Annotated in this window: 45 protein-coding genes and 1 pseudogene (1 of these 46 running past the window's edge); 24 read left to right on the top strand and 22 right to left on the bottom strand. The window is 64.7% G+C overall.

Going from position 1 to position 46,025, the window contains the following annotated elements; genetic code table 11:
* Positions 1 to 657: 657 nt before the first annotated feature.
* Positions 658 to 996 carry a hypothetical protein gene (locus HG262_RS30990; protein WP_248293363.1) on the bottom strand — a complete coding sequence of 113 codons (339 nt, stop codon included), beginning with the start codon at positions 994 to 996 and terminating at the stop codon, positions 658 to 660.
* 134 nt (positions 997 to 1,130) lie between these two features.
* On the opposite strand from HG262_RS30990, the gene HG262_RS14685 reads away from it, so the two are divergent.
* Entirely contained in the window at positions 1,131 to 2,084 is a 954-nt protein-coding gene (locus HG262_RS14685; protein ID WP_169271716.1) for a LysR substrate-binding domain-containing protein, read from the top strand.
* A gap of 80 nt (positions 2,085 to 2,164) precedes the next feature.
* Here HG262_RS14685 and HG262_RS14680 read toward each other — a convergent pair whose 3' ends face one another.
* Entirely contained in the window at positions 2,165 to 3,682 is a 1,518-nt protein-coding gene (locus tag HG262_RS14680) for an acetyl-CoA hydrolase/transferase family protein (protein ID WP_169271715.1), read from the bottom strand.
* A 246-nt stretch (positions 3,683 to 3,928) separates the two neighbouring features.
* Between HG262_RS14680 and HG262_RS14675 the strand changes: the two genes are divergently transcribed.
* Entirely contained in the window at positions 3,929 to 4,855 is a 927-nt protein-coding gene (locus HG262_RS14675) for a LysR family transcriptional regulator (RefSeq protein WP_169271714.1), read from the top strand.
* A gap of 225 nt (positions 4,856 to 5,080) precedes the next feature.
* Positions 5,081 to 7,486, top strand: a complete 2,406-nt coding sequence (locus HG262_RS14670; protein ID WP_169271713.1) for a DUF3772 domain-containing protein — start codon at positions 5,081 to 5,083, stop codon at positions 7,484 to 7,486.
* Between the two features lie 30 nt (positions 7,487 to 7,516).
* On the opposite strand, the gene HG262_RS14665 is transcribed toward HG262_RS14670, so the two are convergent.
* The 3 genes from HG262_RS14665 to HG262_RS14655 form a co-directional block, all read right to left on the bottom strand.
* A complete protein-coding gene (locus HG262_RS14665; RefSeq protein WP_169271712.1) occupies positions 7,517 to 8,218 on the bottom strand; it encodes a hypothetical protein in 702 nt (233 codons plus the stop codon).
* Between the two features lie 44 nt (positions 8,219 to 8,262).
* Positions 8,263 to 8,739 (bottom strand): hypothetical protein, encoded by a 477-nt coding sequence (locus HG262_RS14660; RefSeq protein ID WP_035214242.1) that lies wholly within the window; start codon positions 8,737 to 8,739, stop codon positions 8,263 to 8,265.
* A 388-nt stretch (positions 8,740 to 9,127) separates the two neighbouring features.
* On the bottom strand, positions 9,128 to 9,526 hold the full coding sequence (locus HG262_RS14655; protein ID WP_248293362.1) for a hypothetical protein: 399 nt from the start codon (positions 9,524 to 9,526) through the stop codon (positions 9,128 to 9,130).
* A 106-nt stretch (positions 9,527 to 9,632) separates the two neighbouring features.
* On the opposite strand from HG262_RS14655, the gene HG262_RS14650 reads away from it, so the two are divergent.
* Positions 9,633 to 9,923 (top strand): antibiotic biosynthesis monooxygenase family protein, encoded by a 291-nt coding sequence (locus tag HG262_RS14650; RefSeq protein ID WP_169271710.1) that lies wholly within the window; start codon positions 9,633 to 9,635, stop codon positions 9,921 to 9,923.
* 3 nt (positions 9,924 to 9,926) lie between these two features.
* Here the strand turns inward: HG262_RS14650 and HG262_RS14645 are convergent, their stop codons facing one another.
* The 6 genes from HG262_RS14645 to HG262_RS14620 form a co-directional block, all read right to left on the bottom strand.
* Positions 9,927 to 10,286 (bottom strand): nucleotide pyrophosphohydrolase, encoded by a 360-nt coding sequence (locus tag HG262_RS14645; protein WP_169271709.1) that lies wholly within the window; start codon positions 10,284 to 10,286, stop codon positions 9,927 to 9,929.
* A 27-nt stretch (positions 10,287 to 10,313) separates the two neighbouring features.
* Positions 10,314 to 10,892 (bottom strand): 3'-5' exonuclease, encoded by a 579-nt coding sequence (locus tag HG262_RS14640; RefSeq protein ID WP_348984393.1) that lies wholly within the window; start codon positions 10,890 to 10,892, stop codon positions 10,314 to 10,316.
* 43 nt (positions 10,893 to 10,935) lie between these two features.
* Positions 10,936 to 11,160 (bottom strand): DUF1653 domain-containing protein, encoded by a 225-nt coding sequence (locus tag HG262_RS14635; protein ID WP_169271708.1) that lies wholly within the window; start codon positions 11,158 to 11,160, stop codon positions 10,936 to 10,938.
* Positions 11,161 to 11,272: 112 nt separating this feature from the next.
* The gene (locus tag HG262_RS14630) at positions 11,273 to 12,757 is read right to left on the bottom strand and encodes a methyl-accepting chemotaxis protein (RefSeq protein ID WP_169271707.1); all 1,485 of its coding nucleotides are present in this window, start codon (positions 12,755 to 12,757) and stop codon (positions 11,273 to 11,275) included.
* A 507-nt stretch (positions 12,758 to 13,264) separates the two neighbouring features.
* Positions 13,265 to 13,975 (bottom strand): glutathione S-transferase, encoded by a 711-nt coding sequence (locus tag HG262_RS14625; RefSeq protein ID WP_169271706.1) that lies wholly within the window; start codon positions 13,973 to 13,975, stop codon positions 13,265 to 13,267.
* Between the two features lie 25 nt (positions 13,976 to 14,000).
* Positions 14,001 to 15,083: a GlxA family transcriptional regulator gene (locus HG262_RS14620; RefSeq protein ID WP_169271705.1), complete on the bottom strand. Its 1,083-nt coding sequence runs from the start codon at positions 15,081 to 15,083 to the stop codon at positions 14,001 to 14,003.
* A gap of 154 nt (positions 15,084 to 15,237) precedes the next feature.
* Here HG262_RS14620 and HG262_RS14615 point away from each other — a divergent pair, with 154 nt between their 5' ends.
* The 5 genes from HG262_RS14615 to HG262_RS14595 are packed head-to-tail and all read left to right on the top strand — an operon-like array spanning position 15,238 to position 20,052.
* Positions 15,238 to 16,290 (top strand): ABC transporter substrate-binding protein, encoded by a 1,053-nt coding sequence (locus tag HG262_RS14615; protein ID WP_169271704.1) that lies wholly within the window; start codon positions 15,238 to 15,240, stop codon positions 16,288 to 16,290.
* Positions 16,291 to 16,303: 13 nt separating this feature from the next.
* Positions 16,304 to 17,353, top strand: a complete 1,050-nt coding sequence (locus HG262_RS14610; RefSeq protein ID WP_169271703.1) for an ABC transporter ATP-binding protein — start codon at positions 16,304 to 16,306, stop codon at positions 17,351 to 17,353.
* Complete coding sequence (locus tag HG262_RS14605) at positions 17,350 to 18,198, top strand: ABC transporter permease (RefSeq protein WP_169271702.1); 849 nt, start codon at positions 17,350 to 17,352, stop codon at positions 18,196 to 18,198. Before HG262_RS14610 ends, HG262_RS14605 begins: the two co-directional genes overlap by 4 nt.
* Positions 18,195 to 18,986, top strand: a complete 792-nt coding sequence (locus tag HG262_RS14600) for an ABC transporter permease (RefSeq protein WP_169271701.1) — start codon at positions 18,195 to 18,197, stop codon at positions 18,984 to 18,986. Before HG262_RS14605 ends, HG262_RS14600 begins: the two co-directional genes overlap by 4 nt.
* Positions 18,987 to 19,038: 52 nt before the next feature.
* Positions 19,039 to 20,052, top strand: a complete 1,014-nt coding sequence (locus HG262_RS14595) for a proline racemase family protein (RefSeq protein WP_169271700.1) — start codon at positions 19,039 to 19,041, stop codon at positions 20,050 to 20,052.
* 61 nt (positions 20,053 to 20,113) lie between these two features.
* Here the strand turns inward: HG262_RS14595 and HG262_RS14590 are convergent, their stop codons facing one another.
* From HG262_RS14590 to HG262_RS14575, 4 genes are read right to left on the bottom strand one after another with little or no spacing between them, the layout of a single operon-like run.
* Positions 20,114 to 21,712 carry a GMC family oxidoreductase N-terminal domain-containing protein gene (locus HG262_RS14590; protein ID WP_169271699.1) on the bottom strand — a complete coding sequence of 533 codons (1,599 nt, stop codon included), beginning with the start codon at positions 21,710 to 21,712 and terminating at the stop codon, positions 20,114 to 20,116.
* A 38-nt stretch (positions 21,713 to 21,750) separates the two neighbouring features.
* Entirely contained in the window at positions 21,751 to 22,554 is an 804-nt protein-coding gene (locus tag HG262_RS14585; protein WP_169271698.1) for a shikimate dehydrogenase, read from the bottom strand.
* A gap of 14 nt (positions 22,555 to 22,568) precedes the next feature.
* Positions 22,569 to 23,567 (bottom strand): transketolase C-terminal domain-containing protein, encoded by a 999-nt coding sequence (locus HG262_RS14580; RefSeq protein WP_169271697.1) that lies wholly within the window; start codon positions 23,565 to 23,567, stop codon positions 22,569 to 22,571.
* Positions 23,568 to 24,425, bottom strand: a complete 858-nt coding sequence (locus tag HG262_RS14575) for a transketolase (RefSeq protein ID WP_169271696.1) — start codon at positions 24,423 to 24,425, stop codon at positions 23,568 to 23,570.
* Positions 24,426 to 24,549: 124 nt separating this feature from the next.
* On the opposite strand from HG262_RS14575, the gene HG262_RS14570 reads away from it, so the two are divergent.
* Together HG262_RS14570 and HG262_RS14565 are read left to right on the top strand one after the other, a co-directional pair.
* On the top strand, positions 24,550 to 25,254 hold the full coding sequence (locus tag HG262_RS14570; protein WP_169271695.1) for a GntR family transcriptional regulator: 705 nt from the start codon (positions 24,550 to 24,552) through the stop codon (positions 25,252 to 25,254).
* Between the two features lie 9 nt (positions 25,255 to 25,263).
* Entirely contained in the window at positions 25,264 to 26,334 is a 1,071-nt protein-coding gene (locus HG262_RS14565) for a glycerol dehydrogenase (RefSeq protein WP_169271694.1), read from the top strand.
* Positions 26,335 to 26,372: 38 nt separating this feature from the next.
* On the opposite strand, the gene HG262_RS14560 is transcribed toward HG262_RS14565, so the two are convergent.
* Genes HG262_RS14560 through HG262_RS14550 form a run of 3 tightly spaced genes read right to left on the bottom strand, consistent with a single transcriptional unit; the run spans position 26,373 to position 29,039 of the window.
* Complete coding sequence (locus HG262_RS14560) at positions 26,373 to 27,308, bottom strand: 3-keto-5-aminohexanoate cleavage protein (protein WP_169271693.1); 936 nt, start codon at positions 27,306 to 27,308, stop codon at positions 26,373 to 26,375.
* Entirely contained in the window at positions 27,301 to 28,257 is a 957-nt protein-coding gene (locus tag HG262_RS14555; RefSeq protein WP_169271692.1) for a 3-hydroxyacyl-CoA dehydrogenase, read from the bottom strand. The genes HG262_RS14560 and HG262_RS14555 overlap by 8 nt, the downstream gene beginning before the upstream one ends.
* Complete coding sequence (locus HG262_RS14550; protein WP_169271691.1) at positions 28,257 to 29,039, bottom strand: SDR family oxidoreductase; 783 nt, start codon at positions 29,037 to 29,039, stop codon at positions 28,257 to 28,259. Before HG262_RS14550 ends, HG262_RS14555 begins: the two co-directional genes overlap by 1 nt.
* A gap of 332 nt (positions 29,040 to 29,371) precedes the next feature.
* On the opposite strand from HG262_RS14550, the gene HG262_RS14545 reads away from it, so the two are divergent.
* The 6 genes from HG262_RS14545 (at position 29,372) to HG262_RS14520 (ending at position 35,839) form a co-directional block, all read left to right on the top strand.
* Positions 29,372 to 30,571 (top strand): ABC transporter substrate-binding protein, encoded by a 1,200-nt coding sequence (locus HG262_RS14545; protein WP_169271690.1) that lies wholly within the window; start codon positions 29,372 to 29,374, stop codon positions 30,569 to 30,571.
* Positions 30,572 to 30,692: 121 nt separating this feature from the next.
* On the top strand, positions 30,693 to 31,559 hold the full coding sequence (locus HG262_RS14540; RefSeq protein ID WP_169271689.1) for a branched-chain amino acid ABC transporter permease: 867 nt from the start codon (positions 30,693 to 30,695) through the stop codon (positions 31,557 to 31,559).
* Between the two features lie 22 nt (positions 31,560 to 31,581).
* Positions 31,582 to 33,363, top strand: a complete 1,782-nt coding sequence (locus HG262_RS14535) for a branched-chain amino acid ABC transporter ATP-binding protein/permease (RefSeq protein WP_169271688.1) — start codon at positions 31,582 to 31,584, stop codon at positions 33,361 to 33,363.
* Positions 33,356 to 34,060 (top strand): ABC transporter ATP-binding protein, encoded by a 705-nt coding sequence (locus HG262_RS14530; RefSeq protein WP_169271687.1) that lies wholly within the window; start codon positions 33,356 to 33,358, stop codon positions 34,058 to 34,060. The genes HG262_RS14535 and HG262_RS14530 overlap by 8 nt, the downstream gene beginning before the upstream one ends.
* 19 nt (positions 34,061 to 34,079) lie before the next feature.
* A complete protein-coding gene (locus tag HG262_RS14525) occupies positions 34,080 to 35,075 on the top strand; it encodes an NAD(P)H-quinone oxidoreductase (RefSeq protein WP_169271686.1) in 996 nt (331 codons plus the stop codon).
* Complete coding sequence (locus HG262_RS14520; protein WP_169271685.1) at positions 35,072 to 35,839, top strand: SDR family NAD(P)-dependent oxidoreductase; 768 nt, start codon at positions 35,072 to 35,074, stop codon at positions 35,837 to 35,839. Before HG262_RS14525 ends, HG262_RS14520 begins: the two co-directional genes overlap by 4 nt.
* A gap of 67 nt (positions 35,840 to 35,906) precedes the next feature.
* Here HG262_RS14520 and HG262_RS14515 read toward each other — a convergent pair whose 3' ends face one another.
* Positions 35,907 to 36,560, bottom strand: a complete 654-nt coding sequence (locus tag HG262_RS14515) for a thiopurine S-methyltransferase (protein WP_169271684.1) — start codon at positions 36,558 to 36,560, stop codon at positions 35,907 to 35,909.
* Positions 36,561 to 36,857: 297 nt separating this feature from the next.
* Between HG262_RS14515 and HG262_RS14510 the strand changes: the two genes are divergently transcribed.
* The 3 genes from HG262_RS14510 (at position 36,858) to HG262_RS14500 (ending at position 39,042) form a co-directional block, all read left to right on the top strand.
* Positions 36,858 to 37,406, top strand: coding sequence for a fasciclin domain-containing protein (locus tag HG262_RS14510; protein ID WP_169271683.1), 549 nt, complete (start codon positions 36,858 to 36,860; stop codon positions 37,404 to 37,406).
* A 120-nt stretch (positions 37,407 to 37,526) separates the two neighbouring features.
* Complete coding sequence (locus HG262_RS14505; protein WP_169271682.1) at positions 37,527 to 38,264, top strand: tetratricopeptide repeat protein; 738 nt, start codon at positions 37,527 to 37,529, stop codon at positions 38,262 to 38,264.
* Between the two features lie 7 nt (positions 38,265 to 38,271).
* Positions 38,272 to 39,042, top strand: coding sequence for a hypothetical protein (locus tag HG262_RS14500; protein WP_169271681.1), 771 nt, complete (start codon positions 38,272 to 38,274; stop codon positions 39,040 to 39,042).
* 29 nt (positions 39,043 to 39,071) lie between these two features.
* On the opposite strand, the pseudogene HG262_RS14495 reads toward HG262_RS14500, so the two are convergent.
* From HG262_RS14495 to HG262_RS14485, 3 genes and pseudogenes are all read right to left on the bottom strand, one after another.
* A pseudogene (locus HG262_RS14495) lies at positions 39,072 to 39,809 on the bottom strand (YoaK family protein); the annotation flags it as partial.
* A gap of 31 nt (positions 39,810 to 39,840) precedes the next feature.
* Positions 39,841 to 41,070: an SMI1/KNR4 family protein gene (locus HG262_RS14490; protein WP_169271679.1), complete on the bottom strand. Its 1,230-nt coding sequence runs from the start codon at positions 41,068 to 41,070 to the stop codon at positions 39,841 to 39,843.
* Positions 41,071 to 41,270: 200 nt separating this feature from the next.
* Positions 41,271 to 42,317, bottom strand: coding sequence for an aldo/keto reductase (locus tag HG262_RS14485; RefSeq protein WP_169271678.1), 1,047 nt, complete (start codon positions 42,315 to 42,317; stop codon positions 41,271 to 41,273).
* A gap of 315 nt (positions 42,318 to 42,632) precedes the next feature.
* Here HG262_RS14485 and HG262_RS14480 point away from each other — a divergent pair, with 315 nt between their 5' ends.
* The 4 genes from HG262_RS14480 to HG262_RS14465 form a co-directional block, all read left to right on the top strand.
* Complete coding sequence (locus tag HG262_RS14480; protein WP_169271677.1) at positions 42,633 to 43,598, top strand: AraC family transcriptional regulator; 966 nt, start codon at positions 42,633 to 42,635, stop codon at positions 43,596 to 43,598.
* A 107-nt stretch (positions 43,599 to 43,705) separates the two neighbouring features.
* The gene (locus tag HG262_RS14475) at positions 43,706 to 44,677 is read left to right on the top strand and encodes a LysR substrate-binding domain-containing protein (RefSeq protein WP_169271676.1); all 972 of its coding nucleotides are present in this window, start codon (positions 43,706 to 43,708) and stop codon (positions 44,675 to 44,677) included.
* Positions 44,678 to 44,806: 129 nt separating this feature from the next.
* Positions 44,807 to 45,433, top strand: coding sequence for an isochorismate family cysteine hydrolase YcaC (gene ycaC, locus HG262_RS14470; RefSeq protein ID WP_006227836.1), 627 nt, complete (start codon positions 44,807 to 44,809; stop codon positions 45,431 to 45,433).
* Between the two features lie 139 nt (positions 45,434 to 45,572).
* Positions 45,573 to 46,025, top strand: partial view of a DUF3455 domain-containing protein gene (locus HG262_RS14465; protein WP_169271675.1) — the 5' portion only. Its footprint extends 111 nt past the window's final position; only the first 453 of its 564 coding nucleotides appear in the window; its start codon is at positions 45,573 to 45,575; its stop codon lies off the right edge, out of view.

Below are 46,025 nucleotides of genomic sequence, written 5' to 3'. Positions count from 1 at the left end.
TTAGCAGCTATCGAAACATCAGAAGCACCCATTCGGGTTAACCCTAAGTTTTCGGCAACTGCCAAGCCTGAAACTATAACACAACTTTTGCAGATTATGCAACCGGCTTTTGCCTGACTCGCATCTTATCTTGCAACCCCGCCGCTTTCGCGGACAGCCCTGGATTTCAGGGGTTGGTTACCACCTCAGGTGGCTAGCAAAAGATCCGGGTAAACCCTTAAATCTCATCACCAGCCAAGCCCAAGACTATAGCACGATTTTTGCAAATTGCGCAACTGGCTTTTGCCTGATTTGCTGCAATCCTTGCAATAACCGCTTGGCATCCATTCCTGGGCGCTTCGCGGCAGACTGGCGGGGTTGCCCCGGGTTTTCACCTTGCCTTGCCTGTTGTGCTTGCTTGGCTTCGCGGTTCAAAAACTGTCTGAACTGCGAAGGAGCGAGACTATAGCACAAGTTTTAGGGTTGTCATGCTCGGGAAGCAAAGACGGCGCTAATTTCCGGCGAGCGGGCGGAATCGGGCTCTTCTCTCTATATATAGGTGCGCACCTATATATAGCGAGAAGCGGCTCCCCCGTCCCGATTTCAAAAAGCGAAAGCGCCGGTCTTCCTGAGGAAGAACCGGCGCCCGGCCCATGCGCCCCTTCGCGTTGCGAAGGGCTACCAGCGCATGTAATCCGTGTGCTTCAGGCGCTCCAGGTCACGTTGCAGGGTGGTTTCGTTGACGAGCCAGTTGGGCGCCCCCACGTCTTGCAGGATGTGCGGGTCCATGTCGGCGGCGAGGTTGCGCAGCCGGGACTCGGCGCGGCGCTTGCAGTAAGCGGCCCACAGCTTGCCCAGCCAGCCGCCGGACCGCCCGGCGGCGTCCTGCTGATTGGTGTTTTGCGGCCTCTCGCCTTGTGCGCCGATGGGGACGGAAGACGGCGCCGCCGCCGCGAGGGCGGGTTGCCGCGCCGGCCGGAAATGGGATGCGGGGGACGTGCAGGTTTGGGCAGACATGATGGGCTCCTGGGTGGATTCCTGAACTTAGGACCTTTTGGTAAGCGTAGTCGCCCAACCCCAGGGTGAAAATCGAATTGTTTTCGGTGAATTGGTCAGCTAAGCTAACCAAAAATTATTTTCCCTGGAATCCCATGCGTTTGCCTTTGAACACCCTGCCCGCTTTCCGCGCGGTGGCCGAATTACAGAATCTGCGGGCAGCGGCTGATCGGCTGCACCTGACGCACAGCGCGGTCAGCCAACAGATCAAGGGGCTGGAGGAGCAGTTGGGCTTTCCGCTGTTTGAACGCAGCGGGCGCGGCATCGTCTTGAACAGCGCGGGCGCCGCGCTGCTGTGTAGCGTGCAAAGCGCGCTATCGGTGCTGGATGAGGGGGTAATGGCCGCTGCGGCCGCGGCGACGGGCAGCGAACAGCGCTTGCGCGTGTCGGTGCTGCCATCTTTCGCACAGCGCTGGCTGCTACCCCGCATGGCGCGGTGGCGGGTGCGGAATCCCGGCTTGTCGCTAGAGATCGAGACATCCCAGCAAGTCGTGGATCTGGTGCGCGACGGCTTTCATGCCGCGCTGCGGTTTGGCCGCGGGCCTTGGGCGGGTGTGGAATCCGAGCCCTTGTTCGACATGCCGCTGCCGTTGATTGCACTGGCGTCGCCCGAGACGGCGGCGAAGCTGGAGGACAATTCCCCCGAGACCCTCGCCCGCCAACCGTTGCTGGGCGAACGTGAAATGTGGCAGCACTGGTTCAATGCCGCCGGCCTGCGCACGCCGGTCATGCCGGTGGCCACTTTCAACGACGCCGGGATGATGCTGCAGGCGGCCGAGCAGGGTTTGGGAATTACGCTGGGCCGCGAATTGCTGGCCGCGGATGCCCTCTGCGCCGGGCGCCTGGTGCAGATATCGCCCATGAGCGTGCAGTATGAACAGGCGCAGACCTACCACCTGGTCTATCCGCCGAGCCTGCGGGAGTGGGCGCCGCTGGTCGCGTTGAAACAATGGCTGCAAGACGAACTTGAGCTGTCCCGCTGCGCCCTGGTCACCACGACGACGGAGCCGGATGCCCCGCCTTCGGAATCGGGACGAAAAAAAAGGTAAAGCAGCTTCCGCTCCTTTACCCCTACCCAAACACGGCGCCCGGCTGACGCCGTAACGGCGGCAGTCAACCTTGCGGCGCGTCAGGCCGCCTTGCGCGCGGGTGACGTCACCGGCTGCATCGAGTCTGTTTCATTGAAGCGCTGGTGCCACGAGAACGCCTCTTCCAGCAGATGGGGCGTCTGGCCGCCGCGCTGGCAGGCGCGGTCGAAATAGTCCTGCAGGGCGTCACGGTACGACGGATGCACGCAATGCCGGATGATGGCGCGCGCGCGCTCACGCGGGGCCAGGCCCCGCAGGTCCGCCAGACCGCATTCGGTCACCAGCACATCCACGTCGTGCTCCGTGTGATCCACGTGGGACACCATCGGGACCACGCTGGAGATATCGCCGTTCTTGGCCATCGATTTGGATACGAAGATCGCGAGGTGGGCATTGCGGGCGAAATCGCCCGAGCCGCCGATGCCGTTCATCATGTGCGTGCCGCCCACGTGCGTGGAGTTCACGTTGCCGTAGATGTCGAACTCCAGCGCCGTGTTGATGCCGATGATGCCCAGCCGGCGGACGATTTCGGGCGCGTTGCTGATTTCCTGCGGGCGCAGCACGATGCGTTCGCGATAGTGCTCGATATTGGCCAGGATCTTGTCGTAGACGGGCTTGGACACCGTGATGGACGACGCCGACGCGAAGGCGAGCTTACCCTGATCCAACAATTCGATGGCGCTGTCTTGCAGCACTTCGGAGTACATCGTCAGGTTCTCGAAATCCGACGACTCGAAGCCGTGCAACACCGCATTGGCGATGGTGCCGATGCCGGCCTGCAGCGGCAACAGGGCGTTGGTCAGCCGGCCCGCATCGACTTCGCCGCGCAGGAACGTGTTGATGTGGCTGGCGATGGCGTTGGTGTCGTCGTCGGGCGGCAAGGCGTTGGACGGGCTGTCGGGCTCATGCGTGATGACGATGGCGGCGATCTTGCCGGGGTCCACCTCGATGAACGGCTGGCCGATACGCTGGTCCACCGAAACCAGGCCTATCGGCTGACGCGCGGGACGGTCCGCGGGCACATAGATGTCGTGCAGGCCTTCAATGGCGGCAGGCACGCCCACGTTCAATTCGATGATGATCTTGTCGGCCTGCTGCGCGAACGAGGCTGAATTTCCCACCGACATCGTCGGCACGATCGCGCCCGATTCCGTGATGGCGGCCGCCTCGATGATGGCGACGTTAATCGGTCCGATATGGCCAGCGCGCAATTGCTCTACGGTTTCAGAAAGGTGCTGGTCGATGAAGGCGATTTCACCTTGATTGATCTTGCGGCGCAGCGTGGTGTCGACCTGGAACGGCATGCGGCGCGCCAGCGCATTCGCCTGGGCCAGCATCTTGTCAGTGTCGTGGCCCAGCGACGCGCCGGTGATCAGCGTGATCGCCAGGGGCTCGCGCTCGGCTCGCGCCGCCAACGCCGCCGGCACGGACTTACAGTCCCCGGCCCGCGTGAAACCACTCATCCCCACGGTCATGCCGTCCTGAACCAGCAATGCCGCCTGATCGGCGGAGGTGATCTTGGCGCGCAACCCAGGGTGGCGAATACGGTCGAGATGCATGGTGTCTCCAAATTTAAAGGCCAACGGCTTGCGGCCGGGCGCGGCGAGGCCGCCTATCAGCGCCCGGGCGCCGTCTTTCGCGGCGTTTCCCGATATCCCGGTGCGGCGCATGGCTGCTTCCGGGACGAATTTTCCGCAGTATAGGAAGGCCTGCTTAAATCTCGTAATGACTTAAAATCATTCAAACCAGTCGTTTTTTTCATCAATTGACGTTTTGCGCGCAACGCGCCTAGGGAGCCTCACGCCATGGACGTGCGTGCATTGCGGTATTTCGTGGAGACTGTCCGGCACGCCAGCTTCACGCAGGCGGCCAAGGCGCTGTTCGTCACGCAATCGACCGTCAGCAAGATGATTCGCCAACTGGAAGAAGAAGCGGGCACGCCGCTGTTGATCCGCGACGGCCATACGGCGCGGCCTACGGATACCGGACGCGTCATGTACCAGCGGGGAATTCAAGTGCTGGAGACGATGCGGCAGCTGTCGGAAGAATTGCGCCAGACCGCCGGCCTGGACCGCGGTGCACTGGAGGTCGGCATCCCCCCGATGATCAACCTGCTGTTCACGCCGGTCGTGAAGCGATTCCGGGAGCTGCACCCGGGCATCCACCTGACCTTGCGCGAGGGTACGGGCCAGGCCGTCGAAGGGTTGGTCGCCAGCGGCGAACTGGAAGTGGGCGCCACCATCCTGCCCATCGCCCCTGACGGTGGGCTGGCGGCCCAGCCGTTCGGCAGCTACCCCATCTGGGTGATCGGTCCGCCCGACGCCCCCTGGGCCGGTAAGACATCCCTGCCCTTGAGCGCCTTGCGCGATGCGCGGCTGCTGATCCCTACCGACGACTTCGCCGTCACCCGGCGCCTGCGCCAAGCCTTTGCCGACGCGGGCTTTCAGCCCGGCATCGCAGCGCAAAGCGCGCATTGGGATTTTCTGGTGGCGATGGCGTCTGCCGGATTGGGCGTGGCGCTGCTGCCTGAACCGCTGATGCAACGGATGAAGACGCGAGGCCTCAGCACGGCGAAACTGGCCAAGTCCGGCATGCAATGGGAAGTCGGCCACATCTGGCTCCAATCCGGGTACATGTCCTTTGCCGCCCGCGCCTGGCTGGACGTGTGCGACGCGGTGCTGGGCAAGCCCAAAAAATCGGTTGCCCGAGATGCGCCAGCCCGCCCGAGTTGATTCCAAACGTTGACCTGGTAATCGCGGATTGCCGTCGGCCGCGTCCGACGGCGCCCACGACGCCCGGGCGCCCTATCCGGCCCTGTTTCCGCCCCCCGTGGATTGGCCAGGCTGCCGCTGGAATCGCTGTCTGTAAATCGGGGACGCGTCACTAGTTTTTGTTGCAACGGACCCGCCCGCGGCTTGTTATGCTGCCGCCTCGACGCGAGTGTCTCGCACAAGAATATGACCCAGATCCGCATTCCCCAGCTCTTACGCACCCGGCGCCTTTACGCGCCCCAGATCGCCGCGCTTGTCGCGGCGTTGTTGTTGGCGCTCTGTCTGCTCCCCGCCTTCGCGGCTCCGCCGCCCAATCCGGCGGAAACCGAAACGCTGCTGGCCGCCGCGCGCAAGCAGATCGACGACATCCGCAAACGCGTGGCCGACGAGACCGATGACGCCACGCTCGTCAAACAGCGCGGCGACGCGTTGGACATCCAGTCAAAAGCGGATGCGGCCAGCGAAGCCCTGGCGCCCCAGTTGACCAGCCTGACCGCCAGGTTGAGCGAATTGGGCGCGCCGCCAGAAGGCGGTAAGGAAGCCCCCGACGTGGCGGCCCAGCGTACCCAGCTGGAAAAAAGCAGCCGCGCGCTGGATGCGCAGATCAAGCTGGCCCGTTTGCTGTCCGTGGACGCCGGGCAGACCGCTGAGCAGATTTCAGCGCAGCGCCGCACGCAATTCCAGGCACGACTGGGCGAGCGCCGCGACTCGTTCCTGTCCAAGCAATTCTGGGTGGAGTTCCACGAGGAGTTCCCGCGCGACCTGGAACGCCTTGAAGCTTTGCGCGACGACCTGTCCACCGCCATCCGCCAGACGCCAACCTGGGGATGGTTGCTGCTGGCCGCGGCGGCGGCGCTGACGATCGCGCTGCGCGTCTGGATCGGCCGGCTCTTCCTGCGTCTGACGGCGACGCGTGTGCCTCCGGGCCGGCTGCGGCGCTCGTTCCTGGCGGTGGCTCAACTGACGTTGTCGGTGGCGACACCGGGCGTGATCGCGCTGCTGATCCACGCCGGCCTGGACTGGAATTCGCAGTTATCCGACAACACGGGCGCCCTGCTGGCGACGCTGGTTGCGACCGTCTGCTTCGGCGGGTACGTGTCGGGCCTTGGCAATGCGCTGCTGTCGACGCATCGCCCGTCCTGGCGCCTGCCTCCCATCAGCGATGCGGTGGCGACGCGCCTGAGTTGGCTGCCCAATCTGCTGGGCACGCTGGTCGTCATGATCTGGCTGGCCGAACGCCTGCCGGTGCTGTTGAACGCCAGCCTGACGACGACAATCACGCTGACCGGCATCGTCGCCGCGATCATCATGACCACGATGGCCATCGTGCTGGCCATCTGCCGCAGGCTGCGCCGCCTGAGCATCCAGGAAAACGATGCGCCCGCCCCCTTCTGGACTTCGCTCCTGCTGGGCACGGTGTGGACGGTGCTGATCCTGGGCCTTGCCTGCTTGCTGGCCGGGTACGTGGCTTTCGGCGCCTTCCTGACCAAGCAGGTGCTGTGGACGTTGATCGTGCTGGCTTCCGCTTATCTGGTGTCGACGCTGATCGAAGACGGCTTCAGCACGCTGCTGGGCACGTCGCACCGCGAAGGCGAGAACGAGGGCCCCAGCCTGCGCGACCAGGCGGCCGTGCTGCTGTCCGGCATCGGCCGCGTGGCCGTGGGCTTGTTGGCGGTGATCCTGCTGTTGGCGCCCTTCGGCGAAGGGCCGGCGGATCTGTTGCAACGCTTTGACCAGCTGCGCAAGGGCCTGGCGATCGGCGAAGCGCAGATCCGACCCGGCGCGGTGCTGCAAGCGCTGATGGTGCTGGGCCTGTCGCTGCTGAGCGTGAAGATGCTCAAGCGCTGGCTGTCGAACCGCTACCTGCCGACCACGGAACTCGATCCCGGCATGCAGCTGTCTGCCGCGACCTTGTTCGGATACGCGGGGTTTGTCCTGGCGGTCGCCTTGTCGTTGTCAGCAGCCGGCATCGGCCTGGAACGGGTGGCATGGATCGCCAGCGCGCTGTCGGTGGGTATCGGTTTCGGCCTGCAAGCGGTGGTGCAGAACTTCGTTTCGGGCCTCATCCTGCTTGCCGAGCGCCCCGTCAAGGTGGGCGACTGGGTGTCGTTGGGCGGCGTCGAAGGCGACATCCTGCGCATCAACGTGCGCGCTACGGAAATCCAGATGGGCGACCGGTCCACGGTGATCGTCCCGAACTCGGAATTCGTGACGAAGACGGTGCGCAACGTGACCCGTTCGAACCCGTTGGGCCTGGTGCAGATCAAGCTGCCGCTGCCGCTGTCGACGGACGCGGAGCAGGTGCGCGAATTGATCCTCCAGGCCTTTGCCGACCACGAGGACGTGCTGGACGCGCCCGCGCCCAACGTGTTCCTGGACGGCATCGAAGGCGGCCACCTGATCTTCAACGCCAAGGGCTATGTATCCTCGCCGCGTGCGGCTTACGGCGTGCGCAGCGCGATGCTGTTCACGGTGCTCAAGCGCCTGAATGACGCAGGCCTTGAGGTGTCTTCGCCCCCCACAATGCTGCTGGCCTCCGCGCCCCTGCCGGAGACGGCGTCCGGCGCCGTCGCGCCGCCCGCCTCCACCTGAACCGGCTTGCGCCCCTGACGCGCCCAGGCGTCATCCGGGCGAATACAGATCGGCGAATTGCTGCCGCTCAAGCCTCGGATTGCGCAAGGGCGGCGACGCCAGCGCGGTGGTTTGAACGGCTTGCACCGGATACGCCTGCCCGGCGGGCGCCGCAGGCCTGGCCTGGCTCTGCGCCGGTGCCGGTGCCGGCGGCACGACGACCGTGGTCGTGGTCGGCGACGTCTGCGCGACCGCCGTGGTATCGAAACGATGATCGGCCGTGGTCAGCGCCGGATTGGTGCAAAGTCCTTGCGCCACCAAGGCGGCCTTGGTGCGGTCGTCGGTCTGGCACAGGATGTCGATGGCCGCGGTCTCCAGCCGGCGCGAGCGGTCCGCATCCTTGGTGGAGGCGGCTGCCTGCATCGTGCGTTCGAAGTTGCGCCGCAGGCTGCATTTCTGGTCTTCGATCGGTATGGCGACGTTCATGCCGAAGCCCACCACGGAGCCCCCGCCGCCTGCCGACACCATGCAGCTATCCGACGAGAACGAACCATAGAAGCTCTGGCCACCCACTGGCGGGACCGTCTTCACGGTACTGGAACCGCTGTTGTTGGAATTGAGCGTGATGCCCTGGTTGTTGCCGGCATTGGTCGACCCTGACGACGCGGATGTCGTGGAACTGGAGTTACTGGTCTGCGCCGCGGCCGTGCATGCCGCCAGCGACAGGGAGATTGCAAGCACTATCGTTTTCATGATGTCCCCTCGACCGGACGGCCGAAGCCGCCCGGATAATTGGGTCAGTGGTTGAAGCCGGAGATGTGGCCCACCCCGCCCACACCGCCGATCGACCCAAACGCGCCGATGTTGCCGGCAACGAATGTCCCCGTCGCTGAGGCGGCGGTGTCGGTCTTGCCGAACGACGCGCCGCCGTTGGCGATGCTGTCGCCAACCATGATGGGCGCGTTGCCCGTCACGTTGCCGTAGGATTCGCTGGTGGCGTATTGGCGCGTGCTGGTGACCACTTGCGTGCCGTCCCGGTTGAACGTGCCGCCGACCTGCGCGACGCCGCCCGTTTCTCCAAACGATGTCTGGCTGGAAGACCCGTAGCCGTTGACCTGGGTCGCCACCACCGAACTGCCGGTGGAAACCGACGACGCCGTGCCATTGATCGTGCCGGCATGGCCGGTGATCGACACGGAAGGCATGCCCGGACCGCTGGCATAGGCCGATGCGGCAAACAAGGTCATGGCTGCGACTGCTGCGAGCTTTTTCATTTGAGCTCCTCCTGATCCGCTTCATGCGGATGCACAGGTGCCGGTGGCCGACCGGCGCGGACCGCTACGTCCCTCCCCCGTGCCCGCACGAAGACGAGTGGCGTGGGACTTTTGTATTGGTACGGAATGATTGCTCCGTCCTAATCATGTCGATATCGGTTAAACGGGCGACCGCGTCTTTGTGGACGAGGGTCGCCTGCCGATCGGCGAGCGAAACAGACGAGCGCGCGGGCGTCTCGCCATGCGTATGGACGATGAAAAGCGAGGCAGAAGGCTGCCTCGCGCAAGGGCACTCAACTTTAAGGATGGGGCGGCGCGCCGCCGGCTCGGACAAGGCGCCTAGCACGCACGCCGGTAGGCAAGGCGCTGATGGCCTTTAGGCTGACTGTCAGCCGGACCGGGCGGGCGCAAGCGTGAAGAACTGCACGGCTTCGCGGCGGGCCAGCCAGAGATCGCCGGCGACAAGCACCAGCAGGAAGCCGCATTCCGCCAGGGCCAGGTCGGCCAGCACGCGGTAGCCGGCCAGCATCGCGATGCCCAGCGCACCGGCCAGCCAAGCAGGCCAGGATGACGTCATGCCTGGTACGGGAAGACGGGAAGGACGCAAGCCGCGGCTCCAGCACAGCCAGGCCATCAGCGGCAGGCACAGCACTGACAGGGGGATGTAGATGGCGATCGCGGACATCACGACCTCCACGCTGAACGGCGTGTTGAGCGCCAGCGCCGTGAAGGCGATGACGGCGATGCCGACATACCACAGCAGGCGAACGGCAATGAGACGAGTCAAGGTGACGGCTCGAAGATTCATCGGGACGGGCTGGAACAGGAATTTTCAGCCATACTACTCCGGCCGGCCGGGCCTTACCTGGCCCCATTTATTTGGAGACACCGTCATGATCCAGGAGATTGCCAGCATTCATGTCCGCGAAGGACAGGAAGCGCTGTTCGAGGCAGGCGTCGTGCAGGCCAAGCCACTGTTTCTGCGCGCCCGCGGATGCCATGGCATGGCGCTGCACCGGAGCATTGAACAACCGCAGCGCTATACGCTGGTGGTGGACTGGGAAACGGTCGAAAACCACATGGTGGATTTCCGCGAATCGACCGATTTCCAGGAATGGCGCCGGCTTGTGGCCGGCTTCTTCGTCGAGCCGCCGCAGGTCCACCACGAACAGAAAGTGATCTGACCGTCAGGCCGATTCGGGCGGATCGTCGTACTTGCGGGCGCTGCCCGCAAAGCGGTCCGCCGGGTACTTCTGCGCGTTCTTCACCATCTTTTTCGCCACGGCATCGGCGATGTCGATGCCCAGTTGATCCGCCAGCGCCACCAGGTACATCTGCACGTCGGCGATTTCGTCCGCGGCATCCGCGAGGCGCTCCGGCGCCATATTGCGCGACTCGGCCTCGGTCAGCCATTGGAACAGGGACACGAGTTCGCCGGCCTCGCCCGACAGGGCCATCGACAGGTTCTTGGGGGAGTGAAACGGCTGCCACGCCCGTTCCGCCGTGAAGGCCCGCACCGCAAGTTTGATCTGTTCCAGGTCGGACATCGGATTTTCCAGGCAGAGGATGCCGCGTCAGGCCGCGGCCAGGCGCGAGCTGGCCGCCAGTGCCACGGCTACCGTCGTGCGCACGTCGGCCAACGCGCGGTGAGTCGGATCCGACGCGCCCACGTGGCGCGCCAGTATCTCCAGCTTATGCGAAGGCAGTTCAGGCCAGGCCCGCCGCGCCAGCGCCAGCGTGCAATGGGTAGGATTCGCGAAGGGCAGGCCGGTCTGGTCTGCCGCGGCGCCCAGGAATCGCCGGTCGAACGAGGCATTGTGGAAGAACACGGGCAGATCTTCCACGAATTCGAGGAAGGACGAAAACGCCTGCACCACGGGCACGCCGTGGCGGTCCACTTCTGCCTGGGTGATGCCGGTCAGCCGGGTAATGAAAGACGGCACGGGCGACCTCGTGCGCACCACCTGCGTGTACTCACGCGCCAACGCACCGGAGGCTTCGACACGAACCGCCGCGAACTCCAGGATCTCGCAGGTGGAGGTGGACAGCCCGGTGGTTTCCAAGTCGGCCACGATGAACGGGCCGCGCAGCGCCTGCAAGGCCGAGTCCAGCGCGGCGGTGGCCTGCGTCCGGTTGACGGTCGAACGCGACACCCCGCCGCTGGCCCGCGGCCGCCGGTTGAAGAACGTCACCGCGCTACTCCGCCGGGTGCAGCGGCGCGAAGCGCGGCGAGCCGTCGGCCAATTGGCCAAAGAACAGCGTAGCGGGCCGCACCCACAAGCCACGCTCGTGCGGCCAAAGATGTTCGTACACCACCATGGACTCTTCGGTCTCGGAATGGCGGGCGGTGCCCACGTACAGGTAAAGGCCGCCCTTGTAGTGGCGGTGCGAGGCAAGGGCCAGCGCTTCGGATTCGGTCATGGACGGATGCCGCAAATAGAGCGGCCTGGGCGGAAGCGATCCGGCCCAGGCCAAGGATTCAGACAATACCGTCTTTATAGCGCACTCGCGCGGGCGCCGGCCCGCGCGGCGGTCAGTAACGCACGTACTCCAGCACCGGTTTGGGCGGCAACGGCGTATTCGCCGCCTGCCGGGCACGCATCTCGGCGGCCACGGGCTTGAGCACCTCGGCCTGCCGGCGGCCTTTGCGCGCGGCCTGCGCATCAGCCGCATCCTGCGTGGCGCGCAGCGTCTGGGCGGCCTCGGCGGTCATCTGCGTGATGTCTTCTGTGACATCCGCCAGCTTGGCCGATTGCCCCAGCGACACGTTCACGACTTCCGCCATGATTTCGGTGACGCGACGCGACGATGCCACGATGTCTTCCATCGTGGCGCCGGCAGACTGCACCTGCCCAGCGCCATTTTCGATCTGTTCGACGGACGTCGTGATCAACCCCTTGATCTCTTTGGCGGCCGCAGCGCTATTTTGCGCCAGGCTGCGGACCTCGGCCGCGACCACCGCGAACCCCTTGCCGTGCGCGCCTGCCCGGGCGGCTTCCACGGCGGCATTCAAGGCCAGGATGTTCGTCTGGAAGGCGATGCCGTCCATCACGCCGATGATCTCGGAGATGCGCCGCGAGCTGTCAGTGATGGCGCCCATCGTCTGCACAACGCCTTTCACCGTCTTGCCGCCCTGCTCTGCGACCTTGCTGGCGTCCAGCGCCAAAGCGTTGGCCTGGCTTGCCCGCTCGGCGTTTTCCGTGAGCCCCTGCACCGCCACCCGCAACGTCTGCGCAGCCGTAAACCGCTTGGTGATGTCGGTGGCGTACTTCACGACTTTGAAGGGCCGCCCTTCGGCATCGAAAATCGGGTTGTAGCTCGCTTCGATCCAGACTTGGCGCCCGCCCTTGCCGATGCGCAGGTACTGGCCGGTGTCATGCTGGCCGCTGCGCAACTTGCGCCAGAATTCCTGATAGGCCGCCGTGCGGGCCTCTTCGGGCCGCACGAACATGCTGTGGTGACGGCCTTCGACTTCGGACGCGTGATAGCCCACGGCATTCAGGAACAGGTCATTGGCGCGGATGATCGTGCCGTCCAGTTCGAACTCGATAATCGCCTGCACTTTGGAAATGGCCGCCAACTGGCCCTCGGTGTCCGCCTGGCGTTGCTGCTGGTCGGTAATGTCGGTCGCGTACTTGACCACTTTCATCGGCCGGCCGCGCTTGTCGAAAATGGGGTTGTACGAAGCTTGAAGCCAGACGTCCCGGCCGTCGCGGCGGACGCGGCGATAACGGCCCGCGTCATAGGCGCCCTGGCCGAGCTTCTGCCAGAAAGCCAGATATTCGGCGGATTCGCGTTCGTCGGGGTCGATGAACATGCGGTGGTGCTGCCCCTGGACCTCGTCCAGGGAATAACCCATCGTATCCAGGAAATTCTGATTGGCCATCAGGACGTGGCCTTCCAAATCGAATTCGATGACGGCCTGGGCTTTATGGATCGCTGAGAGCTGGCCGTATAGGTCCGCCTTTTGCATACCGCGTTCTGCGCGGAACAGGCGGCTGAGAGTAATCCATTGCATGATGGCGTCTCCTGCCAAGGGATGGGACGAAGTTTCTGAAAACGATCGACAAGCGGAATCTCTGAATCAGAACTGCTTGGCGCGTCCCAAACTCAGGCAATGCGTGCCGCGCCGCATGCACTTGCTACCTGGAGGTCCGTCGCCACAGCGGTAACGGCAGGTCTGAACAGAAAAATAAGCACACAAAAATGTATCCAGTCGAAAATATTTAATCCTAAAAATGAGCGCTTCTCAACCCATTACCGATAGCGCCGTGAAAAAAAAGTTGTATTGAATAATCATTCAGCAATTTTTCAACAGCGCCATCAAGCCGCATTTATCACGGCACTCAGGGTTAATACGAATTCCGCCACCGGTTTTGCAAATAGACTTATCGCGCACGCCCATCTCAATGCGGTCACTGGCCCCATTATTAATGCACTGGATAAAAATTCGGACAGTACCGTGCGGCTTCTTGGAGCGGCGACGCGGGATCGAACCGAAGCGGTTAATCCCTTTATGCCGGGATCAGGCGGCATCCAGTTCGCGATACTGGCGAAAGATGCACTCGCCGAAAGGCAACCGCCTGCCGCTGTCGAAATAAGGCTGCAACGCCGGCAGCGCCGCCACGCGGGCGTGCAGGGCCATCACGTTCGGATAATCCGACGCTACCGTGCCCATGCGTTTGGGAAACGCGTAGAGTAGACCGTCGACCAGATGGAACAACGACAAGTCGACATAAGTCCAGCGTTTGCCGCCGGCCAGCCAGGCCGCCGGCCCCGCAAGCGTACGTTCGAAATACCCCAGGAATTTCGGTATGCGTTCTTCCCGGAAACTACGGGCCCGGCGCGCAGCCTCTTCTTTCTGGTCTTCGTAATAATCGTTAGCGGAAATGGGGTGATGCGTATCATGCGCCTCGGTCACCATATCGGCGATAGTCAGCTGCAGCTGGTTGACCCATAGCCGGCCTTCCAGCGAGTCCGGCGCCAGTCCGTGCTTTTCCCCCAAGAAAAGCAGGATATTGGCGGTTTGGCCCAGCGTCATGCCGCCGGCCACCAGATAAGGCGGCGCGAAAGGCGGATGCTTGCGCGGCGACTGCATGTCTTCGATCAGTACATTTTCCGAGGCACCAGGTTCGCGCGCCCGTTCGCGGTAGGGGATGCCCCCCGCTTCCAGCGCCAGGCGCACGAACTCGCCACGCCCGGGTATACCGTCCCAATACCAGAGGTCATACGTCATGCCGTCTCCTTGGGGTAAGCGAAGGCTAGGCAGGAAATACGCTGACACCGCCCTCTTGCCCGATAGCCTGCCGGCCTCGGGCCTGTTGATATTGGCGCGGGGATAATCCGAAGTGCGCCCGGAAGTCGCGCGAGAAGTGCGCACCGTCCGCAAAACCGCAGTCCAACGCAATCTGCGTGATGCTGCAAGGATTATTCAGCAACAACCAGCTTCCGTATTCCAGCCGCAATTGCCGCTGGAACGCCATGGGCGACATGCCCGTTGCAAGGCGGAACGCCCGTTCCAACTGCCGCCGGCCCACGCCGACGTAGCGCGCGATGGCGTCCAGCGGTGGCGGGTTGTCGATGCGCTGCTCGATGAAGTGCGCGGCCTGGCGCACGCGCAGATCCTGGATGCCGGACAGGTCGGTGCGGAAATGCGCCTGCGGCACCCGGCCCGGCCGCACGCCCTGCAGCATCATGTGCCGCATCGCCTGCTGCGCCTTGTCGCGCCCGCAATGCCGCGCGACCAGATACAAGCCCAGGTCGATCGCCGCGGTCGACCCGGCGCACGAGATCAGGTCGCCCTCATCCACGAACAGCCGGTCCACCACCGCGCGAGTCTCTGGAAAGCGCTCGCGGAAGGCATCCAGCACGTTCCAATGCACGCATACCGTGCGCGGCCCGATCACGTCGGCCTGCGCCAAGGCGAACGTGCCCGTGCAGATGCCCAGCAGCCTCACCCGCAGCGCCGCCGCCAACCGCAACCAGTCGCGCAGCGGCTCCGGCATGCGGCCGTTGATGTAGTCGTTGCCCCCGCACACGGCCACGTAGTCGAATTGGGCGGGATCGTCGGGCAGGCTGTCCGCCACATCGATGGTCAAGCCTGCGCTGGAGCAGCGCGGCTTGCCGTCCCAACTCATCACGCGCCATGCCGTATGGATCTGCCGGCTGCGTCCGCCATGGTCGCCGGCCAGGCGTAGCACGTCCACCAACCCGGCGAAGGCGGCCAGCGTGAACTGGTCCATCAGCACGATACCGATGGTCAGCGCGGGTTTCCCCGGGGGCAGGCCTTGCGCGGCGTCCTCATAGGAGGAAGCGGCGGAGGCGGTGGTTCCGACGTCAGTCATGACGCAATTATTCAAGTTTTTGTCCCGCGCCTTCAAGCTCGTTTTCCCGGGGATCGCCCAAGATGCAGGTATGGCAACGTCACGGCTCCGTCCCGGAGCACCCTGCTCCAGCGACAACCGCGACAAGCCGATAAATCGACAAGGGGAATCCGACATGGCAACACCTACCCGCAGCGCCCTGCGCGCCGCCCTGCTGGGCGCCGGCCTGATGCTGGCCACGCAGGCGATGGCGCAGCAGCAGAAAATCACCGTCGCCTGGTATGGCGGCAATTGGGGCGACGCGTTCCGCGCCTGCGTCGCCGACCCCTACACCAAAGCGACGGGGGTGACGGTCGTGCCGGAAGTCGGCACGTCGACCACCACCCTGGCCAAGCTGCAGCAGCAAAAGAACGCGCCCACCATCGACGTCGCCTGGATGGACGGCGGCATCAGCGAACTGGCCGCGCAGGCCGGCGTGCTGGACACGCTGGATCCCGCCGCCATCCCCAACCTGAAAAACGTCATCGACCAGGGCGTGTACCGCAACGGCGACGCGGCGTACGCCGTCAGCACCGGCTACTACTCGCTGGGCATCACCTACAACACCAAGGAAGTGCCGCAGGCGCCGACCAGTTGGAAGGACTTGTGGAAACCCGAATACGCCGGCGCGGTCGCTGTGCCGTCGCCCGCCAATTCCTCCGGCGTGCCGTTCGTTTTCTTCCTGGCGCGCGTCTGGGCGATCGACCCGTCTAATCTGGCCCCGCTGTACGCGAAGCTGGCCACGCTGGACACCGCCCTGTTCTTCGACAGTTCGGGCGCCGCCAGCAACGCCTACCAAAGCGGCGAGGCCATCATCGGCGCGCACTTCAACGTGGGCGCGTGGGACCTGATCGACAAGGGCCTGCCCATCGGCTTCGCGGTACCCAAGGAAGGCGCGTGGGCCACGGACGCCCGCCTGCACCTGGTCAAGGGGGCGCCCAATGCGGCTGCGGCCCGGAAATTCATCGACACCGCGCTGACGCCCGACGCCGCCGCTTGCCTGGCCACGCGCCTGTACCTGGGGCCGGCCGTCAAGGACGTGCAGGTGTCCAAGGACGTGGCCCGCAAGCTGCCGTGGGGCGCCGAAGGCTCGGTGAAGAACCTGAGCCTGTTCGACTGGAACCTCATCAACAGCCGCCGCGCCGAAGTGACGGACGCCTGGAACCGCCAGGTCGTCCGCAAGCGCTAGGCCGGGGTCGAACATGTCCGCTTTGCTCACCATCGAAGGCGTATCGATGCGGTTTGGCGCCTACCAGGCGCTGGACCAGATCGACCTGGATATCCAGCAAGGGGAGTTCGTTGCCCTGCTGGGCCCCAGCGGCTGCGGCAAGACCACCTTGCTACGCGCCATCGCCGGCTTCCTGAGGCCAGAATCGGGGCGCATCCTGATTGAGGGCCAGGACATCAGCCGCCTGGCCGCGCACCATCGCCCGCTGAACACGGTGTTCCAGAACTATGCGCTGTTTCCGCATATGACGGTATCGGAGAACGTGGCCTACGGCCCACGCCGCCAGGGCGCGTCGAAGGCCGAAGCCGCGGAGCGCGCCCACGCGGCGCTGGACATGGTGGGGCTGGCGGACTTCGGGCCGCGCTACCCCCGCGAAATGTCGGGCGGCCAGCAGCAGCGCGTGGCGCTGGCGCGCGCCATCGTCAACCAGCCCAAGCTGCTGCTGCTGGACGAGCCGCTGTCCGCGCTGGACCTGAAGCTGCGCAAGCGCATGCAGCTGGAGCTCAAGCACCTGCAAGCCAAGCTGGGGATCGCCTTCATCTTCGTCACCCACGATCAGGAAGAAGCGATGACCATGGCCGACCGGGTGGTCGTCATGCATGCGGGGCGCATCGAACAGGTGGGCGCCGGCACGGACATCTACCGGCAACCGGCCACGCGCTTCGTGGCGGAGTTCATTGGCGACGCCAACTTCATGGCGTTCACGGCCTCGGACGGCGGCATGCTGCAGTTGGACGCGCAGGGCCTGCGCGTGCCGTTCGGCCGGCCGGCGCCCGCGCGCGGCGTGGCGGTACTGCGCCCTGAAGACCTGCGGATTCATGATGCCGCGTCGGCCGCAACGCTGACCGGCGCGGTCACCGACATCATCAACGTGGGCAGCCACAGCATGATCCACGTGGACGTCGGCGGCCAGACGATCGTGGCGCGCCACGGCGGCATCGCGCCCGCCGGACTGCGGCCCGGCGCGACGGTCCACCTGGCCTTCGCACCGGAACACCTGCACCTGATCGGTGAGCAACCATGAACAGGCGCGCCTGGCTCTCGCCCGGCCTGCTGCTGGCGGCCCCCGTGCTCTTTTTCTCGGCCTTTTTCCTGGCGCCGCTCGCAGTGGTGGCCTTGGCCAGCATCACGGGCGGGCCTGACGGCATGACGCTGACCTTGCAGCAGTATCTGCGCGTGCTGGCCGACCAGTACCACTGGGACGTGATCCTCGTGACCTTCCGGCTGGCCTTTTTCACCACGGTCGTCTGCGTGATCCTGGGCTACCCGCTGGCCTGGTATCTGGTGCGCGTGGTGCGCTGGCGGGCCTGGCGGCGCTTTTGCGTGATCCTGCTGGTGGTGCCGCTGTTCACCAGCAACATCGTGCGCGCTTTCGGCTGGATGGTGCTGCTGGGCCGCAACGGCCTGGTCAACCAGGCGCTGGTCGGCGCCGGAGCCGCCGACCGTCCGGTGCGATTCATCGGCACCGAGCTGGGCATCCTGATCGGCATGGTCTATGTGCTGCTGCCCTTCGTGGTGCTGGCGGTGGGCAACGCGCTGGCCCGGGTGGACCCGGCCTGCGAGCAGGCCTCCGCGGACCTGGGCGCAAGCCCCGCCGCGACGTTCTTCCACATTACCTGGCCGCTGACGCTGCCCGGCGTGGTGTCCGGCGCCATCATCGTCTTCACGCTGGCCGTCAGCGCCTATGTGACGCCCGCCTTGCTGTCCGGCGGACGGATCTCGGTGCTGTCCATGCTGATTTTCCAGCAATACAGTTCGGTGTTCGACTTCCATTACGGTGGTGCGCTGAGCATGGTGCTGCTGGTCTTCACCCTGATCCTGGTTGCGCTGGCGAACCGCGCCGCCGTCTTGCCCGGAGCCGCCCGATGATCGCCCGCAACCTGATCCGCCTGATCGCGCTGGCCGTGCTGGCGTACCTGGCCCTGCCTCTGGTGGTAATCCTGGGGTCCTCGTTCACCGCCACGCCCTACCTGGCGTTCCCGCCGCAAGGCTGGACACTGGAGTGGTACCGCACGCTGCTGGTCGAAGCCGGTTATGTCGCGGCGTTCACGACCAGCACGGTGCTGGCGCTGGCGGCGACCGTTGCCGCCGTGGTGCTGACCGTACCGGCCGCGCTGGCGATCGCGCGCTATGAGTTCCCCGGCAAGGCCGCACTGACCTCGGTGCTGATGTCGCCGCTGGTGCTGCCGCACATCGTTCTGGGCGCGGCGTTGCTGCAGTACGGCGCGTACTTCGGCCTGACGCGCAGCTTTCTGTCGCTGTTGATCGGGCACATCGTCATCATCGCCCCGTTCGTGCTGCGATCGACGTTGACATTGCTGACGCCGGAGCAGCGCGCGCTGGAAGAAGCCTCCGCGGACCTGGGCGCCAACCCCTGGACCACGTTCTTCCTGGTCGTGCTGCCGCAGATTCGGCCGGGCATCGTGACCGGTTCCATCTTCGCGTTCATCTCGTCCTGGATCAACGTGGAGCTTTCCATCTTCAACACCACGGCGGACCTGAACACCATTCCCGTGAAGCTTTTCAACTACGTGCAGTACACGATCGATCCGACCATCGCAGCCGTATCGGGCGCCACGATCGTGGTTGCGGTGATCGCCATCGTCATCCTTGATTTGACCGTCGGGCTGGACATGCTGTCCGAACGCGGCAAATAGTTTCTCCACTCCTGGTTTTCCCCTCATCCTACTTTTGTCTGGAGCCACAGTCATGCGCAAGCAAGACGCGTTCGATGTCATCTATACCCATACCGAAGGCGAGCCCCTGTGCATCGTGCATAGCGGCATCCCCTACCCCGCCGGATCCAGCATCCTGGAAAAGCGGGCCTTGCTTGAACAGAACTATGACTGGCTGCGCCAGGCGCTGATGCGCGAGCCGCGCGGCCACAAGGACATGTTCGGCGTGTTTCTCACGCCGCCTTCCAGCCCCGAATTCGACGCCGGCCTGATCTACATCGATGGCACCGAGTATTCCCACATGTGCGGCCACGGAACGATCGCGGTCAGCATGGCGATGGTAGCCAATGGCCTGGTGCCGCGCGGCAAAGACGGCATCACCAAAATCCGCTTCGAGACCACGGCCGGCCTGGTCGTGTCGGAAGTGGCATCCGAAGGCGACAACGTGCTGTGGACGCGCTTCGAGAACGTGCCGGCCTATGTGGCCGCGCAGGACATCCCGGTGGAATTGCCGGGCTACGGCAAGCTGTCGGCCGACATCGTCTGGGGCGGCAACTACTTCGGCATCGTGGACCTGTCGGGTTGTGACCTGCGGATTTCGCCGGACAATGGCACCGAACTGTCGCGCATGGGCCTGATCGTGCGCGACCAGCTGAACGCGCGCCACCGTATCCAGCACCCAACCGAAGCGCACATCAACAACCTGAACTTCATTACGTTCTGGCATCAGCCGACGATCGAAGGCGCGTTCTACAAGAATGTGCACGTGTTCAGCGCGGGCCAGTTGGACCGTTCGCCCGGGGGCACCGGCACCAGCGCGATGATGGCCATGTTCGAGGCACGCGGCAAGATGGGCATGAACCAGCCGATCAAGTCGGAAGGTTTGCTGGGCAGCGGCACCTTCGAAGGCTGCCTGCTGGGCGAAGTGGACCTGAACGGCACACGTGCCGTGCGCCCCACCGTCAAGGGCACCGCCAGCATCCTGGGCACCGCGCGCTGGGTGATCGATCGCAACGACCCGGTCGGCGCGGGCTTCCTGATCCGCTGATCCGTTCCAGAAAAAAGCGCGCGCGGCCTCAAGGCCGTGCGCGCCTTTTTCAATGGAGGAATCAGGCTTGCGCCGCATCCTCCAGGATCATCTCGGCGCCGCGCTCAGCCACCATCATGACGGCGGCCTGCGTGTTGCCGGAGACCATTTTCGGCATCACCGAGGCGTCCACCACGCGCAGGCCCGTCACGCCATTCACGCGCAAGCGCACATCCGTCACGGCCATCGGGTCCGAACCCATGCGGCAGGTGCCTATCGGGTGATAGATTGTCTGCCCGTTGCGCCGCGCGAAGTCTAGCCATTGCTCGTCGGTTTGCACGCCGGCGCCAGGGCTGACTTCAGCCTGGATGAACCGTTGCATGGCCGGTTGCCCGACGATGCGCCGTGCCGCCTTCATGCCACCGATGAGACTATCGCGGTCGATCTGCGCCGACAGGAAGTTGGGGCGGATCGACGGCCCTGCCAAGGGATCGGCGGATTTGATGTGGATGCTGCCCACCGATTCCGGCCGCAGCTGGGCCACGCCGATCGTCATGCCCGGATGGCGGTCCAGGATGCGTTCGGCCGCGTTGGCATAGCTGGCATGCACGAAGAAGAACTGCACGTCGGGCGTCGGCAGGTCAGGGGCGCTCTTGACGAAGCCGTGGACGAGCCCCGTCCCCAGCGTCAGGATGCCCGTGTGGCGCGTGTAGTAGCGCGCCACCTGTTGCGCCAGGCGCCATCCGCGCGACATTTCGTTCAAGGTCACCGTGTTCTTCACGCGCCAATTCATGCGCGTAGCGTAGTGGTCGATGTAGTTTTCGCCGACCTGCGGCTGCGCATGCACCAGCGGGACGCCGAAGGATTGCAGTCGTGCCGGATCGCCCACGCCGGACAGTTCCAGCAATTGCGGCGACTGTACTGCACCCAGGCATACAACGGTTTCGCGCCGCGCGCGCACCGTGTGCTCCTGGCCGTCCTGGCGATACACCACGCCCACGCAGCGTTTGCCCTCGAACAGCAGCCGCGTGACGTGTGCGCCACACTCCACCTTGAGGTTCTTGCGGCCGGCGGCCGGCTTCATGTACCCGTCCACCACGCTCCAGCGCCGGCCCCGATGCTGCAGCACCTGGTAATAACCCACGCCTTCCTGGTTGCCGCTGTTGTAGTCGGCGTTCAGCGGCTGGCCATCCTCTTGCGCGGCGCGCAGGAAGGCATCGGACACCGGAAAGCGTTCGGCGACTTCCTCCAGATGCATCGGGCCGTTCTTGCCGCGCGCCTCGCCGCCCGGCTCGTAATGCTCGATCTTGCGGAACAGCCGTTCGGCCTGCGCATGCCCCCAACCCGTCGCACCCGCGGCTTCCCAACCGTCGTAATCCTGCGGCTGGCCACGCACGTAGATCATGCCGTTGATCAACGTGGATCCGCCCACGCCCTTGCCGCGCGGCACGGCGATTGTGCGGCCGTGGACGTTGTCTTCGGGTTCGGTCGCAAAGCGCCAGTTGTAGTCCGGGTTCACCAGCAGCTTGGAAAAGCCCGCCGGGATCGAGATCCACATGCTGCGGGCCTCGAACCCGGCTTCCAGCATCAGGACGCGATGCTTGCCGTCGGCGGTAAGCCGGTTGGCCAGGATGCAACCCGCCGTGCCTCCGCCCGCAATAATGAAATCGTAGTCGCCCATCTTTTTACCTACCCCATCCTGATATTGGCTGCATGGCCCTACTTCGTCGGAACCACGCCCAGCATCTCGGCCATCAGCTCGATTTGGCAGGCCAGCATCGGCGCGCCGTAATGCACCTTGCAGCCCTTGGCCTGCGCTGCCAGCAGTAGCGCCGTGTCCTTGGGCTGCATGATGACTTCGCACACCAGTTGGTCCGGCGTCAGGCGGCTGGTATCGAGCGGCAACGCGTCGCCTTCCTTCATGCCCAGCGACGTGCCGTTCACCACCAGGTCATGGCCGGCAGGGTCCGGCGTGCCAACCGTGATCTTGGCGTCCGGATGCAGCGACAGAATGCGGGCCTTCAGGTCTTCGGCCTTGGCTGGCGTGCGGTTGGCGATGGTCAGCCGGGACACGCCCGCCTGGACCAGCGCAAAGCCGATGGCGTTGGCGGCGCCGCCGGCGCCTGCCAGATAGGCGCTTTTCCCCTGCACCGGCACACCCGCGGTCAGCAGGCCCCGCACGAAACCTTCGCCATCCAGCATGTGCGCCACCAGCCGGCCATCGGCGTCGCGGCGCACCACGTTGGCCGCGCCAATCTTGCGGGCGACCGGCGTGACCTCGTCCACCAGGTCCAGGATGGCGGTCTTGTGCGGCATCGTGATGATGACGCCGCCCAGGTTCTCCAGGCGGCGCAGGCCGTCGACCACGGCAGCCAGGTTGTCGGGCCGCGCATGGAAGGGCACGCACACGCCGTCGAAGCCGATCTTGGCGAACAGCTCGTTCATGCGCTGCGGCGTCTTCACATGATGGATCGGGTCGGCCAGGATGCCGAACAGGCGCGTGTTTCCGCTGATTTCCTTCATCGTGTTCTCCGGGGTCAGGCTTTATCTGAGGTCTTGATCACTTCGCGGGCCACTTCGCCGATGCCGGCGGCGTCCAGCTTGTAGTGGGCGTACAGCGTGGTGGGCGGCGCGATCAGGCTGTATTCATCATAGATGCCGTGACGGCGCAGCCGGGTGCCCGTGCCGGCATCCGCCAGCACTTCGGCCACGGCCGAACCCAGCCCGCCCAGCACATTGTGTTCCTCCACCGTCATCATCAGGCGCGCCTGCCCCGCCGCCGCCAGCACGGCGTCGCGGTCCAGCGGCTTGATGGTCGGCATATCGATCACGCCCACCGACAGGCCGTCCTGGCGCAATTGCTCCGCCGCAGCCAGCGCGGCGTGCAGCGTGATGCCGCAAGCGATGATGTTCAGGTCACTGCCCGAGGAATGCACGATGGCGCGGCCGAATTCGAACGGCGCGCCGTCCTCATAGACCTGCGGATCCCGGCCGCGCCCGATACGGAAGTAGATCGGTTCGGGCCAGTCGACCGAGGCCTTGATGGCGGCGGCCAGTTGCGGACCGTCCGCGGGCGAAACTACCGTCAGGCCCGCCAGCGCGCGCATCGTCGAGATGTCTTCGGTGGCGTGATGCGAGGTGCCGTAGAAGCCCAGGCTGATGCCGGTGTGGTGGCCGATCAGCCGGACTGGCAGCTTGGTGTAGGCCACGTCCATGCGGATCTGCTCGCAGCACAACAGCCCCAGGAACGACGCGAACGTGGCCACGAACGGCATCATGCCAGTCGTGGCCAAGCCCGCCGCGGCCGACACCATGTTCTGCTCGGAAATGCCGAACTGGATATAGCGGTCCGGATAGGCCGCGGCAAAGCGGTTCAGGCCGTTGGAATATTGCAGGTCGGCCGACCCGGCCACGACGGGGTGGCCGGCCTGCGCCAACTCGATCAGCGCGTCGGAAAGATAGGACAGCCCGGGGTTCACCGCGTTCAGGGCGCGGTACTGCCAGGAGTCGGGGGAGAGGACTTGTGCCTGTGCCATTCAGATCTCGCGGGAGAGGATTTCGTCGATGGCGCTTTGCGCGTCTTGCGGCGCCAGATAACCCAAGTGCCAGCCAGGCTCGGTTTCCATATAGGAGACGCCTTTGCCCTTGATCGTCTTCGCGATCACGCAAGCCGGCTTGGCGCGCGCGTCGTCCGCGCGCAGGCGCCGCAGCAGCGCCGTCAATTCATGCAGGTCGTGCCCGTCGACTTCATGGACCTCCCAACCGAACGCCTGCCACTTTTCTTTCAACGATTCCACGCCCATCACGTCGTCTACCTTGCCGTCCAGCTGGTAGCCGTTGCGGTCGACGATGGCGATCAGGCGCGACAAGCGGTTATGCGCGGCGAACAACGCTGCTTCCCAGACCTGCCCTTCCTGCATCTCGCCGTCGCCCAGCATCACGAAGACATTGAAATCGCGCTGGCTCATGCGACCGCCTACCGCCATGCCCACGCCGTTGGACAGCGCATGCCCGATCGACCCCGAGCTGAAATCCACGCCCGGCACCTTGCTCATATCGGGGTGGTCGCCCAGGGGGCTGCCCAGCCGGGTGTAGCCGTCCAGCAATTCACGGTCGATAAAGCCGTGGTCGGCCAGCACTGGAAACAGGCCGACAGCGGCATGGCCTTTGCCCATCAGGAACCGGTCGCGGTCGGGCCAATGCGGCTCGCCCGGACGCAGCCGCATCACGTCGTAGTACAGCGACGCGAATATTTCCGCGCACGAGAAGACCGAGCTGTAGTGCCCGACCTTCGCGATTTCAATGAGTCTGATTGTCTCCAGCCGGATATGGCGGGCCTTTTCCCGCAGCATCCGGACTTCCCCCTCGGTGGGGGCCTCCTGGTGGTGGCGCATGGCGCGTCCTTTCTTCGTTAGGATATATGATATATAATATACCCATTGAGCTTGAATTGGCTATGGCGGGCTAGAATTCATTCCGGATTCACCCGTTCCCTCAATACAGCACGCCCGAAACGTCATGCCCAGCCTCAAACCGGTAAAGAAAGAGAACCTCTCCGTCAGGGTCTATAACGAAATCCGCAATGCCCTGATCAACGGGCAGTACGAACCCGGCGAACGCCTGATCATCGGCGAACTGGCCCAAGAGATGGGCGTGTCCATCACGCCCGTACGCGAGGCCATCTTCCGGCTGATCAGCGAACAGGGCCTGGAAATGCAGGCTGCCACGGCGGTCTATGTGCCCTACGTGAATTCGGAGAAACTGCGCGAGATCCAGCAAATCCGCTTCCACCTGGAAGGCATGGGCGCGGCCGAGGCCGCGCAGAACATCACGCGCAAGCAGCTGGACAATCTGATCGCCCTGCAGCGGGATTTCATTTCCTGCACGGCCACGGACCCCAAGCGCGCCAGCTACCTGAACCGCAAATTCCACTTCGCCATCCTGGAAGCCAGCAACAAGCCCATCCTGCGCAGCACGGTGGAATCGTTCTGGGTCATCACGGGCCCCATCCTGAAGGTGTTCCACATCAAGACGGCCGGGCTGGACTATTCCGAAAACGAGCACCGCCACGAAGCCGTGCTGGAAGCGCTGGAAGCGCGCGACTCCGAAGCCGCGCGCAGCGCCATCCAGGCCGATCTGGTCTGGGGCGGCAAGATCATGATCGACTGGTTGGTAGAACGCGAAAAAGAGCTCGACTACCGCCCCCCCGTGCCACGCAAATAGGAAGACTTCATGCTGAAGATTTTTGGCGCCCCCAGCCGGTATATACAGGGAGCGGGCGCGCTCGACGCCTTGGGCCAGTACGCCGCCTTGTTCGGGCGCCGCGCCGCCCTGGTCATCGACCGCTACGTCCAAGGCGTGCTGGGACCCAGAATCGAAACCTTGTGCGCAGAACACGGCGTCGAGGTGGCTCCGCTGATCGTCGACGGCGACCTGACGCCCGAGGTCATCGCTCAGCTTCGCGCGCAGGCGTCGCAGGCCGGCATCGATTTGGTGATCGCGGTGGGTGGCGGCAAATCGCTGGATGCGGGCAAGGCGGTGGCGAAGTCGGCCCACTGCCATCTGGTCACCGTGCCCACGGTGGCGTCCAACGATGCGCCCACCAGCAAGAACTATGTGCTCTACGACGACCATCACAACCTCCTGGCCGTCGAGCACATGCTGTTCAACCCCACGGTCGTGCTGGTGGACACCGCCATCATCGCGACGGCGCCGGCGCACTTCTTCCGCGCCGGCCTGGGCGACGCGATCTCCAAGAAGTTCGAGGCCGAGCAATGCCAACGCAACGGCGGCAAGAACATGTACGACGGCGCTCCGCTGCTGACCGCACAGTTGATCGCCGACGGCTGCCTGCGCACGTTGCTGGCCGATGGCGTGGAAGCCTTGGCGGCAGCCGGCACGGGCCAACCCACGCCGGCGTTCGAACGCGTGGTGGAAGCGATGATCCTCATGAGCGGTCTCGGTTTTGAAAGCGGCGGCCTGTCGATCGCCCACGCGCTGACACGCGGACTGCCCAAGATCGGCGGCGTGGCGACCGCGCTGCACGGATTGCAGGTCGCGGTCGGCTTGCTGGTGCAACTGGACCTGGAACAGCGCAACGATGGCATGCTGGCAGACCTGACCCAGTGGTATGCGCAGGTAGGCCTGCCCGCGACCCTGCGCGAGCTGGGCGCCGCCGACACCCCCAGCGACGCGGACCTGACGCTGGCCGCGGAATTGACCTTGAAGGCCCGCCACGCCGCCAATTTCGATCGCCCCCTGGACGTCGCCACGCTTGCCGGCGCGCTGCGCCGCCACGCTTGAACATGGCCGGCGCAGCCGCGCCGGCCCGCCGCCCCTGATCAGAACTTCACGTTGTCCCGGCCCTTCAGGCCGAGTTTGGCCCGCGCTTCATCCGGCGTCGCCACTTCCAGGTTCAGCGCTTCCAGGATGGAACGGATGCGCTCGACCTGGACGCGATTCGATTCCGCCAACTGGCCCGGTCCGATCCACAGCGAATCCTCCAGCCCCACGCGCACGTTCGACCCCATCGCCGCGCCGATGGTGGCCAGCGGCATCTGGTTGCGGCCCGCGCCCAGGATCGACCATTCGTAGTCATTGCCGAACAGCCGGTCGGCGGTGCGCTTCATGTGCATCAGATCTTCCGGATGCGGACCGATGCCGCCCAGGATGCCGAATACCGACTGGATGAACGGGGGCGACTTCACCAGGCCGCGGTCTACGAAGTGCGCCAGGTTGTACAGGTGGCTGATGTCGTAGCACTCGAATTCGAAGCGCGTGCCGTTGGCGTTGCCCAGCGTCAGGATGGATTCGATGTCCTGATAGGTATTGCGAAAGATCAGCGAGCGGCTGTTCTCCAGGTGTTCCCTTTCCCAGTCATGCTTGAAGTCCTGAAAGCGGTCCAGCATCGGGAACAGGCCGAAGTTCATCGACCCCATGTTCAGCGAGGCCAGTTCGGGCTGGAAGGTCGTGGCGGGGCGCATGCGCTCTTCCACCGTCATGTGCGGACTGCCGCCGGTGGTGATATTGATGATGGCGTCGGTCTCGTTCTTGATCCGTTCCAGGAATGGCTTGAACAGCGCCGGGTCTTGCGACGGCTTGCCGGTCTGCGGATCGCGCGCGTGCAGGTGCAACACCGCCGCGCCCGCCTTGGCGGCGCCAATCGCGGCTTCCGCGATCTCGTCGGCGGTGACCGGCAGGTGCGGCGACATACTGGGCGTGTGGATGGCGCCCGTCACGGCGCAGGTAATGACGACTTTCTGTTTGGGCTTAGCCATGGTTGTCTCCGTTCTCTTGTTTGTGGCGCATCAGGCGCATCAGTTTTTCATCGCGCCAGAAGCGGCGCTTGGCAAGGTCTTCCTGCGGTAGCAGGCTGCGGCGTTCGTGTTCCAGCGCCTCCACCAGCGCCCCGTCCCAGGCCACGCATTCGCCCTGATCGGCGCCGATGGACTGGTACAGGCCGCCGTAGCGCGCGCAGTAGTCGGCGATGCCGCCGGGCGCATTCAGGTCGATCGTTTCGAACGGCCCCATGAACGACCAGCGCAACCCCAGGCCGTCCTTCACGGTCACGTCGATGTCTTCGGCGCTGGCGATGCCCTCCTTGGCCAGTCGGAAGGCTTCGTGCAGCAACGCGCCCTGCAGACGGTTCAGGATGAAGCCTTCGATTTCGCGGCGGACAAGCACCGGCTTCTGGCCGATCGCCGTCATGGCGGCGGTTGCGGCGTCCAGCGCCTGCGGGCTGGTCCACGGCGCAGGGCATAACTCCACGACGGGAATGAGATAAGGCGGGTTGACCGGGTGCGCGACCAGGCAGCGGTGGCGCCCGGCAAGATGCTCGGTGAACTGGCTGGCGGGGATGCTGGAGGTCGAGCTGCCGATGACGGCATCGGGTTCGGCCGCCGCGTCCAGTTCCGAGAACAGCGCGCGCTTGATCTCGACCTTTTCCGGGGAGTTCTCCTGGATGTAGCAGGCGCCCTTGACCGCATCGGCCAGGCTGGCGGCCACATGCACGCGTTCGATGATGGCATCGGCGCCCGTCAACAGGCCCTGGGTTTCCAGTTCGCGCAACTGCCGCAGGATCAGCGAGCGAGCCTCGGCCAGCATGGCCGCATTGACGTCGTACAGGCGCACGGCCCAGCCCTTGCGCGCGAACACAATGGCCCACCCCTGGCCGATGAGCCCCGTTCCGATGATGGCGGCGCAACGCGCCTCGCGGCCGGCGCCCATCAGTAGAGCTTCTGCGTAAAGCCGTCCACCACGATGGCCTGCCCCGTGACGCTGCGGGCGGCTTCGCTAGCGTTGAACAGCACCATGTTCGCGATATCGCGCGCCGTGACCATGCGGCCCAGCACGGCCTGGTTTTCGTACTGCGCCGCGATCTCGTCCACCGGGCGGCCAAGCGTGTCGGCCTTGGCCGCGATGACGGCGCGGATGCGCGGGCCTTCGACGGCGCCGGGCAGGATGGCGTTGACCCGGATGCCATGCGGCCCCAGTTCGATCGCCAGCGACTTCGTGAATCCGATCACCGCCCACTTGGAGGCGGAATACACCGACCGCCCGGCAAAGCCCAGGTGACCGGCCGCGGAAGACAGATTGATCATCACGCCCGCCTTGGACGCTTTCAACAGGCCGATGGCCTGCCGCGCGCACAGGAACTGGCCGGTGATATTCACGGCCAGCGTGCGGTCCCAGTCTGCCTTGGACAGAGTTTCGACATAACCCGTCGGTCCGGCCACACCGGCGTTGTTGATCAGGATGTCCAGCCCGCCCAGCTTTTGCTTGACCGCCTTGAAGAGCGCGCCCACGCTGTCCTCGTCCGACACGTCTGCCACGGCGGTATGCACGCCAGGCAATTCGGCGGGCAGCGCGGCCAGGCGCGCTTCATTCACGTCACACACGAACACCGTGGCGCCGGCGTGGTGGAACACCTTGGCCATCTCCAGGCCCAGACCATCCGCGCCGGCGGTGATCAGGACCCGTTTTCCGGCGAAATCCACTTCCTCGAACATGCTTCTGTCTCCTGGGTTTTTATGGAAAAGCGCGTGTCTGATGATATAGGATATATGATTAAGCCGGCTAGTTTCTTGCACTTTCGGCGCCACTGGGCGCTGCTGCAAAGGTACGCCCGCCTGACGGAATATTGCGGTTGATTTCGCCTCCTATCGGCCGCTAAGTCTTTATTCATGCGGCTTTAGGGAATTCCCCGATTCGGCTTGCTGTGGCCCCAACTAGAATCCAAGGCGGGGTTTTCGTACCTGCCCGGCACATATATCATATATTTAAAAAAGACGGACGCCACTAAAAACAGTCCGCATCCCATACCGACAAAGGAGCGTAGACCGTGTTCAAGTTCAATAAGATTATTTTGGCGCTGGGCGTGTGCGGCGTCATGGCAAGCGGCACCGCAGCGGCCGACATGAAAGTGGGCGCCCTCTTCCCGTTCAGCGGCGCGCTTGCGCTCCTGGGGCAAGAGAGCTATCGCGGCCTGGAACTGGCCGTGAACGAGATCAATGCCGCGGGCGGGGTCAACGGCGAAAAGATCGAAATCGTGAAGGCGGACGCCGTGGATCCGACGCAAGCCGTGTCGGAAACCAAGCGCTTGATCTCGGCCAACGTGGTCGGTGTGTTCGGCAGCTACGCATCGGGCATCTCGTACGCGGCCTCGCCCGTGACGGAACTGGCGGGTGTGCCGTACTTCGAACTGGGCGCCACCGCCCACAAGATCACCACGCGCGGCTACAAGTACCTGTTCCGCAGCAACCCCAACACGGCGCTGTATGGCGTGTCGGTCGTCAACGCGCTGCATGACACCATTGCCCCGGGGATGGGGCTGAACCCCAAGGACATCAAGATCGGCATCATCCACGAAGACGGGCCGTATGGCACCGACGTGGCGGCCACCGAAAAGAAACGCGCCCAGGAACTGGGCTACACGGTGGCCGAAGTGCTGCCCTACTCGGCCAAGACGGTGGACCTGTCGTCGTTGATCCTGCGCCTGAAGGGCGCCAAGGTCGACGTGGTGCTGCAGACGGCCTATCAGAACGACGCCATCCTGTTCTTCAGCCAGGCGCGCGCCGCAGGCTTCAAGCCCAAGGTCGTGATCGGCGCGGGCGGCGGCTACTCGCTGGCCGATACGGCCAAGGCGGTCGGCGCCGACATGAATGGCGTGTTCGACCTGGACTTCCCGCAGTCGTCCATCAATCCGGCTGGCGCGCCGGGCCTGGACAAGTTCCTGGAAGCCTACAAGTCCACCTACAAGAGCGATCCGCAATCCGGCCATAGCCTGACCAACTACGTCGGCGCCAAGGCGTTCTTCGAAGCCATCGGCAACGCCAAGTCGACGGACAAGGACAAGATCCGCGCCGCCGTCCTGGCCTACAAGAAGCCCGCCGGCCAGACGGCCAACGGCTGGGCCTTCGAGTTCGGCGAAGACGGCCAGAACAACGCGTCCACGTTCTACGTCATGCAGTGGCAGGACGGCAAGCTCGTCACCATCGCACCCAGCAACCTCGCACTTGGCAAGCCCGTCTTCAAGAAATAAGCGCGACGCCAGTGATCAGGCGCTCGGGGGCGCCTGACGTTTCCCGGGATTCGCGCGCGCCGGCGCGGCCGTCTTCGACGCGGCCGTGCCGGCGCCGCATCCCGCTCTAAGAGGTTGCACCATGGATATTTTCATTCAACTGGTCATCAACGGCCTGTTGCTGGGCGGCGCGTACACCATCATCAGCCTCGGGCTGACACTGATCTTCGGCGTTGTGCGCGTCGTGAACTTCGCGCACGGCGAGTTTCTGATGATCGGCATGTACCTGGTCTATCTGATTGCCGCGCAATTCGGCGTTCATCCGTATGTAGGCCTGGTTCCGGTCGCCGTCATCCTGTTCGCGCTGGGCGCATTGACGCAGAAAGGCATCATCCAGCCGCTGCTCAACGCCGACCAGCACATCCAGATCTTCGCCACGGTGGGCGTGTCCACCATCCTGCTGAACCTTGCGCTGGTGATCTTCGGCGCCAACGTCTACCGCGCACCGGTGGAACTGGGCACGAACGCCATCGACGTGGGCAGCTATTCGATGGTGACCGGCCAGTTGATCACCTTCGTGGTCGGCATCGGCCTGGCGGTGCTGCTGCACCTGTTCATGCATCGGACCTATCTGGGGCGCGCGCTGCGCGCCGTGGCGCAGCACCGCTACGCCGCCACGCTGATGGGCGTGAACGTCAATAACGTCTACGCCATCGCCTTCGGCCTGGGCACGGCATTCGTCGGCATCGCCGCAGGCCTGCTGGCGCCGCAGTATCCGGTGTTCCCGACGGTCGGCACGTACTTCGTGCTGACGGCGTTCGTGATCGTGGTGCTGGGTGGCCTGGGCAGCCTGTACGGCGCCGTCGCCGGTTCCATGATCATCGGCATCGTGGATACGCTGGCCGGCTATTACATCGCCCCCGACCTGAAAGAGGTCGTGTATTTCGGGATCTTCCTCTTGATCCTTGTCCTGCGTCCGAACGGCCTGTTCGGCGTTGGAACAGAGTGATCAGAGCCACAAGGAGCGAGACGTGTTTCCCGACTTTCGAAGCCCCAAAGCCTACGTCAGCCTGATTTTGCTGATCGTCATGTTCATCGTGCCCGCCGTCATGGGCACGCCTTTCTGGACCAACCTTTTCGTTTTGCTGTTCGTCTTTTCGTCCCTGTCCGTCGCCTGGAACATCGTGGGCGGCTATGCCGGCCAGCTGTCGCTGGGCCATGCGGTCTTCTACGGCATCGGCGGCTACACGGCCACCTTGCTGACGCAGAACTTCGGCATTTCGCCGTGGTTCGGCATGCTGGCGGGCGCCGCCATCTCGGCCGCGGTCGCCATTCTGATCAGCTACCCGACGCTGCGCCTGCGGGGGCCGTTCTTCGCGCTGGCCACCATCGCCATCCTGGAAGTGGTGCGGCTGCTGGTCATCCACGAGGAAAGCTGGACCGGCGGCTCCAGCGGCATCAGCCTGCCGCTGAACATCGGCTGGGCGTGGATCGTGTTCCGCGAAAAGCTCAACTACGTGATCATCGCGTTCGGGCTGTTCCTGTTCGTGACGTGGGTGTCCTGGTACGTGCGCAAGTCGCGCATCGGCCATTACCTGATCGCCATTCGCGAACGCGAGGACGCGGCGCTCGCCGTGGGCATTCCGACGGTGCGCGTGAAGATCATCGCGGCCGTCGTGTCGGCCATGCTGACCAGCATCATCGGCACCTTCCACATCACCTACCTGACCTTCGTAGACCCCAGTTCGGCATTCTCGCTGGAGCTGTCGATCCAGGTCGCCATGTTCGCGCTGATCGGGGGCCTGGGCACCGTGGCCGGCCCGATCGCGGGTACCTTCCTGGTGCTGCCGATCGCGGAACTGGCGCGTGGCTGGCTCTCCAGCGTGGGCAACGGCATGCACGGGCTGATCTATGGCCTGATCCTGGTGGCCGTGGTGCTGACCATTCCGCGCGGCCTGGCCGGCGCGTTCGGCCCCGCCATCGAGCGCGGGCTGGCGCGATTGCCGTATCTGGGTTCGCCCCGCAAGAAGCTCAAGCTGGCCGACGAATTGCGGTTGCACAATGCCACCCGTTCCGAGCAGCCGGTGCTCAAGGCCGACAAGCTGTTCAAGAGCTTTGGCGGCCTGCGCGCCACCAACGACGTGTCGCTGACGCTGAATCAGAACGAGATCCTGGGCATGATCGGGCCAAATGGCGCGGGCAAGACCACGGTGTTCAACCTGCTGTCGGGCTTCCTGTCGCCGGACAAGGGCGGCATCTCGATGCTGGACGCGAATGGCAACTGGGTCACTTGCAAGACGCCGGACGAGTACGCGCACAATGGCCTGGGCCGCACCTTCCAGATCGCCAAGCCGTTCACCGGCCTGACCGTGCTTGAGAACATCATGCTGGGTGCGTTCATCCGCACCTCCAGCCGCGACGAAGCCGAGCAGATTGCACTGAAGGTGGCCGAGCAGACGGACCTGGTCAAGCACCTGAACACCGAAGCGCGCAGCCTGACGGTGGGCGGCATGAAACGGTTGGAAATCGCCCGCGCGCTGGCCATCAAGCCGCGCATCCTGCTGCTGGACGAAGTGATGGCGGGACTGAACCCCACCGACATCGAGAAGTCCATCCAGATGATCCGGCGCATCCGCGACTCGGGCGTGTCGGTGCTGCTGATCGAACACATGATGCAGGCCACGATGGCGCTGTCCGACCGCATCATCGTCCTGAACGAAGGCGCGGTGCTGGTCAGCGGTGCGCCCAAGGACGTGGTCGAGAACCCCGCCGTCATCGAAGCCTATTTGGGCAAGGAGTATCAGGATGCTTAAGGTGACGAATCTGTCGTCGGGCTATGGCAAGAGCCAGGTGCTGAACGGCCTGAACTTCGAGGTCAACGCGGGCGAGATCGTCACCTTGATCGGCGCCAACGGCGCGGGCAAGACGACCACGCTGAAAACCCTGTGCGGGGTCATTCCCGCCATGCAGGGCAAGGTCGAATTCGAAGGCCAGGACCTGACCAACCGCAACCCCTATGACATCGTGGACGCCGGGATCACCATGATTCCCGAGGGCCGCCAACTGTTCCCGCATTTCACCGTGCGCGACAACCTGCTGATGGGTTCCTACAAGCGCGCCGCGCGTCCCATCGTGCAACGCAAGCTGGACGAGGTGCTGCGCATCTTCCCGCGCGTGAAGGAGCGGCTGTCGCAGTACGCCGGTTCGCTGTCCGGCGGGGAACAACAGATGGTGGCGATCGCGCGCGGCATGATGGCCGACCCGAAGCTGCTGGTATTCGACGAACCCTCGCTGGGCCTGTCGCCGCTGCTGGTGCAGCAGATGTTCGACATCATCCGCGACGTCACCTCGCACGGCGTGACCGTGCTGCTGGTGGAACAGAACGTGTTCCGCACCTTGCGGCTGGCCGACCGCGGCTATGTGCTTGAGAACGGCGCCATCGTGCGCACCGGCACCGGCGCCGAACTGCTTAGCGACCCTCATGTGAAAAAGGCCTATCTGGGCCATTGATGACCAGGATCCATTTCTTATGACTCTACGCTGCACATTCATCGACCACGGCAAGGGCGGCGCGCCCGATTGCATGCATATCGCCCAGCGCGACATGGCCCCGCCTACCGGCCGGCAGGTGCTGATCGAAGTCGCCTACGCCGGCGTCAACCGTCCCGACGTGCTGCAACGCTCCGGTTCGTACCCGCCGCCGCCAGGGGCATCCCCCTATCTGGGCCTGGAAGTGTCGGGCACCATCATCGCCGTCGGTCCGGACGTCACGGCCTGGAAGGTCGGCGACGCCATCTGCGCGCTGACGCCGGGCGGCGGCTACGCCCAGTACTGCCTGGCCGACGAACGCCATTGCCTGCCCGTGCCGCGCGGCCTGGACTTGCTGTCCGCCGCCGCCATCCCCGAAAACTACTTCACGGTCTGGACCAATGTGTTCGACCGCGCCCGCCTGTCGGCGGGCGAGAAATTCCTGGTGCATGGTGGATCCAGCGGTATCGGCCTGACGGCTATCCAGCTCGCCCGCGCCTTCGGCGCGGAGGTCTGGACTACCGTGGGCAACCAGGCCAAGGCGGACGCCTGCCTGAAGGCCGGCGCGCATCACGCCGTGCTGTACCGGGATGCGGACTTCGAAGCCGAGATCCGCCAGGCCACCGGCGGCGCCGGCGTGGACGTGATCCTGGACATGGTGGGCGGCGCCTACATCAACAAGAACCTTCGCCTGCTGGCCGTCAATGGCCGGCTGGTGCAGATCGCCTTCCTGGAAGGCAGCAAGGCCGAGATCGACGCGCTGCCCATCATGATCAAGCGGCTGCAATTCACGGGGTCGACGCTGCGCCCGCGCTCGGACGACGACAAGGGCGACATCGCCAGATCGCTGGCCAGCAAGGTCGTTCCGCTGATGGAGCAGGGGCAATGCCTGCCGCTGATCCATGAAGTGTTCCCGCTGGCCGAGGCCGCCCGGGCGCATGCGTTGATGGAAAGCAGCAAACACATCGGCAAGATCATGCTGAAGGTGCAGGCATGAGCGGCCGTTTCCAGGACCAGGTCGCCATCGTGACCGGTGCCGTGGGCGGCATCGGCTCGGCCATCGTCGAGGGCTTCCTGGCCGAGGGCGGCCGGGTCGGCCTCGTCGATTTCAATTCGCAGGCGGGCCAGGCGTTCGAGAAGGAACTGCGCAAGCACGGCCATGAGGTCGCGTTCGTGCACGCCGACGTGGCGCATTACGACCAATGCCAGGCGGCTTACGACCGCATCACGTCCGAACTGGGCGCGGCCACGATCCTGGTGAACAACGTCGGCATCTCGCCCAAGACGGACGGCCGCGCGCTCAAGGTCTGGGAAATGCCGCCCGGCGAATGGGACAACGTGGTGTCGGTGAATTTGAACAGCGTGTTCTACATGACGCACCTGGCCACGCCGCACATGGTCAAGCAGCGCCAGGGACGCGTGATCAACATGTCGTCCGTGGCAGGCAAGGCCTACTGCGACATCGTGGCGGCGCACTACGCGGCCACCAAGGCCGGCCTGATCGGCCTGACCCGCCATTGGGCGGCCGAACTGGGCGAATACGAGGTGACGGTGAACGCGTTGGCGCCGGGCCGCATCAGCACGCCGCTGCTAAAAAGCGTGCCGAAAGCGATCAATGACGCCGTGACACAGGTGACTGCACTGCGCCGGTTGGGCACGCCCGAGGAAGTGGCTGACGCCTGCCTGTTCTTCGCGTCCGATCAGGCCCGGTTCGTCACCGGCCAAGTGCTGGACGTGGCCGGTGGGTGGCTGATGACGTGACGCTGGATGATGGGTGACGCGCGCCGGACGATCGCGTTTGGGCGACACCCCGCGCGCTTCACCGATCCTACACACCCAGGCGGTAGACCACCGTGTCCAGACGGCTGACGCCGGCGCCCTGGAACTTGGGTTCCTTGTCGAGGATGTCGCGGCGGTCGATGATCACCGCGGGCGAGACGCCTGCGAAGATCGCCTGGACTTCGCTGTCCACCACCGAGAACGGCGGCCCCGCCATTTCTTCCTGCGGGTAGTCCAGCGTGATCAGCAAGCCCCGGCAGGCGGGCGACAACTGCCCATAGACATGGCGCACATACTCGGCGCGCATGGCCTCGGGCAAGGCGACCAGCGCGGCGCGGTCATAGACGCCCACGCAGTGCGACAGCACTTGGGCATCCAGCTTGAAGATGTCGCCGCAGATGATTTCGATGTTGCCCGATACGTAGTGCTTGCCGTAGACGGATTCGTGCGTGGCGGGTCGAAGCTCATTCTCTTCGAAGAACTGGTCCACCGCGAGCTGGGACAGTTCGACCCCCAACACCGAGTAGCCCTGCGCCGCCAGCCAGACCATGTCCAGCGACTTTCCGGCAAGCGGCACCAACACCCGTCCACCCTTCGGTACGGCCAGCGTGGGCCAGTACTTCTGCAAGAGCGGAGTAATCCGGGTTTGATGAAAGTGCGTGCGCCCTTCGCGCCAGCGTTCCAACCAGAATTCTGCGTCCATACGTTGTCTGCTCCTCCTGTATTGCGGTTGCAAGCTCATCGCTTCTACCGGGCCGGCCGGGGCCCGGACGCCTTGGCGCCCCCAGCGTAGCGGGTATCGCCGCCGGTGCGCTTGATGCCGCGCAATCCGGTGCCCGGCATTGTAGTGCTCCCGACCCGGGTAAAGCCGATGGGCGTGCGGCAGGGCCGCGCTCCGCGCCACGCCACCCCATCCGGGTTTACACCTAGGGAAATCAGCGCATCCAATCGCGGGCGAGCCCCGTATTTGCTCATGACGGCCACACAAAAGGAGATCGTCATGAAATTGCTAGCCTCGATTGCCATCGCCTGCTCTGCCCTGACCTTGTCGCCCACGTATGCCGCCGATGTCATGGTCGGCGGACAGGCGATGATGCCCTCGAAGAACATCGTCGCGAACGCGGTGAATTCCGCGGACCACACCACCCTGGTCGCAGCAGTGAAAGCCGCGGGCCTGGTGGACACGCTGCAAGGCAAGGGCCCGTTCACCGTCTTCGCCCCGACCAACGCCGCCTTCGGCAAACTGCCGGCCGGCACCGTCGACACGCTGGTCAAGCCTGAGAACAAGGCGACGTTGACCAAGATCCTGACCTATCACGTCGTGCCCGGAAAGCTGGACTTCGACGCGCTGGCGGCCAAGGTCAAGAAGGGCGGCGGCTCGGCGGAACTGGCCACCGCCAGCGGCGGCAAGCTATGGGTGATGATGAACGGCAAGCACAACCTGACCCTGAAGGACGAAAAGGGAGGCGTGTCCACGATCAGCACCTATGACGTCTACCAGTCCAACGGCGTGATCCACGTCATCGATACGGTGCTGATGCCGAAGTGATTGCGCCGGCACACCCATGGCGCAGGGCAGCCCGGCGATACCGTCGGGCTTGCTCTTGCGGGCGGCCGCGGTTCCGGTATCGTAGGGCCCCTGCCCTTTCCCTTCGGAGCCGCCGCCCTCATGCTTGCGACCCTGCGCCGCCGTCTGACGTCTGTTTTGCTGTGTCTGCCGCTACTTGCGCTGGCGCTTTCTCTGACGCCGCCCGTCGCCTTGGCGCAATCCGCGTCCCAGTTGGATCATGCGTATCAAACCGAACTACAGGCCGAGAACGAGGCGCTGCGCGCACGCATCCGGCAGTTGCCGCCCGCCATGCAGGAACTGAACGCGCAGGTCTCCGCGGCGTTGCGCGCCGGTAATCGCCAGGAAGCGCAGCGCATCGGCGAAGAGATGGCGCGGCAGGACCCGAACAATGCGGATGTCTTGCTCTTCCTGGGCAAGCTCCAAAGCCAGCAAGGCAACCCCGCCGCCGCGCAAGACCTGATCGCCCGGTCCATCAAGCTGAACCCCGACAACAAGTGGGGCTACGTCAACCTGGCCGGCGCGCAAGCCGAACGGTCCGACCTGCCTGACGCGTTGGCCACCACGCAGGAACTCACCCGGCGCTTTCCCGACTGGAGCATCGGCTACAACCTGCAGGCCTCGCTGCTGGACGCCTTGGACCGCGAGGCGCAAGCCCTTCAAGCCTATCAGAGGGCCGTTGCAGCCAAACCCGCCAGTGCGCTGATCCTGACCAATATGGGCAACCTGCAGCGCAGACTCGGCCGTTTAAGCGACGCCCGCTTGTCCTATGAAGCAGCGCTGCGCCTGCAACCCGGATACCCGCTGGCCGAGTCCGAACTCAACAGCATGCCGAAGTGAGCGCCCGATGCCCGGAAATCCGATAACCCGCCGGACGCTGCTGCTGGCCCTGGCCGGCCTGACCGTGTCCCCACTGCGCGCCATTGCCTCGCCCGCACGCGACGCGATCATCCAACAGGTGTATGCGGCGCCTTCCGGCACCCTGGCCTATACCGGCCAACATGCGGCTCTGGTACGCCTGCTGCGCGTGCTGTGGATGCCCGTCGAATCCGGCGCGCCCACCGTCGATTTCGAGCAACCGCTGCTGGGTGGCGCCGACACGCTAGCCATCGCATGCAAAGCGCTCAAGACCACGGACGGCGCGCTGGCCATTCGCCGCCTGGCGGAAGTGTGCCGTCTGCTGCCCCACTATGTGGGGTCGCTAGGCATGATGCGGCCCGGGCGCTACGCCGTGCCGGCCGAAATGAAGGAGGCGTTCGACTTCCCGGAAAGCGGTGTTGACGCGCAAGGCGGGTTCACGCTGCAACCGGCGCATCTGACGCTGCTGCGTGCCGCGGTCTGGCGCGAAGTGGATGCAAAGTCGCTGCAGGCCGTGCTGCGCGAAGGTGAACGCTTCTGGCCGATGCCGTACATCGACGGCAAACGGCCGTACGGCGATGCCAGCTACTACCAGATCGATATCGCCCGCTTGCTGGGCGAGGCCTATCCGGTGGACGCGAAGGGGTATGCCGTGATCGACCCCGTCAAGGACGCCAGGCTGAAGCGTCTGCATTACGAAACGCTGGCAGCGCTGCAAGTCTTCCTGTCCTACTCGACCGCGAGCAAAGCGAAGCGATAGCGCTGTGGCTAAGCGCGGTGGATGAAATTGCGAATGTCGTCTGCGATCGGCACCACCGCCAGCAGCGTCAGTAGCAGCGCCAACGGCCAGGTCGACCCGAAGCCGAAGTGGAAGAACGAATAGGCGCCCGTCACGCCACCCACGAAGAACAGCGTCACCATCAGGCTCAGCACGGTCAGCTTCGTACGGTCTGCCCGCACGGGCGGCATGGTCTGGGCATCGCCCTTGGCTACGTTCCAGTAAAACAGCTTGCCCAGTTCGATGCCGATGTCGGTCACCATGCCCGTTACGTGCGTCGTGCGGATCTCGGACCGAGACACCTTGGTGATCATCGCGTTTTGCAGGCCCATGATGTAGCACAGCAGCATGACCGTGCCCGGCACGTAGAACCAGCGCAAGGTCTCGAGGTTGGCGCCCAGCAAGCCGAAGCCCAGCAGCAGCGCGGCTTCGAGCAATAGCGGCAAGGCGTATTCGCTGGCCAGGTGGGAACGCCGGCCGAAATTGATCAGGAACGCGGAGCTGGCCGCGCCGGCCAGAAAGGAGAGCAAGGCGGCCAGGCCTTGTAGCACCACGATCATGCCGCCCAACGCCATGTGATCGGCCATCATCGAGACGATGCCCGACATGTGCGAGGTGTATTGCTGAACGGCCAGGAAGCCGCCGGCATTGACCGCCCCGGCGGTGAAGGTCAGGAAGTAGGCAAGATGCCGGTTGGCTTGCGGGCTGCGGCTGACAGCCGTCAGCCGCCGCAAATACGGAATGGCCACCCTTGTTCCTTCATAACAGGATCGTTGAACGTCACAGCGAGAACGCCCGCAGGTTGGCGACGCGCTCGGCCAGGCCCTCGGCCCCCAGATAATGGCCGAGTTTGCCCGCGCGCACGCGACGCAGGTCTTCCTGGTAGCTATTGGCCATGGAATCCCGCACGTCGGCGTAAGCGGTTTCAATGCCTGCTGCGCAGGCTTGGGCGACCAGGCGCGCGGCCTCCGGCGACCCGCAGGCCACGCAGCGCGCCACGCCCAAGGCGTCGGCGACGGCGCCATGGGCGAGCAGGCCCTGAACCAATTCGGGAGACGGTTTGCCGTCCAGGCGATGGATCGCCGTGGGGCTGACGGGAGCGCCGGCGCGCAGCAGGGCGTCGGTCGCCGCATAGGCGTGCTGCATCAACGCGACTTCGACCGGTTTGGCGCTGCCGCGCAGCGGCAGATCAAAAGACATGCCCTGCCCGGCCAATTGCTGCACCAGCGCGGCGTCATCGTGGGCCAGCGCATGTTGCAAGGCCAGGCCGGCCAGGTACGGTGACGCAAGCAACGTGCCGGCCGCCAACGGACCGCGCCAGTCCACCCGCGCACGCAGGTAGAACGCGGTCACTTTATCCGCCAGGGCCTGCGGCATCCCGTGGTCCGACACGCGCTCGTCCAGATACTCCAGTACGCGCACGCCGGGGCTGTCCTCGTCTTGGTCCGGGTCCGTCTCCAGGCATAGCGCGGCGAATGCCGCGTGCAGATCCGGCGCAATGGTCGCGATGCCGTCCTGCTGCAAGGCATGGGTCCAGCCCGGCAAGCCTTTCTTCCACGCCACGATGCTGCCTGCGCGCGGGTCCGGTTCGACGGTGACATAGATGCGGTCGCAATACTCGAAACCGCCGATGGGCAGATAGCGCAGCGTGCCGTTCCAGGTTTCGCCGTCTTCTTCGGCCGCCTCTTCGGCGCACGCTTGCTCGTGTTCGATCCACCCTTGCAGATCGCGGTAGTGGTCGCTGCCGTCATAGAACAATTCGGCCCAGCTCAGCGCCTCTGCATTGCCGTCCATTGTTGCGCGCAGATCGTAGGCGAGTTCACCGCCTGCGGTCAGGCGCCACAAGTCGCGCAAGGCGTTCGGCAAGGGGCCAGCGCAGGCCGATTCGATTTCAGCGATGCGCGTCTCGGCTAAGGGCGGCTGTACGGCGATCAGGACGCGATCCGCGAACAGCGCAATGCCATGCTCGCGCAGCGCGCGTGATTCATCGGGGGAAAAGGAGTCGCTCATGGGAAATCTTCGGAGTTGCCGCTGCACCGATTCTACTAGCGCCTTGCGCGATAAGATTGCCGGCCGCAGATGCCGCACCGAGGTTGCCCTTGGCTTTCCCCACGAATGCTGCTCAGGGCGCAATTACGCGCGGCCATCGCCAGCATCGCCCCCCGATCTGGACTGCCTGGTCCCCCGTCCAGTCCTGAACGCCGCCGCGCTTACGCCGCGCCCGATTCGGCCAGTTGCTTGCGCCGGAATTCGCCTTGGCGCACATGCATCCAGCCGGGATATTCGGGCGGCAGCGCACTGACCTTGTCCAGCGCGGCCAGTTCGTCCTGCGTCAGCTGGATGCCGGTGGCTGCCAGGTTGTCGTCCAACTGATCGACACGCTTGGCGCCGATGATGACGCTGGTCACCACCTGCTGGTGCAGCAACCAGGCCAGGGCCACCTGCGCGACCGACACGCCGCGCGCATCGGCCACCGTTTTCAGGACGTCGATGCTGTCATAGGCGCGGTCGCGGTCGACCGGCGGAAAGTCGAACGCGGCCCGGCGGCTGCCGGCTTCGGCCGACCCGTCGCGGCCGTACTTGCCGCTGAGCAGGCCGCCAGCCAGCGGGCTCCACACCATCAGGCCCACCCCTTCGCTTTGCAGCATGGGGACCAATTCGCGTTCCAGGTCGCGACCCGCGATCGTGTAATAGGCCTGCAGCGATTCAAACCGCGCCAGCCCCAGGCGTTCGGCGATGCCCAACGCCTTCATGATCTGCCAGGCGGCCCAGTTGGAAACGCCCACGTAGCGCACGTGGCCGTGCTGCACCAGGGTGTCCAGGGCGCGCACGGTTTCCTCGACCGGCGTGGCCGGGTCGAACCCATGGATCTGGTACAGGTCGATATGGTCCAGTTGCAGGCGCGACAGGCTTTTCTTGACGCTGTCCATGATGTGGAAACGCGAATTGCCCCGCGCGTTCACGCCGGCGCCCGTCTGGCCGAAGACCTTGGTGGCGATGACCACGTCATCGCGCGCCACCTTCAGGTCACGCAACGCCTGCCCGGTGATCATTTCCGACCGGCCTTCGGAATACACGTCCGCCGTGTCGATGAAATTGACGCCCGCATCCAATGCCCGGCCCACCAGCCGGTTCGCGTCCTCTTGCTGCAGGTCGCCGATCTTGCTCCACAGTTCGCCTTCACCGCCGAAAGTCATGGTGCCCAGGCAGAGTTCCGAGACGAACAGGCCGGTGCTGCCGAATTTCTTGTACCGCATGATTGCACTCCTTCTGGCGGCAGCCGGGCCTGCGCGCCCCGGAATGGGGCGCCGGACGCTGGCTTGCCGGGGTGCAGACAGTATGCGTCCGGAAGGCGGCCCGCGCGCTGCTTGATCCTGCCCCTTTTTTGCCTGATTCTCTGGCAGTAGCGGCAGAGGATCAGGCATGCGCCCGATCCTCCAAACTTTTTGCCCATTTCTACACACCCCGAAATCACGACTGTCCAGCCCGCCGTTGCTGGGCATACACTGGAGCCCGCTTAATCCTTTGCCCCGCCGGTCGCCCGCGCGGGCGGTACGCCTTCAGGAGCCTCCATGCCTATTACTACCGTTCGACCCGGAGATTTCGCCAGCGCCGCCCCCCTGGACATCGCCTACGAGCCAGCGCGACGCGAACTGCTTTGCACGCTGGACCGGATGACGGGGGACTTGGAGGGGTCGCTGGATACGCCCATCGAGGGCCTGTACCTGCACCGCTTGTCGCAGCCCACCGGCGCCAAACCCGGCTTGCAAAAAGCCGCGCTGGCGGTCATTGCCCAAGGGTCCAAGCGCGTGCTGATCGGCGACGAATCCTATGAATACGATCCCTTCCACTACTTGATCTCGTCCGTGGACCTGCCGGTGGTGGCCAAGGTATCGGTCGCCAGTCCGACGTTGCCCTATCTGGGCCTGCGGCTGGACTTGAACCCGGAAGAGATCGCGGAACTGATCAGCGACGAGCACCTGCCGCCCCTGTTGCCGGCCGAAGCGTCGCGCGCGCTGTGCGTCAATCCGTTGGGCGGGTCCCTGCTGGACGTCGTGCTGCGGCTGCTGAGGCTGCTGGACACCCCGCGCGACATCCCCATCCTGGCGCCCATGGTCAAGCGCGAACTGCTCTACCGTCTGCTGATGAACGGCCAGGGCGTAGTGCTGCGCCAGACGGTGCTGCAGGACAGCCAGCTCAACCGCGTGGCCAAGGCCATCCGCATCCTGCGGGACAACTACGCCCAGCCGCTGCGCGTGGAGGAGATCGCCCGCGACGTGCACATGAGCGTGTCGTCGCTGCATCATCATTTCAAACAGGCCACCGCGATGAGCCCGCTGCAATACCAAAAGCACCTGCGGCTGCAGGAAGCACGCCGCCTGATGCTGAGCGACGACGCTGGCGTCGCGTTGGCCGCGCACGCCGTCGGGTATGAAAGTTCGTCGCAATTCAGCCGCGAATACAGCCGCCTGTTCGGCACGCCGCCGCTACGCGACAAGCAGCGCTGGAAAGAGGAGTCGGCCGGCGCGCCGGCCTGATCCCGCCAGGGTCGGCAAAGGAACTTGCCCGCAGGCTTTCCGCCTGGGGACGTGGCGAGCGTTATATGCTCCCCGCTACGTCCCATTATCAGAACAGCGGAAAGTCCATGCACGACTTGAATGATCTCTATTACTTTGTCCAGGTCGTCAAGAACGGCGGCTTCGCGCCGGCCGGGCGCACCCTGGACATTCCCAAGTCCCGGCTCAGCCGCCGCATCGCCCTGCTTGAAGACCGCCTGGGCGTGCGCCTGATCCAGCGGTCCACCCGCACCTTCGCCGTGACCGAACTGGGCCAGGAGTACTTCGACCAATGCCTGTCGATGCTGGCCGGCGCCGAAGCCGCGCAGGACGTCATCGACCGCACCCACGCCGAACCGCAAGGCACGATCCGCATGAGCGCGCCGCCCGCGCTGATCTATTACTTCCTGGGCGATGTCGTGGCGCGCTTCATGGAAAAGTGCCCCAAGGTGCATGTGTACCTCAAGAGCTTTTCCCGCCCGGTCGACGTGCTGCGCGAGGGGTTCGACCTGGCGGTGCGCGTGCGCTTCGGTCCCATTGAAAGCAGCGACCTGGTGATGAAGCACCTGGGCACCAGTTGCCAGAGCCTCGCGGCCAGCCCGGCGCTGGCGCGCACGCTGCCCGACGGCGCCGACGTCAGCCAGATCAGCCAGCTGCCCACGCTGGCGCTGGGCACCGAGCAGCGCGAATGCCAGTGGCGCCTGGATGGCCCCGACGGCGCCCGGCAGAACGTGCCGTTCACCCCTCGCCTGGTCACGGACGACATGCTGGCGCTCAAGCAGGCCACGCTGCGCGGCGTGGGCGTGGCGGCCCTGCCCCTGATGATGATCCGAGATGAACTGGATGCAGGCACGCTGGTGCCGATCGGGGCACCGTGGTATCCAGAGCCAGGCGCCGTCCATGCCGTGTTTCCCTCGCGGCGAGGGTTGTTGCCGGCTGTGCGCGAACTTCTGGATTTCATGAGTGCGGAGTACCGTGAAAGTGCCCGGCGCGAATACGAGACCCAGCAACGCCACGGCATTCCTTTCCTGAAAAGCGGCCTCGCATCGTCCGATTTATAGAACGCTGAGACGCGAAAATCCCATCTACCGGGGTTGTTGGCTTGTATTTAGAATTCTGTTCATGCACTCACGTGTTCAACCCCGCGCCAACACCGCGCACCACGACCTGACGACATAACGGAGCAAACCATGACCAAACCCTATGTGAAGCTGGACAAGAACGAAGCCGCCGTCCTGCTGGTTGACCACCAGGCCGGCCTGCTTTCCCTGGTGCGCGATTTCCAACCCGACCAGTTCAAGAACAACGTGCTGGCCCTGGCCGACCTGGCTGAATACTTCAAGCTGCCCACGATCCTGACCACCAGCTTCGAAGATGGCCCCAACGGCCCGCTGGTCCAGGAACTGAAGGACAAATTCCCCAAAGCGCCCTATATCGCCCGCCCCGGCAACATCAATGCATGGGACAACGAAGACTTCGTCAAGGCCGTCAAGGCCACCGGCAAGAAGCAGCTGATCATCGCCGGCGTGGTCACCGAAGTGTGCGTCGCGTTCCCCGCCTTGTCGGCCCTGGAAGAAGGCTTCGACGTGTTCGTCGTGACGGATGCCTCGGGCACCTTCAACGAAGTCACCCGCAACGCCGCCTGGAGCCGCATGGAGCAAGCCGGCGCGCAACTGATGTCGTGGTTCGGCGTGGCATGCGAACTGCACCGCGACTGGCGCAATGACGTCGAGGGCCTGGGCACGCTGTTCGCCAACCACATCCCCGACTACCGCAATCTGATGGCCTCGTACTCGGCCAACCGGTCGGCCAAGTAATCCCGCCCCTGCCCCTCAGGCCGGATGCAAAATAATTGCGTCCGGCCTGCATCCAATGTGGCCTCCCGCGTGTAGTACCTGTACCGGCGCGCATCGTGCGCGTCGTCTACAGGCACTTTCACGCCGCTGGAGACCACTCATGAAGACCCAACGTTCGAATCGCATTCCCACCGTTGCCGGCCTGTTCGCCGTGTCGCTCCTTGCCGCTTGCGGCACGATGAGCGCCAAGTCCATGGCCTATTCGCAGACCGACCTGCCCGCCAGTGTCCAGGTGCCCGCGGGCAACAAGGTGGCCTGGGAAACCGTAGGCGTGGGTGAAATCACCTATGAATGCCGCGCCAAGGCCGACATGAAAAGCCAGACCGAATGGGTCTTCGCCGGCCCCAAGGCGGTCTTGAACGACCGCCAGGGCAAGCAAGTGGGGACCTACTACGGCCCGCCGGCGACGTGGGAAGCCATGGACGGGTCCAAGCTGACCGGCACGCAGGTGGCGGTTGCGCCATCGGGCGACGGCAACCTGCCCTATCAATTGGTGAAGGCCAATCCCGTCGTGGGTGCGGGTGCCCTGACGGGGGTCACGTATATCCAGCGC

It is taken from the genome of Achromobacter sp. Bel (genome assembly GCF_012928505.1).
In the GTDB taxonomy this organism is placed as follows: Bacteria; Pseudomonadota; Gammaproteobacteria; order Burkholderiales; family Burkholderiaceae_B; genus Achromobacter.
The sequence above is the reverse complement of the archived record's forward strand: the minus strand, read 5'-3'. Positions and strand labels throughout refer to the sequence as shown.

Bases quoted from the DNA above. Each gene is read 5' to 3' on its own strand.
- HG262_RS30990 (WP_248293363.1), bottom strand. From the start codon at position 996: ATGTCTGCCCAAACCTGCACGTCCCCCGCATCCCATTTCCGGCCGGCG.
- HG262_RS14575 (WP_169271696.1), bottom strand. From the start codon at position 24,425: ATGCGCCACCACCAGGAGGCCCCCACCGAGGGGGAAGTCCGGATGCTG.
- HG262_RS14605 (WP_169271702.1), top strand. From the start codon at position 17,350: ATGAACAGGCGCGCCTGGCTCTCGCCCGGCCTGCTGCTGGCGGCCCCC.
- HG262_RS14650 (WP_169271710.1), top strand. From the start codon at position 9,633: ATGATCCAGGAGATTGCCAGCATTCATGTCCGCGAAGGACAGGAAGCG.
- HG262_RS14485 (WP_169271678.1), bottom strand. From the start codon at position 42,317: ATGCGGTACAAGAAATTCGGCAGCACCGGCCTGTTCGTCTCGGAACTC.
- ycaC (WP_006227836.1), top strand. From the start codon at position 44,807: ATGACCAAACCCTATGTGAAGCTGGACAAGAACGAAGCCGCCGTCCTG.
- HG262_RS14525 (WP_169271686.1), top strand. From the start codon at position 34,080: ATGACTCTACGCTGCACATTCATCGACCACGGCAAGGGCGGCGCGCCC.
- HG262_RS14625 (WP_169271706.1), bottom strand. From the start codon at position 13,975: ATGACGTATGACCTCTGGTATTGGGACGGTATACCCGGGCGTGGCGAG.
- HG262_RS14515 (WP_169271684.1), bottom strand. From the start codon at position 36,560: ATGGACGCAGAATTCTGGTTGGAACGCTGGCGCGAAGGGCGCACGCAC.
- HG262_RS14505 (WP_169271682.1), top strand. From the start codon at position 37,527: ATGCTTGCGACCCTGCGCCGCCGTCTGACGTCTGTTTTGCTGTGTCTG.
- HG262_RS14680 (WP_169271715.1), bottom strand. From the start codon at position 3,682: ATGCATCTCGACCGTATTCGCCACCCTGGGTTGCGCGCCAAGATCACC.
- HG262_RS14520 (WP_169271685.1), top strand. From the start codon at position 35,072: ATGAGCGGCCGTTTCCAGGACCAGGTCGCCATCGTGACCGGTGCCGTG.
- HG262_RS14620 (WP_169271705.1), bottom strand. From the start codon at position 15,083: ATGACTGACGTCGGAACCACCGCCTCCGCCGCTTCCTCCTATGAGGAC.
- HG262_RS14580 (WP_169271697.1), bottom strand. From the start codon at position 23,567: ATGGCACAGGCACAAGTCCTCTCCCCCGACTCCTGGCAGTACCGCGCC.
- HG262_RS14645 (WP_169271709.1), bottom strand. From the start codon at position 10,286: ATGTCCGACCTGGAACAGATCAAACTTGCGGTGCGGGCCTTCACGGCG.
- HG262_RS14500 (WP_169271681.1), top strand. From the start codon at position 38,272: ATGCCCGGAAATCCGATAACCCGCCGGACGCTGCTGCTGGCCCTGGCC.
- HG262_RS14615 (WP_169271704.1), top strand. From the start codon at position 15,238: ATGGCAACACCTACCCGCAGCGCCCTGCGCGCCGCCCTGCTGGGCGCC.
- HG262_RS14600 (WP_169271701.1), top strand. From the start codon at position 18,195: ATGATCGCCCGCAACCTGATCCGCCTGATCGCGCTGGCCGTGCTGGCG.
- HG262_RS14665 (WP_169271712.1), bottom strand. From the start codon at position 8,218: ATGAAAACGATAGTGCTTGCAATCTCCCTGTCGCTGGCGGCATGCACG.
- HG262_RS14685 (WP_169271716.1), top strand. From the start codon at position 1,131: ATGCGTTTGCCTTTGAACACCCTGCCCGCTTTCCGCGCGGTGGCCGAA.
- HG262_RS14595 (WP_169271700.1), top strand. From the start codon at position 19,039: ATGCGCAAGCAAGACGCGTTCGATGTCATCTATACCCATACCGAAGGC.
- HG262_RS14490 (WP_169271679.1), bottom strand. From the start codon at position 41,070: ATGAGCGACTCCTTTTCCCCCGATGAATCACGCGCGCTGCGCGAGCAT.
- HG262_RS14635 (WP_169271708.1), bottom strand. From the start codon at position 11,160: ATGACCGAATCCGAAGCGCTGGCCCTTGCCTCGCACCGCCACTACAAG.
- HG262_RS14475 (WP_169271676.1), top strand. From the start codon at position 43,706: ATGCACGACTTGAATGATCTCTATTACTTTGTCCAGGTCGTCAAGAAC.
- HG262_RS14555 (WP_169271692.1), bottom strand. From the start codon at position 28,257: ATGGGCGCCGGCCGCGAGGCGCGTTGCGCCGCCATCATCGGAACGGGG.
- HG262_RS14630 (WP_169271707.1), bottom strand. From the start codon at position 12,757: ATGCAATGGATTACTCTCAGCCGCCTGTTCCGCGCAGAACGCGGTATG.
- HG262_RS14565 (WP_169271694.1), top strand. From the start codon at position 25,264: ATGCTGAAGATTTTTGGCGCCCCCAGCCGGTATATACAGGGAGCGGGC.
- HG262_RS14550 (WP_169271691.1), bottom strand. From the start codon at position 29,039: ATGTTCGAGGAAGTGGATTTCGCCGGAAAACGGGTCCTGATCACCGCC.
- HG262_RS14675 (WP_169271714.1), top strand. From the start codon at position 3,929: ATGGACGTGCGTGCATTGCGGTATTTCGTGGAGACTGTCCGGCACGCC.
- HG262_RS14540 (WP_169271689.1), top strand. From the start codon at position 30,693: ATGGATATTTTCATTCAACTGGTCATCAACGGCCTGTTGCTGGGCGGC.
- HG262_RS14610 (WP_169271703.1), top strand. From the start codon at position 16,304: ATGTCCGCTTTGCTCACCATCGAAGGCGTATCGATGCGGTTTGGCGCC.
- HG262_RS14590 (WP_169271699.1), bottom strand. From the start codon at position 21,712: ATGGGCGACTACGATTTCATTATTGCGGGCGGAGGCACGGCGGGTTGC.
- HG262_RS14660 (WP_035214242.1), bottom strand. From the start codon at position 8,739: ATGAAAAAGCTCGCAGCAGTCGCAGCCATGACCTTGTTTGCCGCATCG.
- HG262_RS14670 (WP_169271713.1), top strand. From the start codon at position 5,081: ATGACCCAGATCCGCATTCCCCAGCTCTTACGCACCCGGCGCCTTTAC.
- HG262_RS14510 (WP_169271683.1), top strand. From the start codon at position 36,858: ATGAAATTGCTAGCCTCGATTGCCATCGCCTGCTCTGCCCTGACCTTG.
- HG262_RS14530 (WP_169271687.1), top strand. From the start codon at position 33,356: ATGCTTAAGGTGACGAATCTGTCGTCGGGCTATGGCAAGAGCCAGGTG.
- HG262_RS14585 (WP_169271698.1), bottom strand. From the start codon at position 22,554: ATGAAGGAAATCAGCGGAAACACGCGCCTGTTCGGCATCCTGGCCGAC.
- HG262_RS14570 (WP_169271695.1), top strand. From the start codon at position 24,550: ATGCCCAGCCTCAAACCGGTAAAGAAAGAGAACCTCTCCGTCAGGGTC.
- HG262_RS14480 (WP_169271677.1), top strand. From the start codon at position 42,633: ATGCCTATTACTACCGTTCGACCCGGAGATTTCGCCAGCGCCGCCCCC.
- HG262_RS14560 (WP_169271693.1), bottom strand. From the start codon at position 27,308: ATGGCTAAGCCCAAACAGAAAGTCGTCATTACCTGCGCCGTGACGGGC.